This window comes from Streptomyces lydicamycinicus (assembly GCF_000829715.2).
Taxonomy (GTDB): domain Bacteria; phylum Actinomycetota; class Actinomycetes; order Streptomycetales; family Streptomycetaceae; genus Streptomyces; species Streptomyces lydicamycinicus.
Genome location: NZ_BBNO01000009.1, coordinates 283343 through 341013, shown reverse-complemented (window position 1 = coordinate 341013; position 57671 = coordinate 283343). Strand labels below are relative to the sequence as shown.

Annotated in this window: 47 protein-coding genes and 2 pseudogenes (1 of these 49 cut by a window edge); 20 read left to right on the top strand and 29 right to left on the bottom strand. The window is 67.2% G+C overall.

The window, feature by feature from the left end; all coding sequences use genetic code 11:
* Nucleotides 1–131: 131 nt before the first annotated feature.
* The 4 genes from TU31_RS39980 (at nucleotide 132) to TU31_RS30825 (ending at nucleotide 10077) form a co-directional block, all read left to right on the top strand.
* Entirely contained in the window at nucleotides 132–2393 is a 2262-nt protein-coding gene (locus tag TU31_RS39980; protein WP_245698905.1) for a helix-turn-helix domain-containing protein, read from the top strand.
* 55 nt (nucleotides 2394–2448) lie between these two features.
* Complete coding sequence (locus tag TU31_RS30835; RefSeq protein WP_245698904.1) at nucleotides 2449–3702, top strand: restriction endonuclease-related protein; 1254 nt, start codon at nucleotides 2449–2451, stop codon at nucleotides 3700–3702.
* On the top strand, nucleotides 3699–7001 hold the full coding sequence (locus tag TU31_RS30830; protein ID WP_042160635.1) for a hypothetical protein: 3303 nt from the start codon (nucleotides 3699–3701) through the stop codon (nucleotides 6999–7001). Before TU31_RS30835 ends, TU31_RS30830 begins: the two co-directional genes overlap by 4 nt.
* 91 nt (nucleotides 7002–7092) lie before the next feature.
* Entirely contained in the window at nucleotides 7093–10077 is a 2985-nt protein-coding gene (locus TU31_RS30825; RefSeq protein ID WP_042160633.1) for an RNaseH domain-containing protein, read from the top strand.
* A gap of 284 nt (nucleotides 10078–10361) precedes the next feature.
* Here TU31_RS30825 and TU31_RS30820 read toward each other — a convergent pair whose 3' ends face one another.
* From TU31_RS30820 to TU31_RS30745, 16 genes and pseudogenes are all read right to left on the bottom strand, one after another.
* The gene (locus TU31_RS30820) at nucleotides 10362–10775 is read right to left on the bottom strand and encodes an NUDIX hydrolase (RefSeq protein ID WP_042160631.1); all 414 of its coding nucleotides are present in this window, start codon (nucleotides 10773–10775) and stop codon (nucleotides 10362–10364) included.
* Nucleotides 10772–11343: pseudogene (locus TU31_RS30815) on the bottom strand (NUDIX hydrolase); the annotation flags it as partial. The pseudogene TU31_RS30815 and the gene TU31_RS30820, both read right to left, overlap by 4 nt.
* Nucleotides 11344–11454: 111 nt before the next feature.
* Entirely contained in the window at nucleotides 11455–14529 is a 3075-nt protein-coding gene (locus TU31_RS30810) for a type I restriction endonuclease subunit R (protein ID WP_042160630.1), read from the bottom strand.
* A gap of 1 nt (nucleotide 14530) precedes the next feature.
* On the bottom strand, nucleotides 14531–15736 hold the full coding sequence (locus TU31_RS30805; RefSeq protein ID WP_042160627.1) for a restriction endonuclease subunit S: 1206 nt from the start codon (nucleotides 15734–15736) through the stop codon (nucleotides 14531–14533).
* Nucleotides 15729–17240 (bottom strand): type I restriction-modification system subunit M, encoded by a 1512-nt coding sequence (locus TU31_RS30800; protein ID WP_052719118.1) that lies wholly within the window; start codon nucleotides 17238–17240, stop codon nucleotides 15729–15731. Before TU31_RS30800 ends, TU31_RS30805 begins: the two co-directional genes overlap by 8 nt.
* A gap of 685 nt (nucleotides 17241–17925) precedes the next feature.
* Complete coding sequence (locus TU31_RS30795; protein WP_052719122.1) at nucleotides 17926–18654, bottom strand: immunity 49 family protein; 729 nt, start codon at nucleotides 18652–18654, stop codon at nucleotides 17926–17928.
* 146 nt (nucleotides 18655–18800) lie between these two features.
* Entirely contained in the window at nucleotides 18801–19652 is an 852-nt protein-coding gene (locus TU31_RS30790) for an immunity 49 family protein (protein WP_245698902.1), read from the bottom strand.
* Nucleotides 19653–19663: 11 nt separating this feature from the next.
* Complete coding sequence (locus TU31_RS30785; RefSeq protein ID WP_042160622.1) at nucleotides 19664–22480, bottom strand: hypothetical protein; 2817 nt, start codon at nucleotides 22478–22480, stop codon at nucleotides 19664–19666.
* Entirely contained in the window at nucleotides 22477–22932 is a 456-nt protein-coding gene (locus tag TU31_RS30780) for a DUF6507 family protein (protein ID WP_042160620.1), read from the bottom strand. The genes TU31_RS30785 and TU31_RS30780 overlap by 4 nt, the downstream gene beginning before the upstream one ends.
* Before the next feature lie 126 nt (nucleotides 22933–23058).
* Complete coding sequence (locus TU31_RS30775; protein WP_042160618.1) at nucleotides 23059–23370, bottom strand: pore-forming ESAT-6 family protein; 312 nt, start codon at nucleotides 23368–23370, stop codon at nucleotides 23059–23061.
* A 48-nt stretch (nucleotides 23371–23418) separates the two neighbouring features.
* Nucleotides 23419–23751, bottom strand: coding sequence for a hypothetical protein (locus TU31_RS30770; protein ID WP_042160716.1), 333 nt, complete (start codon nucleotides 23749–23751; stop codon nucleotides 23419–23421).
* Between the two features lie 194 nt (nucleotides 23752–23945).
* Nucleotides 23946–25364, bottom strand: a complete 1419-nt coding sequence (locus TU31_RS30765; protein WP_042160616.1) for a DUF6177 family protein — start codon at nucleotides 25362–25364, stop codon at nucleotides 23946–23948.
* Nucleotides 25365–25446: 82 nt separating this feature from the next.
* A complete protein-coding gene (locus TU31_RS30760) occupies nucleotides 25447–29421 on the bottom strand; it encodes a type VII secretion protein EccC (protein ID WP_042160614.1) in 3975 nt (1324 codons plus the stop codon).
* Between the two features lie 37 nt (nucleotides 29422–29458).
* Nucleotides 29459–30691 (bottom strand): MinD/ParA family ATP-binding protein, encoded by a 1233-nt coding sequence (locus TU31_RS30755; RefSeq protein WP_042160612.1) that lies wholly within the window; start codon nucleotides 30689–30691, stop codon nucleotides 29459–29461.
* Nucleotides 30692–30751: 60 nt separating this feature from the next.
* On the bottom strand, nucleotides 30752–32107 hold the full coding sequence (gene eccD, locus TU31_RS30750) for a type VII secretion integral membrane protein EccD (protein ID WP_042160610.1): 1356 nt from the start codon (nucleotides 32105–32107) through the stop codon (nucleotides 30752–30754).
* A gap of 160 nt (nucleotides 32108–32267) precedes the next feature.
* Complete coding sequence (locus TU31_RS30745; protein WP_042160714.1) at nucleotides 32268–32546, bottom strand: hypothetical protein; 279 nt, start codon at nucleotides 32544–32546, stop codon at nucleotides 32268–32270.
* A 539-nt stretch (nucleotides 32547–33085) separates the two neighbouring features.
* On the opposite strand from TU31_RS30745, the gene TU31_RS30740 reads away from it, so the two are divergent.
* A complete protein-coding gene (locus TU31_RS30740) occupies nucleotides 33086–33322 on the top strand; it encodes a hypothetical protein (RefSeq protein WP_042160608.1) in 237 nt (78 codons plus the stop codon).
* Entirely contained in the window at nucleotides 33315–34403 is a 1089-nt protein-coding gene (locus TU31_RS30735; protein ID WP_042160606.1) for a response regulator, read from the top strand. Before TU31_RS30740 ends, TU31_RS30735 begins: the two co-directional genes overlap by 8 nt.
* 154 nt (nucleotides 34404–34557) lie before the next feature.
* On the opposite strand, the gene TU31_RS40695 is transcribed toward TU31_RS30735, so the two are convergent.
* The 4 genes from TU31_RS40695 to TU31_RS30720 all read right to left on the bottom strand — a co-directional run bounded on the left by TU31_RS40695 (nucleotide 34558) and on the right by TU31_RS30720 (nucleotide 37089).
* The gene (locus tag TU31_RS40695; protein WP_370682777.1) at nucleotides 34558–34746 is read right to left on the bottom strand and encodes a DUF6233 domain-containing protein; all 189 of its coding nucleotides are present in this window, start codon (nucleotides 34744–34746) and stop codon (nucleotides 34558–34560) included.
* A 287-nt stretch (nucleotides 34747–35033) separates the two neighbouring features.
* The gene (locus tag TU31_RS30730) at nucleotides 35034–36479 is read right to left on the bottom strand and encodes a hypothetical protein (protein WP_158894796.1); all 1446 of its coding nucleotides are present in this window, start codon (nucleotides 36477–36479) and stop codon (nucleotides 35034–35036) included.
* Nucleotides 36476–36796, bottom strand: a complete 321-nt coding sequence (locus TU31_RS40780; RefSeq protein ID WP_042160601.1) for a YaaC family protein — start codon at nucleotides 36794–36796, stop codon at nucleotides 36476–36478. The genes TU31_RS30730 and TU31_RS40780 overlap by 4 nt, the downstream gene beginning before the upstream one ends.
* Nucleotides 36793–37089: a hypothetical protein gene (locus tag TU31_RS30720; protein ID WP_042160599.1), complete on the bottom strand. Its 297-nt coding sequence runs from the start codon at nucleotides 37087–37089 to the stop codon at nucleotides 36793–36795. Before TU31_RS30720 ends, TU31_RS40780 begins: the two co-directional genes overlap by 4 nt.
* 294 nt (nucleotides 37090–37383) lie before the next feature.
* On the opposite strand from TU31_RS30720, the gene TU31_RS30715 reads away from it, so the two are divergent.
* On the top strand, nucleotides 37384–38304 hold the full coding sequence (locus TU31_RS30715; RefSeq protein ID WP_042160597.1) for a DUF4238 domain-containing protein: 921 nt from the start codon (nucleotides 37384–37386) through the stop codon (nucleotides 38302–38304).
* Between the two features lie 390 nt (nucleotides 38305–38694).
* On the opposite strand, the gene TU31_RS30710 is transcribed toward TU31_RS30715, so the two are convergent.
* Nucleotides 38695–38904: a hypothetical protein gene (locus tag TU31_RS30710; protein ID WP_042160594.1), complete on the bottom strand. Its 210-nt coding sequence runs from the start codon at nucleotides 38902–38904 to the stop codon at nucleotides 38695–38697.
* Between the two features lie 421 nt (nucleotides 38905–39325).
* Between TU31_RS30710 and TU31_RS30705 the strand changes: the two genes are divergently transcribed.
* From TU31_RS30705 to TU31_RS38845, 5 genes are all read left to right on the top strand, one after another.
* Nucleotides 39326–40399 carry a DNA polymerase III subunit beta family protein gene (locus TU31_RS30705; RefSeq protein WP_042160592.1) on the top strand — a complete coding sequence of 358 codons (1074 nt, stop codon included), beginning with the start codon at nucleotides 39326–39328 and terminating at the stop codon, nucleotides 40397–40399.
* Between the two features lie 20 nt (nucleotides 40400–40419).
* Nucleotides 40420–40929, top strand: a complete 510-nt coding sequence (locus TU31_RS30700) for a hypothetical protein (protein WP_181018704.1) — start codon at nucleotides 40420–40422, stop codon at nucleotides 40927–40929.
* Nucleotides 40926–41924 (top strand): IS481 family transposase, encoded by a 999-nt coding sequence (locus TU31_RS30695; RefSeq protein WP_042160588.1) that lies wholly within the window; start codon nucleotides 40926–40928, stop codon nucleotides 41922–41924. The genes TU31_RS30700 and TU31_RS30695 overlap by 4 nt, the downstream gene beginning before the upstream one ends.
* Before the next feature lie 204 nt (nucleotides 41925–42128).
* Nucleotides 42129–42401 (top strand): GntR family transcriptional regulator, encoded by a 273-nt coding sequence (locus TU31_RS37405; RefSeq protein WP_078886063.1) that lies wholly within the window; start codon nucleotides 42129–42131, stop codon nucleotides 42399–42401.
* The gene (locus TU31_RS38845; protein WP_158894793.1) at nucleotides 42341–42766 is read left to right on the top strand and encodes a hypothetical protein; all 426 of its coding nucleotides are present in this window, start codon (nucleotides 42341–42343) and stop codon (nucleotides 42764–42766) included. Before TU31_RS37405 ends, TU31_RS38845 begins: the two co-directional genes overlap by 61 nt.
* A 298-nt stretch (nucleotides 42767–43064) precedes the next feature.
* Here the strand turns inward: TU31_RS38845 and TU31_RS38840 are convergent, their stop codons facing one another.
* Nucleotides 43065–43226, bottom strand: a complete 162-nt coding sequence (locus TU31_RS38840; RefSeq protein ID WP_158894790.1) for a helix-turn-helix domain-containing protein — start codon at nucleotides 43224–43226, stop codon at nucleotides 43065–43067.
* A 399-nt stretch (nucleotides 43227–43625) separates the two neighbouring features.
* Here TU31_RS38840 and TU31_RS30690 point away from each other — a divergent pair.
* A pseudogene (locus TU31_RS30690) lies at nucleotides 43626–43772 on the top strand (peptidase C39 family protein); the annotation flags it as partial.
* Between the two features lie 42 nt (nucleotides 43773–43814).
* Here the strand turns inward: TU31_RS30690 and TU31_RS30685 are convergent.
* The gene (locus TU31_RS30685) at nucleotides 43815–44768 is read right to left on the bottom strand and encodes a LysR family transcriptional regulator (protein WP_042160584.1); all 954 of its coding nucleotides are present in this window, start codon (nucleotides 44766–44768) and stop codon (nucleotides 43815–43817) included.
* 295 nt (nucleotides 44769–45063) lie between these two features.
* Here TU31_RS30685 and TU31_RS30680 point away from each other — a divergent pair, with 295 nt between their 5' ends.
* Nucleotides 45064–45981, top strand: a complete 918-nt coding sequence (locus TU31_RS30680; protein WP_042160582.1) for an aldo/keto reductase — start codon at nucleotides 45064–45066, stop codon at nucleotides 45979–45981.
* Between the two features lie 104 nt (nucleotides 45982–46085).
* On the opposite strand, the gene TU31_RS30675 is transcribed toward TU31_RS30680, so the two are convergent.
* The 3 genes from TU31_RS30675 to TU31_RS30665 form a co-directional block, all read right to left on the bottom strand.
* Entirely contained in the window at nucleotides 46086–46973 is an 888-nt protein-coding gene (locus tag TU31_RS30675) for a universal stress protein (RefSeq protein ID WP_042160580.1), read from the bottom strand.
* Between the two features lie 176 nt (nucleotides 46974–47149).
* Nucleotides 47150–48322: an FAD-dependent oxidoreductase gene (locus tag TU31_RS30670; protein WP_042160578.1), complete on the bottom strand. Its 1173-nt coding sequence runs from the start codon at nucleotides 48320–48322 to the stop codon at nucleotides 47150–47152.
* A gap of 242 nt (nucleotides 48323–48564) precedes the next feature.
* Nucleotides 48565–49206 (bottom strand): TetR/AcrR family transcriptional regulator, encoded by a 642-nt coding sequence (locus TU31_RS30665; protein ID WP_078886062.1) that lies wholly within the window; start codon nucleotides 49204–49206, stop codon nucleotides 48565–48567.
* Between the two features lie 172 nt (nucleotides 49207–49378).
* Between TU31_RS30665 and TU31_RS30660 the strand changes: the two genes are divergently transcribed.
* On the top strand, nucleotides 49379–49795 hold the full coding sequence (locus tag TU31_RS30660) for a DUF6463 family protein (RefSeq protein WP_042160576.1): 417 nt from the start codon (nucleotides 49379–49381) through the stop codon (nucleotides 49793–49795).
* Between the two features lie 42 nt (nucleotides 49796–49837).
* Here TU31_RS30660 and TU31_RS30655 read toward each other — a convergent pair whose 3' ends face one another.
* A complete protein-coding gene (locus TU31_RS30655) occupies nucleotides 49838–50344 on the bottom strand; it encodes a cupin domain-containing protein (RefSeq protein ID WP_042160575.1) in 507 nt (168 codons plus the stop codon).
* Nucleotides 50345–50424: 80 nt separating this feature from the next.
* On the opposite strand from TU31_RS30655, the gene TU31_RS30650 reads away from it, so the two are divergent.
* Both TU31_RS30650 and TU31_RS30645 read left to right on the top strand, forming a co-directional pair.
* A complete protein-coding gene (locus TU31_RS30650; protein ID WP_042160573.1) occupies nucleotides 50425–51276 on the top strand; it encodes a LysR family transcriptional regulator in 852 nt (283 codons plus the stop codon).
* A 548-nt stretch (nucleotides 51277–51824) separates the two neighbouring features.
* Nucleotides 51825–53018 carry a hypothetical protein gene (locus TU31_RS30645; RefSeq protein WP_158894787.1) on the top strand — a complete coding sequence of 398 codons (1194 nt, stop codon included), beginning with the start codon at nucleotides 51825–51827 and terminating at the stop codon, nucleotides 53016–53018.
* 214 nt (nucleotides 53019–53232) lie between these two features.
* On the opposite strand, the gene TU31_RS30640 is transcribed toward TU31_RS30645, so the two are convergent.
* A complete protein-coding gene (locus TU31_RS30640; RefSeq protein WP_042160568.1) occupies nucleotides 53233–53958 on the bottom strand; it encodes an SDR family oxidoreductase in 726 nt (241 codons plus the stop codon).
* Between the two features lie 103 nt (nucleotides 53959–54061).
* Here TU31_RS30640 and TU31_RS30635 point away from each other — a divergent pair, with 103 nt between their 5' ends.
* The 3 genes from TU31_RS30635 to TU31_RS30625 all read left to right on the top strand — a co-directional run bounded on the left by TU31_RS30635 (nucleotide 54062) and on the right by TU31_RS30625 (nucleotide 57275).
* The gene (locus tag TU31_RS30635) at nucleotides 54062–54928 is read left to right on the top strand and encodes a LysR family transcriptional regulator (RefSeq protein ID WP_042160566.1); all 867 of its coding nucleotides are present in this window, start codon (nucleotides 54062–54064) and stop codon (nucleotides 54926–54928) included.
* Nucleotides 54929–55004: 76 nt separating this feature from the next.
* Nucleotides 55005–55736, top strand: a complete 732-nt coding sequence (locus tag TU31_RS30630) for an FG-GAP repeat domain-containing protein (protein WP_042160565.1) — start codon at nucleotides 55005–55007, stop codon at nucleotides 55734–55736.
* Nucleotides 55737–56096: 360 nt separating this feature from the next.
* Nucleotides 56097–57275: an acyltransferase family protein gene (locus tag TU31_RS30625; RefSeq protein WP_042160563.1), complete on the top strand. Its 1179-nt coding sequence runs from the start codon at nucleotides 56097–56099 to the stop codon at nucleotides 57273–57275.
* Between the two features lie 57 nt (nucleotides 57276–57332).
* Here TU31_RS30625 and TU31_RS30620 read toward each other — a convergent pair whose 3' ends face one another.
* Nucleotides 57333–57671: the final stretch of a hypothetical protein gene (locus TU31_RS30620; protein WP_042160562.1), read on the bottom strand. The gene runs 1080 nt beyond the window's last position; the window shows 339 of its 1419 coding nt (coding positions 1081–1419); the start codon falls outside the window, past its right edge; it ends in the stop codon at nucleotides 57333–57335.

The following is a 57671-nucleotide window of genomic DNA, read 5'->3' as shown; positions in this document are numbered from 1 at the left end:
ACCGGAGGGTCACGTCTGGCACTGCTCGCTCCGCGCCGCCCCGGAGGACCACGTTCTCACTGACGCCGAGTGGGCCAGCATCGCCCGTCGCGTGCTGCACGCGACTGGCATCGCACCCGAGGGCGATCCGGATGGCTGCGACAGCCGTCGAGGAGGGCTTCGGCCTCACGCGAGTTCCGCGCGGTCCTGAAGCTGCTGCCGGCACGTCGGCGGTGAAGCGCTCCACCCGAGCCGAGCAGGAGAAGGCCAAGCGCCTGGGCGACGGCAAGACCGCGCGTGAACGTCTGCGGCACACCGTACGTACCGGGCTCTCCCACGCGAAGGACCTGGACGAGTTCTTCAACCTGCTCGCCGACGCCGGCCTCCAAGTCGAGACCCGCATGCTGCCCTCCGGTGACCTCCAGGGCTACAAGGTCGCCCTGCCCGACGACGGCACGCCCGTCTGGTTCTCCGGCTCCAGCCTCGCCACCGACCTGTACCTGCCCCAGATCCGACAGCGCCTTACAGCTACCGAAGCGCAACCCACCGCAGCCCCATCCGCCCGCCGGCACCGCCCCAGCGCGTGGCACGTGGCCACCGCTGCCGCGGAACGCAACCCTCACCACCTCGATCACGCCGACGACGGTGCCGTCCAGGCCCATCTGACCGTGTTCGGTGAAGTCCTCTACGCTCTACCCGCCCGCGCTCCTGCCCTGCTCCAGGCAGAACTCCACCGTGCGGCTCTCGCCTTCGAGCAGGCCGTCCACATCCGCGCGCACCGACCACCAGCACGCCCCCGTACTGCGCGGCGCCCTGAAGTCCATGCGGCCACCCTCGCCGCCGCCGAAGCCGCCGGCCACAACCCCGCCACCGTCCTCCAGCAAGCAGCCCAGTACCGCACCTTGGACGACGCCAAGTCAGCATCTGAAGTACTCGTCTGGCGCATTCACGCCTCGGCGACCGGCACGCACCCGGCCCCGGCGCACAAGCCGCACAAGCTCGCAACGCGCACATCAAGCCCACCTCGCAGGTCGGTATCGGACACCGGCCACAAACGCGCCATCGCCATCGCGCGCCGGCCGAGCACAGTGAGAGTGCCGCGTCGGAGGCCGTTCTGCCCGCCTCTTGGCCTCACACTCCGAAGGGGAGTGGTTGCTACGACCCGGCGACTGCGTTTTGCTGGGGGCATGGCGCAGTCCCTCACTCCCCAGGCTCTGGAACAGCAGCGTGGGTTCCGAGGTATGAGCGTGCAGGAGCTGGCCGAAGCCACTGGTGTCTCTCCTGGGTCTGTACGGCGCTGGGAGGCGGGAACACAAGCAGTAAGCGACCGAGCCTTCGGGCGCCTGCTGAAGGTGCTGCACTGTGATGCGCAAGACCTGACAGCAGGCGAACGGGGGACCGAGACACTGCAGGATCTGCGTCGCCGCGCGGGTATGAGCGCCGCCGAGGTCGCTGCGCTGCTACGACGCAAGCGAGCCTCGCAAGGTCTCCACATCAGCGCCGAGAAGGTACGTGACCTTGAGCGTGGCCGCCCGGTGAGCGGGCGGGATTGGCTGTCCCCTGAAACCCAGGGCTGGGTGGCACGGATGCTGGCCCAGGTTTACGGAATTCCCGACCGTGTAGTCATCGACGCCTGGCGCCGCACCCGCCCCAATGACATTGCCCCCACGCTTCCAGCCCGTCGACCTCGGAACACGTCCGAGGCGGCACTGACAATCTGGCGCGAGCTCAACGACCGACAGCGCAGCTACCTGACGTGCATCTTCCATCAGGATCAGGAAGCAGAAGAGGAACAGCGTCAGAATCGCTATGCAGGGGAGGCCCATCGGCCCGCTGCAGCGTGGCGACGACTGACCTTGGCACTCAGTGCGCCAGCCGACCTTGTCGGCTTCACCCGCATCCAGGAGCGGCTCCGGAAGGCCGGCATCCACGATCCGGGGACCGGGTCCTCCGTGAGCGCACTGGACAGACGGGGCCTGATCACCGTTTACCGGGATCGCCTGTACGTCGATGGACTGGGGGATATTCCGCGTACGCGCGTAGAGATGACTCGGCGCGGCCGAGCAGTCGCACGCGCAGCGCTCGGGGTTACTCCCGCTCCAGCACCGCCCGCAGCACTACTGTCGCCGTGGCTGTGGAAAATCGTGGTTCGTGTCGCGCGGGCAGGGGCGCAAGGCGTGGACGGCAGCCTCGCCGGACGGGGACCGCACTACCTTGCCGTCGGCCAGAGTCCTGACGGGCGTACACCCAGCCGTGGCTTCATTGTTCTGCGCCTCCCTGACGAGGCGGACCACGGACCTTACCGCTGGTTCCTCACCGATTCCGGGCGACGTCATATCGCCGACCACATTGACACCTACCGCTCGTTGTACCCGAGCGTCGAAGTCGGCTCCATTGCAGCGGAGTTCGCGTGATCGTCTGAGTGCTTTCCAGGCCCATTGTCAGTGCCGTGCCGTAGCCTCCCCAGCGATGATGCGACACGGAGACACGACCACGGTCCAGCAGACCCATGTCCTGCTGGAAATCGTCAAGGCATTCGCGGTGTGCGAGCACGCGATGGCCGTCGGGGATCTGGCCGGACCCCGACGTCTAGACCGCCTCATGGAAGCCCACGGGATCCTGATGGCCGCGTGCGGACCCGGCCACCACATCCCCTTCGACGAACTGATGGGCAGACTCACCGGTGAACGAGCGGGTTCTCTCGAGCGGCTGCTGCCCGAGTGGATCAACGCCGAAGAACTCATGGGCGTACGGCTGCTGGAGAGCGACGGCGTCGCAACCGAAGAAGGCTTCGACTTCCGGCATGAAGCGCAGCGTGTCATGCACGCCGCGCAGAAAGTCGGGAAATTCAGTGGCCAGGTGACCAAGCCCAAGCTGGATGACGAGTACAGCCAGGAGTCCGTCTTCAGCGCGATCAAGGGGCCGTTCTACGAGAGGCACCGCAGGACGCTGGTCGAGAATCCGACCGTCCCGAAGGAGGGCCTGGCCGCGCTTAACCTGCCGTCCCGGGCGAACGATTTTTATGGGCCAATCTCCCAGTACGGGCAGTACAACGGCTGGTGGTGGCCTTGCCCGGCCTGTCATTGGCCGATGAAGGTGACGGCAGACCGATCCAGCGGGCGTATTCACGGACAGGTGTGTTGCCTCTACCCCTGGCACGAGGAAACGGGCGCGTCTTACGAGTTCGTCGTGACCACTCGCCGTAAGACGGCCCCCGAGTTGAGCCCGACGTTCGAGTGCCGGGTGCCATCGGGGCGATTTGCCGAGCTGTGGACCGGTGCTGTTCCGCTCGTGCCGGAGGCCAGAGCGGTGGCGGAGACGGTAGCGCTGGTGCGGCCGGTGTGGCGATACACCGTTGTGCCCGGACTTCCCGAACTGGCTCTGCATCGGGCCGTCTCAGCCAGCCTCGACGGCACTCCCTGGACGTCGCATCTGTGGCCCAACGGGGATCAGTGTGACCTGTGGGTGACTCGTGAGGACAACGATGAGCCTCGCTTCATGGCCGACTTCAAGGACTACACCTGGCCCAATCACCTGGTCAGCAAACTCGACATGGATGGCGGCGACCGGGGCGGAGCCGAGTATCTGGTGGTGCCCGACCATCGCAGGGAGCAGGTGGATCAGCTCAATGCGGTGTGCCGCAGGCACGCGATGAAGGCGGCAATGACCGCGACGGACTACCTGGAGATGGTCGTCAAGCACATCAAGGGAGGCCAGGCATGAGCGGGGACATGACAGGGGCGGAGGCTGGCCTCGCCGGAGCGCTCGCGCTGGCAGCGCACTACTTCCCGCGCAAGGACGACGAGGGACACGTTCTGGCCGGCTTCGAGGAGGCCACGTTCTTCGCTTATCGCAAGCCGCAAGCTTGGGCGGAATGGCCGAACTTGCCCGTCGCCGAGCGGAACCTGATCCGTCAGGTGATGACCCTGATGGCCCAGGAGTGGACGGATCCGAAGAAGCTCAGGACCTCAGTGCTCGCCATGCTCGGAGTGCTGTCGTCCGAGCCGGACATCGCAGACCGCTCGGGAGGCTCGCTGCGTTTGCCGCCCGGAGACCCGCACCTGGCAGACGCAGCGATCCCCCGGATGGGAGGTGACTTCCTCGGATACGTGCAACGCGTCACCGGCCCCTTCTTCACCTTCGGCAAGCGCCCCAAGGCCCAGGCATTCGCCGGCCCCGGAAAGCTGAAGACGAGGACTGCCTACCTGGGCCCGGAGCACGGCACAACCAGCCGGGAGATCCACATCCCGGCAACGCCGGGCTTCCTGGAAGCACCCGGACACGAAGTCCTGCCTCAGGTGCACACCCGCCCACAGCGCGACCGGGTCGCACCGACCGTGGATCAGCTGTTGGAGGTCGCCAAGACGCTCAGCGGGCAGGACAAGAGCGTCCGCTACCTGCACAAGGTGCTCAAGCGGTTCTTCAAGAGCATGAAGACGGCAACGGGGGCGCTTACCGAACTCGACCTGACTGCTGGCGATCTGCAGCTGCTCAACGCTCCCACAGGAAGCGGCAAGACCGTCCTGGTGCGGGTTCTGGCCTCCTGGGCTGCTCTGAACGGCCGGCGCATCGCTCTCGCCGTCACAGACGTCCGGGCCACCTTGGAGATGGCCTGGGACATCAACAACGACCTGGCCTATCTCCACAAGATCAAACGTCTCACCGAGCTCACTCACTGCACGCCGTTGATGTCCCCATCAAGCATGCACCGGCGCGCCATGGACTACGCAGCCCTGGGCACCTCCACCCAGATCGACGAGTGGGACCGCCGCGCCAAAACGGACATCGGCCTTCTGTCGACAGGATGCGCGCAGCGGGCGCTGATGGACCCGCCCACCCTGTACCCCTACGGGGAAGAAAACTGCACCTCGCTGACCTCAGAGGCCACCGGCTCCAACCGGCTGACCTGCCCGTTCGCACCGACGTGCGGCAAATTCCAGCAGTTCTACCGGGCCACCAACGCGGCCGTCATCGTCACCAACCACGCAAACCTGCTCGAAGGACGCACTCGCATCGGTGTCGTGCTGGACGGGCAGGAGTTCCGCGGTCAAGCGCGCGGCACCCGGGGCATGAGCGTCCTGGAGATGACCCTGCGCTCCTGCGATGCCCTGGTGATCGACGAGATCGACGCCTTCCAGACAGCAGCGATCAGCCGCTGCACTTCGGAAATCACTCTCGCCTCCCGGAAGAGGACAACCGCACTGCGGGAGATCGACTCCGACGCGAAGAACCTTCCCGTTGTCCACGAGATGGGGCTCGTCTCACCAGTCAGCCATGCCCGCCTCATGGCCGAGATGCTGCTGCTGTGGCTCTGCTCCGGACGTGGGCTGAAGTTGAATCCCGGCAATGAAACGGACGGTCCCGACGGCGCCGGCCGCGACAACACCGGCTGGCGTCTGGCCCACTCACGGGACCGCGAGATCCTCCAGATCCTCTTCCCCGAAGCGACTGCGGCCGAGGACATCCCGCCCGAGTTGTTCGCCTTCCTCAACGAGATCATGCCCGCCCGCTGGTACGGCTCCGAGCCGGACGAGGAAGAGTTCGACCTCCCCGACGGCGCGGACTGGGACGCCGTTCAGACCGCCCTCATGACGCTCACAGCGCAGCGCGGCCAGGACCATCTCACGGACACCCGCGACGAGATGCGCAAGCTTCTCCTCGGGCTCGTGCCCGACGCGCACCGGCAGGCCGCTGTGATCAACCTGCTGGTCACCCGGACGGTGCTGCGCGAACTCGACGGCGCACTCGACGAACTGCGCGCGCAGGCACAGACCCTGCGCTACCTCGACTTGGGCTCGGTCCGCAACATCCTTGAGACCATGCGCAGCAGCACGGTGGCCACCCTGTACCCCCTGGCAATGCTGGGCCGCTCCATCCACGGCTACCAGGTCAAAGGCATGGACAACAAGGAGAAGGAAGCCGAGCTCCTCTCCCGGTCGTTCGGAGGCGATCCGCATACTTTCGTTTCCGAACTGGGCGGTCTCACTTCGCTGTTGACGGCCGGCGTACAGAGGCCCGTCATGGGACTGTCGGCCACCGCCTACCTGCCACAGGCCGTGCAAGAGCACATCCACGCCCCGGTGCGATGGTGGCTGCCCGATACACGCCCCGAATCCATCGTCACCCTCGCAACCCCCGTACGCAGTGGCGCCGGCGACGCGATGCGTATCGGTGGTCTGCCACCGGAACTGAAGCCCAACGCCTTGCGAGATCTCGGGCGGGGTCTTTACGAGCAGCAGCTCGCCCGACGCCTGACCCACTTGCAGAAGCGGGAGCCGGAACGAGCCCGTGTCATTCTCACCGTCAACTCCTACGAGCAGGCCGCCCACCTCGCTTCCGGAGTGGCGCAAGCCGACGGTCTGAACCACCGAGTCTGCCTGCTCGTGAAGAAGGCAGAGAAACAGAACTACGAGGAGAACCTGCCTCCTCACGTGGACAGGATGGTCCGCGAGGAACTGAAGGACTTCCCCGACCGCGGGGAAATCCTGATCGCCCCCCTCGCTGTCATCGGACGGGGTCTGAACATCGTCGTGGGCACACGCTCCGCAGTCCGCGACATCTATCTCTGTGTCCGGCCCGTCCTCAGCATCGAGGACACCGACTGGATGCACGCGAGCGTCAACGCCGCTGGCGTCAACACCCTCCCGGTAGGCGGCAGCGATACCCCGCTGGCCGAGTTGCGCAGCGCCGGCGAAGCCTCCTGGAAGCAACTCTCCAAGATCCTCCGCTCCCCGGCCCGGTTCTCCAATATGGACCACGACCTGCGCAAAGAACTCGTCGCAGGAATGCTCGTCCTGCTCATCCAGCTCGCCGGCCGAGCCCGCCGCGGCGAAACCGACATGACCCTGCACATCGTGGACCACGCCATCCACGACCAGAAGTTCAGCTCCGACCTCGCCACGATCATCAAGCAGATCTATGCCGACTGGAACCCCGAGCAGCGCGCGATCATGAATGAGCTCTACGGTCAAGCACTTCAGGCATTCCTCACCTACGCAGGACTCGATCGCGAGATGCTCTGAACGACCTACATCTGCCCCCGCCCTCCCCCGGTGCAGGCGGGGGCTGCTTTCCCTGTCCGGAGAAAAGCCGAGAGAAGAGGTAAGACCGTCCATGGGGCGTCGCAGCACGCAGCGGGATCTCACCGCACACACCACATCGATCAAGTGCACCCCACAGCTCCTGGACGGCATGACCGCCCTGGTCTGGGACTTCGGTGACTACCACTCGCCGACGCGCAGAGCCTGGCGCGACCTGGGCAGCACGGCCACCCGCAACAGCAAGCGGATCGCAGGCGTACAGGACTCCGACCCCTTCCTGATTCCGTACTCCATCGCGGTCACCGTTCTCCAGCAGATCACCGACGGGTACGTGTACCTGGACAGAAACCTGGCGTTCATGGTGACGCTCAGCCCCGTGAAACCCGGCGTCCTCAAGAACGTCTTCACCTACCTGGAAGGGATCGTCCGCAAGATCCCTCTCGACGAGATCCCGTTCATCGACGAGCCCGCCCTGGCGACACTGGTGGCCGGTGCCACGCCGCAGTCACTCAGCCTCGCCGAGAACATCCTCGCCCAGCAGGACGGCAGGCCAGCCAGCCCTGACAGCTGGGCCTATCAGGCGGTGAAGTGGCATATCGCGAAGAAGCTGGCCGCCAAACCGCTCTTGGACACGGAAGTAGAACCGATCCGTGAGCCGTACGAGACGAAGGACGGCGTGACGAAGGAACGCATCGTCGACTGGCAGCCGTCCACCAACACCGCGGCCGTGTACTACCGACCCGACAGCGACGGCGACCTGATCGCATGGGACCACCCCATCGGCCCGCTGTTCGCCTCCCTGGCCCACCCCGTCAACCTCAGCGAAGCGGCCACCGCCCGTCCCAAGGACCCCACGCGGGCGCAAGTTCAGTACGCCATGTCCCGAGTCTCGGTGAAGATGGCTACCTACACCGCCGAGCCCAACCCTGTCCTGAACCTGAACGCACACATCCGCCGCGTCAACAACACCGTGGTCCACGCGCGCACTGCCTTGCTCGATCAAGGGACCCAGCGGCCCCTGCTGTCCCTCGCTCTGGACGGCTGGGGCCTGCGCCAGGCGAACAAGCACGCGCTGGAGATCCTGGCGAAACTCGACGCCGACCGGACAGCGCTCACGGCGTTGGAGCAACGCGTTGCCGACGAACGCCATCGCCTGAACCTCAGGGACGAAAACGGCAAGAGGATCGACATCCTCACACCCGCGCCCGGCACCATCCGGCCGACCATGCCCAAAACGGACTCCTTCGCCGTCGGTACCGGCGCCGGCATCTACCAGCTCTCTCTTCTCCAGGACCAGATCCGGCGCGCCTTCGGCGATGCCGTCTCTCTGCTCGAACTGAAGTCGAAGGGGAACGTCTTCGCCAAGCGGCCCCATGAACCCGGCACCTCGACGCAGGAGAAGGAGAAGAAGAAGCGAAAGAGCGACGGGGATTACATCGACCTCATCGGCAATCCCTCGCCCGACAGCATCCGGCGCTCCGTCGAAGCAGCCGACTACACCAAACTCCGCATCCTGTGTCTCTGGTACCGGGACGAGACCCTCACGCGCATGATCCATGGTCTCGCCCACCCCTACGGCCTCGATCCGGAACACATTGACCCCGACCCCAACGGAAAGGACGCCACGCCTCTCGCGGACGGCATCGAGGCAGTCTTCTGCAACGCCGAGACTCTGCTGAAACACGGCCCTGGAAAGGAGAGGGCCTCGGACGCCGAGGCCCTCGTCAGCCAGTTCGCGGAACCGGGCGTGCTTCTCGCGGCCTGGTGCGAGACGGAGCTCCCCGTCCGCGGGGAAGAGCACGAAGGCATGAAGCCCGCCGAGGTGAAGTCCGCCCTCGCCGAGAATGACGCCAAACACCAGGTAGTACGGGAGCTCGCAAAGGCCGCAGTGCCGTCTCAGTTCTTGGTCGGCCGCACCTACGACCCGTTCACCAAGACGTTCAGCACCATCAAGAAGCCCGCTGCGGCGTTCGAAGACCACCGCGTCTACATGGGCCAGTTGGACTTGTACCGATCGTGCGGCGTGATCGACGACCGGTTCGAGCGTGCTCTCTACCCTGAAGACGACCCCTATCCGTTGCCCCGCATGGCCTTTGTGGGCATCCATATCCGCAAGCAGGCCACCGATCGCAAGTACAAGGGACAGCCCAAGAGGATCATCACCGCCACCGCGGTGATCCCGTCCCGCAAGGCCGACGAGACCTGGCGCATGCTCGGTTGGAGCAACATCCACCCGCAGTGGGAGCACTACGCGCGGGCGCAGAGCAATTTCCACGCCTCCAACTACCCTCTGCACACGCAGGACGGCCAAGGTGAAATGCAGCGTTGGGCACAGGCCGGCGAGGACGTCCGTGCCGCCCTCCAAGACCTCAGCGACGAGCTCGATGGGCTCCCGTACGCCCTGATGATCGACGGCCACGCCAGCCGCCGCGTGTGGCCGGGCCTGCACAACAACAAGCAGGGCCTCAGCCCTGACCCGGGCGACCCCCGCCTGTGGCTTCCAGGAAGCGGCCTGCCCGCCTCCTGGAAGCCCGTCAGCATCATCCGCATGAATTGCGCGCAGGCCGAGATGCCACGACTCGTCTCCGTCATTGAGAAGCTGAAGAACGGCACCACCAAGCCGCTCAAGACCTCCAGCGACCTCTACTACCCGGAAGACCGTCCCGAGGGGCATCCGTGGTTCCTGTTCACCGAGCCCCGCAACTACGGCAAGAAGCGCCACGGACAGTGGAAGACCCGCTGGCGCGCCGACCCGGGCAAGGCGTCAAAGAATGCTGACGAGCGCAAGGAGAACGAACTCAACTCTCCCTGGTACAGCATGACCACTCGCGAAATTACTCCGATGTACACGCGCGACGGGTACGAGCGCGAGGCCCTCGCCGTCGCCGCAGCCCGACTCAGCCACCAGGCGCTCTCGTGGTCCGATCGAACCCGTTATCCCGCGCCACTTCACGCCGCACTCCAAATGGACCTCGGCCACCCGCAGTTCCGCCGCTCCGAACCCAAGGACGCAGAGAGCCTCGAGATCCTCAGGGAAGCACGCGGAGGCGACGCGTAGGCTGCCGTCCTCCCAGCCGTTGAGGGCACGATCACGGACGATCGCGCCGAGATGAGAAGTGGGGCCAGCGGCCGGGAGGTATCCCGGCCGCTGGCCCCACTTCGAGTCCGCCGACAGCGGGAGTCAAACTGCACGCTGCACCTTGCCGAGGGCCCCCTTCAGTTGCGTATCGACAAGGCTGGGGGCTCCCGAGACGACGACCAAGACGTCACCGACACGGATGCCGTCTGCTTGATGACACTGCGCTGCCCACCGGACGAGACGCCGAAGAGCTCTGGGGCGACTCAGGACGGCATGGCACCGTTGAGGTACTCCTGCACCGGCTCGAACAGTCCGTAGGGCACGTACTCCGGGATGTCACCGTGGGCGACCCAAGCAAGTTCGGCCAGCTCTTCGGTGTCCGCTACATGAGCTGTGCCGCCCAGCATCTGGCAGGCGGTGTACGACATCAGGCGGCCCGTCTTCGGGTGGACGCGCTCGCCGAGCAGCTTGACCGCCATCACGGTCAGCCCTGTCTCCTCCTGGGTCTCCCGTACGGCAGCGTCCTCGCGTTCCTCGCCGGGCTCGACCTCTCCGGCCGGAAACTGCCAGGACAGCTGTCCCTCGCTCACCCGGCGGCGGACCATGAGCACACAGCCCTCGTGAACGACGATGGCGGCGGCGATACCCGACCGCTCGTCCGTGTTCTGCTGCGTCACGTCTGCTCCTCCAGGACGGCCAGGACGGGTGGGAAGATCGTATGGACGGAGATGAAGCGGGGCACCGCGTTTCTGAGGACCCACATCACGTCGGTGTTCTCGGCCGCGTCGCTGTTGGTGGCCTCGCCGGCCAGGTACTCACAGAGGAAGTACTCGCACAGCACGCCGGTCGCAGGGTGCAGGCGGTTCCCGAGGTGCTTCCGTAACGCGCAGTGGACCCTAGTCTCGTCCAACGTCTCGCGCACCGTGGTGGTCTCTGCCTTCCCTCCTGGCTTGATGCCCCCCGCCGGGAACTGCCAAGTGATCCCTGCGGCGTCGCTGTCCCTTCGGCAGACCAGGAGGAGGTCGCTGTCGTGGATGACCACCGTGATGGCCACGCGCGGTGCCTGTGCGCCGGGCGGGACCGGGTCTGCTGGCGCCCGCTCTTTCGCCAGCAGGAGCGCGAAGCGGGCGGGTCCTGCTCGTGAGCCGTGTCGAGAAGTTGCTGCATCTCCCCGCGAGGCATGACAGACGAGTCGGCGTGCCAGGTCGCTACCGTCCTGACAGCGATGCCCAGGTGAGCGGCGAAGTGGGGGACTGCTGCAGGGTTGGGTGACACCTGACCTGGCTCGCTGAGAGGCGGACTGGAAGGATGTCGCAATGCCCAAACCGTATCTAAGGGAGTTCCGCGAGACGTCGTTCAGTAGTTCTCCCGCACGTACTCGTACGTTCGGTCGAACAGCTCGCCCTTGATCGGCAAGCTGTACTCCTTCAAGACGGATCGCAGTTCGCGGCGGACGCGTTTGTCGCCCGCGTCGCTCGCGCTCCAACCGGCATAGGCGACCTCGACGACGATCGAGTCGATCCGGGAGGCTATGTCAGGGACGATCTTGTGCAGCCCGGGCGGTGTGTTCTCTGCGACGATCTGAGTGAGCGCCCCACGCTTCGGGTCGGCCAGCCGGTCTAGGGCTCCCTGGTCGCCCTGTTCCGCTGCCCGGTCCGCAGCGACCACGTCTTGAGCGATCTTCAGCGCTTCCTCGAGGAACGCCAGCGAGTCCTCGACGTTCTCGATCGCCTTGGCGCGGAGCTTCTCGATCCGCTCCGCCAGCGACCGGTACGCCGGGCTCTCGGTATCGGCGAGCCGACGCCTGAGGCGTGCCTCGATGGAGTCGAGGACCTCCTGGTACACGTCATCGGCTTTCGACTCCGGCGTCTGCTGCTCGGAGAGCTTGAGCTGCTCGGCGATCTTCTTCACCAGCGCCAGGCCGGCAGCATCGAGCGTGACTGTCTTCGATGGCATCGACTTCACGCCCACATCGGTCATGTGACCGTGAATCAGGTCAGTGGTCTTCGCACCGAGTCGTGCCCATAGGAACGTCTTGGAGACGTCCTTGGGCCGGATCGACTCGTACACCTTCGCGAGCCAGAAGTACTGCCCCCTGAATGGCCGGAGCATCGGGTGCGGGTCGAGGAACTCCCACACCGTCTGCAGCGCGATGTAGGTCTCGATGAACTCGGTGCGCTGCGCGCCGCCCTCGGGGATCCGCTCGTGGGCCTCGGCGAGCGACTCGAACGACGAGTCACTGGTGTCGATGCCGTCGAACAGATGGAGCAGACGCGTGAGGTCGGTGACGAACTTCCCCGCCAGCTTGGAGGCGTCGGTGACGTTGAGCTCGCCTTCTTCGTCGTCCTTCACCTTCGGGCCGGCGACTGCCTTGCCGATGGCCCTCGCGAGCCCGATGTAGTCGACGACCCGCCCGAAGTCCTTGCGCTGACCGGTGACAGGGTTCTTCCACGGACGGTTGGGCCGCGTGATCGTCTGGAACAGGTTCGTGTCCTTGGCGGGCTTGTCGAGATACAGCACGCCCTCGATGGGCGCGTTGAAGCCGGTCATCCACTTCGCGGTGACGACGATGAACGACATCGGATCATCGACCTTCTTGAAGCGGCGCTTAAGCGCCTCCTCCTGCTCCGGAGTGAGCAGGTGCTTCTTGTGCTCCTTGGGGGTCTCCTTGCTGTCGGCGACGTGCATCACCACACCGACCTCACGGAGTCGTCCGTCCGGCATGACTGCAGCACGGCGTTCCAGCTCGGCCTTGATGGCCCTGGTGTACGCGATCACAAGGGCCTGGTTGTAGGCCACGACCTGAGCCTTCTGCCCCAGAGGCGCAACATAGGTAAGGAAGTGGTCGACGATGTCGGCACATACAGCAGCCACGCGCTCGGGGTTGGAGAGGATCGTCTCGATGTGAGAAGCCTTCCCCGACAGGAAGACCTTCTCCTCCTCGTCCAGGCCCTCCTCCGTGGCCAACTCATCGAAAGCCTGGTCCAAGGCTTCCTTGTCGAGGTTGAACCCGACAGACCGGCCCTCCACGATCACTGGCTTGGTGAACCCATCGGCGATGGATTGCTCCGGCGTATACCGCGACATCACAAAGTCCGGGTCGTCAGGGTCGCCGAACAGCTTGAACGTCGAACGGTCCTTGTCCTTGACCGCAGTACCCGTCGCACCGAAGAACTTCGCGTTCGGCACCGCCGCGCGCCACGCATCGCCGAACTTCCCCTCCTGCGAGCGGTGCGCCTCGTCAACCAGGACCACGATGTTCGACCGGTTGTTCAGATGGCCGGCCTCAGCAAACTTGTGCACCGTCGTGATGACCACCCCCGGCTCACCGCTACGCAGCAGAGCGTGCAGCTCCCGCCGGTTTCGGGGCACCGACATCCGCGGCATGCCTGCAGTCTCGAACATCTCCGCCGTCTGCCGGACCAGATCCTTACGGTCGGCGATCACGATGACCGTCGGCGCGCTCCCGAACTTCCCCGTCACCGCGTCATCGCGCAGCAAACGGGCGGCGGCGAACGCCATGAGTTCGGTCTTGCCCGACCCCTGGTGATGCCAGATCAGGCCGCCAGGACGGCCTGCGAGCACCTTGGCGTGGATCGCCAGAGCCGCCTCGAACTGCGGATAACGAGGCAAGAACTTGACGTCGACCTCGGCGGCGTCCCGAGCGTGACGGAACATCGCAAGGTCCTTGAGGATCGGCAGGATCGTCTCCGGCCGCAGCAGCAAGCGCGCGGCCCGCTCGACTCGAGCCGGGCCCGTGACGGTCTTTGGGTCGTCCTCAGTGGACCCCCACGGGGCCCAGATCTCGGAGTCGGGGTCCGGGACCGCACGGATCGGAGCCATGCGGAACTCCAGGCCCTCGGTGGCGACGTTGAAGACGTTCGTCGCGAAGAAGTTCGGGTACTCCTCCTCGTACACGTCGTAAAGGTCCTTCGCGGCGTTGACCCAAGAGACCTGATGCTTCACAGGCGTCTTGGTCTCGGCAACGACCAGCGGGAACCCGTTGACGTAGTAGACGACGTCGAACCGGCGCGCTTTGGTCGCACCGTTGACGGTGACCTCGTCAGCGACAGTGAAGCGGTTGTTGTAGAGGTCTTTGAAGTCGACCAGCCGACGAGGCACATGCCTACCGTCGATCGTCGTGAATGAGTGGTCGCCACGAAGCATCACGGTCAGCCGCTCGTTGGCTGCAACGAGACCGTTGTGCGCATCGAGGACAGCCTGATTGAGCTCATGCAGAACGAGGTCCGCCGACTCGGGGTCGTCGACCAGCTCCGGGTTCAGCTCGAGCAAGGCTTCGCGTGCCCACTCCTCGACGATGACGTCATGCTCATCGCGCGGTAATCCTTCCCCTTGGAGACGCTCCCAGCCGGCCTCCTCCGCCCACTCGAGCAGTGAACGCTGGATCGTGCTCGCTTCTGTCCACCCCATGTCAGGACACCTCCTCGAGTAGAGCGTCGTACGCCTCTGGGATCTCGATTTCCTGGTTCAGGAGGGAGGCCATCAGCGCCGAACGGAAGGCACGGAGATTGGCGAGCTCCAGATCCAGATCTGCCACTGTGAACGCGACAGCATCACAGTGCTGAACGTACTTGGCTTGCTCCTCAAGCGACGGGATCGGCAGACGCAAAGAACCCAGCAGGGCCTTATTGATCTTCCTCATTGATGCGGTCCCGCGCGCTGATGCTGTGATAGTCGAGCGCACTGACGGGGAGCACAATAGATGTGCCAGAAACGTCGACTGGCAGACCTCGGGCTTTGTTTGAATTCGCCAGATAAGGTCAGGCAGGTAGGTTTGGGGTGCTACGTTTCGCGCGATGGCAGCATAGCCGACGCGATCGAATGAACCGCTGGCTCTTGTGATAAGGAGGTCACCTTCTGTCACTAGATGCGCATTGGTGTATCCCGTCAGATCAACAAGCCGCTTTGCTTCGGAGGCCACGAAAGAGCCAAGTTGGATTGCGCTCAGTTTCAGGACGGCTGACTCTCCGGTTCGCGGCTTTTCATCCGAAGCCTGAACACTCTTTCCGCCTTGGATCCTGGAAACAATGCTGCGTAGCTCGTGTTCGGTACCTTCGGGATGCGCGTTGCGAACGAGTGCCAGCAACGAGGTCGCCTTTTGCTTCTCGGCAGCCAACGCGTCAATTTGTACGTCCACCGATGCCATAACGTCGACGATGCGGCATTGCTCCGACAAGGATGGGAGAGCGACTTCAATTGTCAAGAAGTCAGCGGGCTTGACCCGTTCACGCCTGCCGCCCATACCGGTCGACAACGCCTGCAGTTGCTCCCACAGTCGTTTTGTGGTCGTGAGGAGTGAGAAGTATTCGGGAAGCATTCGTTCGCCACACGTGAACGTGGGAAACTCTTGCGACGCGTAGACCTCGCCCACATCGTTCGGAGCGACGGTGATCGCTCCTTCGAACGCCTTCAAGCGGCTGTAGACGATCTGGTTCGGCCGGATGCGATTCAGCGTCTTGTACGAGGTCTCATGGCCAGCAATCGGTTCCCGGAGCAACAGACCTCGACCGCGGTTCAAGACGCCGACGATGTCGTAGGAGGCCGTCGCCGTGATCGGGACCGTGTCGACGTCCAGCGCGATGACCTCGTCGAGCCGGACCCGCTCCCACTCACTCACTGGACACCCCGAACACGCTCAGGTCGACGCCTGCCGCTGCGAGCCGCTCGAACATGCCAGTCTCGGTGTCAACGCGCTGCTGCCGGGCGTCGGCATACGCCACGAGCGCAGTGCCCAGATCGGCGGTCTCTTCTGCAGCGACCTTGATGTAGCGGCCGATGTTCAGGTCGAAGCCGTTCTGCTCGATCTCCTCGAGCGGCACTAGCCGGACGTTCGCACCGCCCTCACCCGCTGAGTCGCTACCCGTCTGGTACGCCTCGATGACGGCTCTGACGTCATCCTCGGACATCAGGTTCTGCTTCTTGCCTTTGATGAACCGCGCCGAGCTGTCAATGAAGAGCACGTGATCCTTGCGCTCAGCTGACTTCTGGTCGCGGAAGATCAACAGGCATGCTGGGATTTCGGTCGAGTAAAAGAGCTTGGGCGGCAGCCCGACGACGGCTTCCAGGACGTCCTTCTCGATGAGGCCCTGGCGGATTTTCGCCTCCGCGCCTCCGCGGAACAGCACGCCGTGGGGCATCACCACGCCGACGCGGCCGGATCCAGGCTTCATGGACGAGACCATGTGCTGGACGAAGGCGTAGTCGCCGCTCTTCGCCGGCGGAACGCCGCAGATGGCTCGCGGGTCCGAGGACCAGCGGTCCGCTCCCCAATCCGCCAGCGAGAAGGGCGGGTTGGCGATCACGACGTCGAACTGGCGGACGGCACCGCTGGGTGCCTTGAACGCCGGAGCGCGGAGGGTGTCTCCACGCTTGATGTCGAAGTCCTCGATCTCGTGCAGGAACAGGTTCATCCGGGCGATCGAGGCCGTCGTCAGGTTGATCTCCTGGCCGTATGCCCTGAGCGTGCGGTGATCCTTGCCGGACTCGCGTAGCTGGTTGATCGTCGCCACAAGCATCCCGCCGGAGCCGCAGGACGGGTCGTAGACGGATTCGCCCGGCTCCGGCTGGAGGATCCCGACGAGCAGGTTCACGACCTCGCGGGGGGTGAAGAACTCGCCGGCCTTTTTGCCCGACTCGTCGGCGAAGTTCTTCAGCAAGTACTCGTAGCCCGCGCCGAGCAGGTCGTGCGAGACCGTCGACGGATCGAGCCTGATCTTGTTGAACGCTCGGATGAGCCCCAGCAGTGCCGACTCCGGGATGCGCTCCTGGTTGCCCCACGAGGCGTCGCCGAAGACGCCGGCGAGCGAGCGGGGGTTGGCCATTTCGATTCGCTGGAAGGTCTTCGCGATCTCCGCACCGAGGTTGGTGACCCTCTCGGTGACCTCGCTCCATAGCGTGCCTTCGGGCAGCTCGAACCTGTGAAAGTCGGCCTCGATCTCGTCGTCGAGGTCGTCGCCGTACGTATCGAACGCCGCGTCGTGCTCGTGAACCCAGGTGTCGCTGATCCACTTCCAGAACAGCATCGGGAAGACGTAGGTCTTGAAGTCAGCGGGGTCGACGGGGCCGCGGAGCGCGTTCGCGGCGTCCCACAGCCGGGATTCGAGCTCGTGCTGGGTGATCATCACAGAGATGAGGTCCTTCGTTGAAGACGGTGCCCCGATTATGGAGGAGGGCACTGACATTTCGGGAGTCCGGTACGGCTGGCAGCAGCGATCTGGTGACGGTGACCAGCACCCATGCTCCGAACCGAGCGTGATCGCGGACACATTGAGACTTCATCTCTGCGTCCGAGTCACAGCGTATGAGACGGGCCATCTCCTCGGAGCTGAACATAAAGGGCTCAGGAAGGAGGCCGAGGAGCCGCAGGGTGGCCTATCTGGTGAGCTTGGGCAGGCCCTCAGCGGGCTGGCACTGCGTGAGCGATGTTGAGCGGACGGGTTGGCGCCCTGGTGGACCAGGCGCCATGGCGGTCACAGATACAGGCTTCTTATCAGCGAAAATAGGATTCCGTTGCACGGTCCCGCACAGTCCAGGATGATCTTCCACCCCCTCGTAATGCGTAGGTCTCGGGTTCGAATCCCGAAGACGGCTGTGTGTGCAAGGTTAGCGGGAGGGCCAAGAGCCAGGAGCACCCTTGGTGCCGGCCCGTATGAGGTCGTTGCCGCAGCCCGGAAGGCGTGTTCCTCCCTCGGCTCGGTACCGAGGCGCTCAGGGGGGAGAGCCGGGCACCGGCATTTAGAGGACGGGCTGTGCGACGCCCTCAGGGAGGAACCGGACATGCTGGGTAATCCGGCAGGGTAGGCGGTGTTAGGCGTCGAACTCGCCGCGCCAGGCGAAGTCGAGGAGGGCCTCGGGGAGGTAGTCGGTCTCGACCTCGATCGGGAGGCCGTTGGCCTTGGCCAGGCAGGCGATCGCCAGCGGGGCGAGGGCCACGACGCTCAGGATGTTGTGGGTGCGGTCCTCGTCTGCGGTCCAGTACTCCTTGTGCCAGCGGACGGCGTCGGCCAGGGCGCCGTTGAAGCCGGCGACGTCGTTGCGCAGGTAGCGGTAGAGCATCATGATCGGCGGGTACCGCAGATTGCCCATCTCCTCCGCGTCGACGACGCGGGCCTGCTCGGGAGCGCTCAGGTCCACGGCGCGCACCAGGTGCGTGCGCAGGTCGTCCCGGTGGAGCCAGAAGCTCTGGAGGGTCTCCACCCAGGCGTAGGTGTACTCGTCCAGTGCGCCGCCGAAGTCGCGCAGCAGGTACACCGGGATCCGGGCCAGCATGTCGAGGCGGGCCGCTTCACGGCAGACGACCGCGAGGTAGAAGGCGTCGAGCCAGGTGTCCGCGTTGAGGTAGATCTGCGGCCCGGTGGTGGCGAGGTGGCGCTCCTCCTGGCGGATCTTGCAGGTCGCTGCCTCCCGGTCGGGATCGGCGGCGGCGAAGACGGCCGAATGCACCTGCATGGCCAGCAGCCAGGACTCCCATGTCTCCAGCATGACGGCACCGGCGTCCCCTACAGAGCGGACGAGTGCGACGTTCAGTGACTCCATGACGGCATCCGACCTGGAGCTGTGCGAGGTCTCGATCTTCTCCAGCGATTCCGACAGTGACTCCTCCATGACGGGAACCGCCGCCGCCATCGTGTCCTTCTGATAGTCCTGGCGCGGAATGCGCGTTGCCATCTGTTCCAGGTGTCTCACGTGGGGAACTCGCCGCACCAGTTGCGCTTGATGAGGACGGTGGGCAGATATTCGGACTCGACCTCGATGGGGATGCCCGCGTCGTGGGCGATGCAGGCCATGGCGAGAGGGGCGAGGGCGACGAGGCCCGAGATCTGGAAGGCTCGCTCCTCCTCGCTCCAGTACTCCTTGTGCCACTGGAGGGCGTTGGCCAGCGCCCGGTTGAATCCGTCCCGGTCCTTGCGGACGAAGCGGTGGAACATCTCCATCGGGGGGTACAGCAGCTTGCCCACCGTCTCAGGGTCGTCGACGGCTTCAGGGGCGGTGGCGTCGACCGCAGTCACCAACTTCGGGACGAGGTCCTGGCCTCCGATCCAATAGGTCTGGAGAGTGTCGATCCAGGCGTAGTCGTACTCCCCGAAGCGCGAGCCGTTCTCTCGCAGCACGGACAGGGGCACCCGGCACAGGGATGTAATCCTGTCCTTCTCTCTGCACACCACCGCCAGGTAGAAGGCACTGAGCCAGGATCCCGGATGCACGTACCACTCCGGGCCGGTGGCCTGGAGCGTGCGGTCCTTGTGCGCGATGCGGCACTGCACGTGCTCTTCGGTCGTGGTTGCGGCGGCGAACAGGGCGGAGCCGACCTGCATCGCATTTACCCAGGCGTCCCACGTGGGGAAGATCGCGGCCCGCGGGTCCATCAGGCAGTGTGCCTCGGCCAGGGTGAGCGTGGTGCCCAGGGCATCGCCCAGATCGGCGGTGCCTGCTTCCAGACCGTCGATCAGTTCCTGCGCGTTCTCCTGGAGCACAGCGAGGCCGTCTTCCGCGTTCCCTGTGGGAAAGGGGTGGCGGGGGATGCTCGAGACCAACGCGTTTCTCCTTAGAAGATTTTGAAGTGCTTGAGCTCAGCACCAGCATACTTACCGGTGTTCTCGGTGGCCTGGACGAGAACGTATCGCAGGCTCTTGTTCTTGATGGCCTCTCTGATTTCCCTGGCGTACTGGGCGTCTTTCGGCGACAGAAGGGCGCGCTGCTCCATATCGGCACAGATTGTGCGGACATACTCGATGGTTCCCTGCTTCACCATGGTGCCCCGGTCGAGCGCACCGTTGCCCCGGCGCCAGTCCAGTCGCGCGTTCGGTCCCTTCGCCTCGACGATGATGAGGCTGCCGTCCTTGTCACGCCAGAGCTGGTCGAACCTCTTCGAACCGTTGGGCGTCTCGGGAAGGTCGGTGATCTCGCGAGCTCCTGCGAACTCCTTCTGCAGGAGCATGTGTCGGCGTGCGGCCTCCTCGCCGAGTGCCTCACCGAGCTTGGTGTTGTTGGAGACGCCCTCGCCGACCGTCTTGTCGAAGTGTTCCTGCGCGTCGGCGAGAGCCTGCGCGGTCTCATCGGTCGGGTTGTTCTCGTAGGCCCTTTCGGCATTGGTCAGGTCCATGCCTGCTACGCGCTTGGCTGAAACGTCGTCGAGGTGGTCGAGGTGGCCTTGCGGGCTGACTGTGTCCCGGCCCCGTACGAGGTCGTCGAGGTGGAACTTCTCCGGGTCCGCGGAAGGCAGTTCGTCGGCGGCCATCCAGCTGCCGTCCGGCTTCTCCACGAGTTTCGGCAGCAGCTGGCCGTCGACCATTTCCTCGGCACTGTTGCGATAGCCGGACCCCCACTTGTCGTAGTGCTCCGCGCGCCAGGCTGGATCCTCGTTGGACAGACGCACATGCTCACGGGTGATGGCCGCCCGCTCTGCGGGCGTCCGCTCCTTGGCCGGCTTCTCACGGGCAGCCTCGTACTCCGCGTGATGGGCCGCGCGCGTCGCGTCATCCACGCGGCTTGAGTGGGCTGCGTCCGTTGAAGGGGTATCCGGGTGGCCACCGCCGGGGACACCGTTGTCCGCGGAGGAGCCGTCCGGCATGGCGTTGTGGGTCGTGGAGCCGCCCGGCACGTCGCGACCGCCGCCCGTGGGCGGGGTGTCCGTGTGGCTGGCACCGCCCGCGGGATTGTTGTCGCCTGTGCGGCCGGTGCCGCCTGTCCCGTTGTCCAGGTTGTTCGTGGGCATGTGGTTGCCCGCGTTGCCTCCCGGAGTGCCGTGGTCGCTGGCGCGGCCCGTGGGGGTGTTGTCGCCCGACCGGGTGCTGCCGGGGCCTGTGTTGTCGCCGGTGCGGGCCGGGTTTGAGACATCCGAGCCGACGCGTATGGTGTCGTCGCCCCGTCCGCCGACGCCGGCCGGGACCCGCTGTTCCTGGTGGGCCGGGGTCTCGATTCGTGGGTTGTCCGTACCCGTGGCGGGTTGGGCGGGGTTGCCCTGGGGGGCGTCCTTGGAGTCTTGGAGGAGGCTGCCGTCGTCTTTGCTGTAGAGGTGGCCGGCGGCGTCCGTGTAGTTGCCGTTGAAGGGGTCCTTCACCGTGTGCGGCGGGAGGGTGACCGTGTCTTCGGGCAGCTCAATTCTGCCGCCCGGGAGTTTGGTCGCCCCTTCCGGAATGGCGGCGTCCTTTGGCAGTTGGATCGTGCCGTCCGGCATTTCGACGGCGCCTTCGGGCAGGCTGTAGGCGCCCTCGGAGATCTTCGGGGTCTGGACGTGGCCGAGGCCCTTGAGGTGGGTCATCAGGTCGCCGACCTTTGACAGGCCCGCGCCTGCGCCCTTGATGACGTAGGTCATCGGGTCGACGGCGCTGCCCACCTTGCTGACGACGGTCAGGCCCTTGGCCAGGGCGCCCGCCTTGCCCGCGCCAGACACGGCGGCGCCGCCACCGCGGGTGAAGACGGCGGTCACGATGTTGAAGGTGACTGCGCCGGCGGCCCGGGAGCCGTTCGTTTCCCATTGGTCCCAGGCCACAAGAGCCTTGCCGGTATCCAGCACCGCGGTACGCGAGTCCCGCAGCCAAGAGGGGAGCATGCTCCCCGGCGTCATCCAGTAGGCGACGTTCAGACCGGGCGTGGTGGTGATCGCCACTGCGGTGGAGAGCTTGGCCAGACCGAGCCAGGCTTGGCCGGCGGCGTCTCCGCCGTGCCCGCCGAACAGGGTGTAAATGCCGTCGATGGTGCCCCCCACGCCGTCGACGATGAAGCCCTTGCCGAAGTCCCAGAGGTGCTCTCCCACGTGCCACCAGGGAACGGATTCCTCGACCGCGTCGCCCCAGGGAAGGCTCTTGGATGCCTTGAGGGCTTCGGCGTCATAGCCGTATCCCTTCGTGTGGGAGGCATCGATCGTGTGGAGCGCCTTGCCGCCTACCAGCGCGACGATCTTGGCGTGGCAGTCGCGTTCGGCTTCCTGGAACGCGGCCCAGACCTCGGCGATCTTGTTGCGGCGATTGAGGTTCTCGTCGGTCAGGTCGCCGTCCTCGCTCCAGTCGCCTTCGGCGGCCTCGTTGTCGCGGAAATCGGCGGCTTCCTGCTTGAGCTGGTTCAGCCGGTGGATCAGTGGCCTGATCTCACGGGCGTAGGTGCCCAGAGCCCCGGCGATGACATGCATGTCGTCACTCAGGTCGTGAGCCGTATCCGCCACCGGTCTGGTGACGCCGAACAGCTGCTCCGCCTCGGGCGCCTTGTAGAAGGCGGCCAGTCCGCCGAAGGACTTGTGGACGTCCGAGCCAGCGGTTTGGACCTTGGAGCCGCCGTGGGACAGCGCCTTCGTCTTGGCTTCCAGAACGTCCAGATCACCGGTGAAGACCGGTACCTCGGCCGGGTCGACCGGTCCGCCGCTCACTTCTTCTTCCCCCCGAAGTCCTTGAGAGCGTCCAGCCGCACGGTATGGGCGGCGTTCTGGGCGTTCTTGGCCGCCTCCAGATCGCCCTGGACGTACTCATTGGTGGCTTTGGCAGCCCCCAGAACGGCGGCCTGGCAGCGATCGGCCATTGCCTTCATGCGCGGCTTGCGCTTCGTTACGTACTCGGCCAGGGCCGCGGCGACCGGCCCCGTCGCCGTCTGCGTGAACAGGGAGGTGCCCGCCGCTCCCAACGGCTTGTTCGTCGGTGCCCACGGCCCGGGCGATAGCGGCGTTCGGGCCTGCGTGCCCGGCACGGCCGTACCCGCTGCCTGAGCCGCTTCCTGGATGTCGGAGAGCAGGGTGTTGAGGGCTTTCCCCAGATCTTCGGCATGTGTGCCGACGACCTTCAACTGGCCCTGCACTCCCTGCGGCTGGATGTCCCATGACGCCATGAACGCCCCCCTGCGTACATACTTCTTGCACCGGCGCCACGACCCGCGCGACGACGGCCCCCATGGTCGGCAATCCGTCGGTGCGCTCCGACGGATTGCCTGGTCTGTCGATGTGCTGAGGCCGGCTCAGCCGATGTTGTCGACGGCGGCCTTCGCGCGTGCCAGCGTCTGGTGCGCGGTGCCGTCGTTCTTCTCCAGCGTCGTCTTCAGCAGCTGGATGATGCTCCTGACCTCCTGCGAGGCACTGTTCCAGCGCATTTCCTTGCCGTGGTACTCCTCCGCGACACCATCCGCGGCGAAGTCCGACATCGCCGCCTTCACCTGCGCATCACGCGCCGCGATCACCTGCTCCAGACGCGCTATCACCGCCTGGATGTTGCCCTGCGCCTCCGCCGATGCACCCGAGTCGTACGAACGACGGTCCATGCCAGCAGCCATCACAATCACTCCCCCTGAGATCTGAGTACCTGAGCCGCAATCAGGCTGTCAGCGGCCCGAGAAGCGGGCCGCGTCGAAGTTCGCCGCCGACATCTGCGACCGGGCGTTGTCGGCCTGCTCCTGGTCACCGGAGCCGAATGCCGTCTCCATGCCCGACTGACCGCCCACAATCGCGGCCAGCGCACTGTTCAACGCCGCCGTGATCTCGTCCGCGCGCGACTTGAACGAGTCGAACGCCACCTTGCCCGACCCGTTGAACTTGCCCTCCAACGGCTGTGCTGCTTGCACGAGTTGGTGGATCAACGTCCCCAGTTCCGTGCTCGACCCCTGCGACTTCGACCTCAGGGTCGAGAGCGTCTGTGCCCCCATGTCGAACTTCATCAGGCTCCCCCTGCCGGACTTGACGATCGTATGTACGGTCATGCCTATCAACCAGCGCGTGACCAGTGCAATTCACAATCCCGATGCTAGGGCCAGGGTCTGACAATGGCTCAAAGCGGATAGGTGCCTGCCTGCCCCAGCATGCGGTGTGCTTCGCACGAAGGCCCGGATGCCGACCCCCACACCGGTACTGCTCACTCGCCCTTCAGATGCCGCATCAGTCGCTCGAAGTCCTGCCAGCCCGACAGATCCAACGGGTCCCCAGGCAACGGGTAGTACATCGCAGGGCGGGTCTTCGGACCGAGGGGGACAGGCGGCTTGGGCAGTGGCGTGTCCTGGGCGCGATCGCCGGGCATCTGGCGGACCACCTCCGCGCCGAGCACGAAGGCCAGCGGGACACCGGGCCCCTCGAAGCGGGGCGGCACGGCCAGGTCCCGGCGGGCTTTGCGGATCTGAACGAGCATCGACAGGAGGCGGTGGCGGGTGGCGAGCACCTCCGCGGCCCTGGGCAGGGAGTCCACCGGCGGCTCCTCGTCGGGGCCGTAGCCGAACATCAGCGTGACGTACTCCTCCACGCCCGCCTTCGTACGGCTGACGCGCACCGTGGCCAGGCCTGGCCGGTCCGGGCTGCCGACCACCACGAACCAGGTCGGCTCGGGCGCCCGCTCGTAGGCGAGGTCGGTCATCTGGCGCGGCGACCAGGGGAGATTTGCGGGCTCCGCGGTTCCCCACCCCGCCGGGGGCTCACCGGTGAGTTCGCGCCATATCGACTCCAGCGCGCCACCGAGGACAAGACGCTCGTCCGCGGGATGGACCGCGCGGAAGGTGATGGCCAGCTGCTGTTCGCCGGTGTCGGTGACCTCCTGGTAGGAGGCGGCTACCGGGGTGCGTGGGTCGTCAGCGGTCGCGCCGGCTGCCGCTACCGGTTGGAACATGTTGTCCTGCCAGCGCAGGACGGCTCCGGACTGTCCGTCGTAGTAGCCGTCCCGTTCGTCGCGCACGACCCAGCGTGAGGGCCAGTTACTGAGGCTGGCGCGTACGGCCGGGGAGAGCGTGGTTCCTGCTGGGGTGACGACCTGGAGGCCCAGCTCTGCGCCGGCGGCGGTCTGGAACGCGTCCTGGAGCCAGGCCGTCATGGCCACCACCGGGCGGTCCTGGATGACGACGGCGACCTTGTCGGTCAGGACGTCGACCGCGGGTTGCGCGGTGGCGGGCGTGGGTGCAACGCTCACGCCTTCGGTTTTCACCACGGTCAGGGATTGCGCGGCTTCGGGCGGCCAGGCGGAGCCGTCGGCCAAAGCGGCCAGCCGGGCCGCGAAGGTGCCCGCCAGCCGCTCGGCTTCTTCCACACCGGTGGTGGCGCGGGCCTCTGTCCACCAGTACGGCACCGGTGGCGGGGTGGCTCCGAGCAGCCGCTCGGCCTCGCCCGCGACCTGCACGAGCAGCGGAGCTTCGACGGAGACGAGGGGGCGTCCCTCCTCGTCGCACAGTCGCACGACCGCGCCTTCGCCCGCCGTGTCCACCAGCTTGTCTGGGCCTCCGGAGAGCAGGCCCGCGAGCATGGCCGACGGGTCGGGCATGCGTTGGGTGAGGGTGATGACGTCCTTGGTCATGGGGTCGTCCAGTCCTTCGTCGTTCGGGGCATGGATGCCGTACGTCTCGTGGTCCGCGTGGGCGGGAGAGTTCTCCTGTATGTCACGCGGGGGAGTACACGGTCTGGATCAGGCGGTTGGCCTGGCCCCTGCGGATGAGGACACCGCGGCCCGGCGGCTGCCAGGAGGCGTAGACACCGGGGAACAGCTGGCCTTCACCGCGGTCCCCGGCCATGAGGAGCGCCGAGGACCCCGACTCGCGCAGGCCCTGCACCAAGGGCTCGTAGATACCGCGTGAGGCGCCAGCGACGCGGCGCGTGAGGACGAAGTGGAGGCCGATGTCCACCGCGGAGGGGATGTAGGGCAGGAAGCGGGCCAGTGGTTCCTGGCCGGCGGTGGTCAGGATGTCGTAGTCGTCGACGAGCACCACGATCCGTGGGCCGCCGCCCCAGCTGCCTGGTTCCAGGTCCTCAAGGCCCGCGCCGTCTTCGGGTAGCCGCTTGTCCAACTCGGTGCAGACCGCCGCGGCGAGGCTCGTGCACAGCTTGGCGTTGTACGCGTAGCCGCCGCTGAACTCGTCGGGGATCGTGCCCCGCAGACTGCGCCGGGGGTCCATGACGGCGAAGACCAGCTCGTCCTCGCTGTAGCGCTCGATCAGGCCGGCTGCGATGGTCCTCAGGAGGTTGGTCTTGCCGCACTCGCTGTCGCCCATGACCAGCAGATGCTGGTCGTGTTGGAACAGGTCGAGCAGAACGGGTTCGAGGGCCGTCTGGTCCAGGCCGATCGGTACCCGCTGGGATTCGGCGACCAGGCCCGGCAGGAGGTGGGGCTGAAGGATGTGCGGCAGCACCCGTACCGGCTGGGCGACCTCGCCGCTCCAGGTGGCGCGGATCGTCCGGGTCACGCGCTCCAGCACCGCGCCCAGGTCCGCGGTGTCGGCGAGTGCGTCCGTACGGGGAAGCGCGACCTGTGCGAAGAGCTTGCCGGTGGTCAGGACGCGGCCGGGCTCGTCGGGCGAAAGGGTCGCTGCCAGCTTGCTGTCGATGCTGGATTCGCTGGGGTCGTTGAGCCGCAGTTCGACGCGGGTGCCGAAGTTCGACTGGACGGCGATGCGGACGTCGTTCCAGCGGAGCATGCCCGCAACGACATGGATGCCGTAACCGCCGCCGCGTTGGAGGATGTCGGCGATGGCGTCGTCCAGCTCTTCGAAGTCGTCACGCAGGGCGCCGAAGCCGTCGATGACGAGGACGATCTCGGCGGATGCCAGCTGGGGCAGCCGGCCCGCCGCGTGCAGGGTACGCAGCTGATCGACGGAGTCGATGGCATGCTCGCGGAAGAGGTCCTCCCTGGCCGCGAGCATGTGTCGTACCTCGTCGACGGTGCGGGCCACCCGCTCACGGTCCACGCGACCCGCGACACCCCCGACGTGCGGCAGGCCCGCCAGAGCGGCCAGGCCGCCGCCGACCAGGTCGAGGCCGTAGATGCCGACCTCCTGCGGGGTGTGGGTCAGCGCGAGGGAGAGGACGAGGGTGCGCAGGAGCGTGGTCTTGCCGGACTGTGGGCCGCCGATGACGGCGGCGTGGCCGCCCGCCAGTGTGAGGTCCAGGTACCACTGGCCCTGCCACTGCTTGGCCGGATCGTCGAGCACACCGAGCGGAACCTCCAGTGGGCCGCGGCGCCCCGTGAGCTGCATACCGCGCGTACCGACCTCCAGCGGTCCGGCGACCGTGTCCAGGGTGATCGCTTCGGGCAGCGGGGGCAGCCAGATACGGCGCACCGGACCGGCGGCGTGCGCCAGCTGCTCGACCATCACGCCCAGCTCGGTCGGCCCCATCTCGCGGCGCCGCACCGCAGGCTCCTCGGCGTCCGAATCCTTCGCACCGGTCATGGTGTTGAAGGTGTCGTAGGGGAGGGCGAGGGGCCCGGTGTCCTCTTCCTCCCCGCGCTGTACGGGGCCGCGGTAGGCGCCTGAGACGTAGCTCGCCTTGAAGCGGTCGTAGTGGCTGGTGTCGACCTTGAGGTAGCCGAATCCGGGCAGCGGCGGGAGGTGGAAGGCGTCCGTGGTGTCCAGGACCGTGCGGGATTCGTCGGCGGAGAAGGTCCGCAGGCCGAGCCGGTAGGAGAGGTAGGTGTCCAGGCCCTTGAGGTTGCCGCCCTCGATGCGCTGGCTGGACAGCAGCAGGTGCACGCCGATGGAGCGGCCGATGCGGCCGATGGACAGAAACAGGTCGATGAAGTCCGGCTTCGCGGTCAGCAGTTCACCGAACTCGTCGATGACGACGAACAGATGCGGCAGCGGGTCCAGGTCGGGCCGCTGGTGGGCGCGCAGTGCGGCGTAGTCACCGATGTCGGCGATGTTGCCCGCGTCCTTGAGGACCTGCTGGCGGCGCTTGACCTCGCCGGCGAGCGAGGCATGGACGCGCTCGACGAGGCCGGCCTGGTTCTCCAGGTTGGTGATGACGCCCGCTACATGCGGCAGATCGGCGAACGGGGCGAAGGTCGCACCGCCCTTGTAGTCGACGAGGACCAGGGCGAGGTCCTCCGGCGGGTGGGTGGCCACCAGGGCGAGGACGAGGGTGCGCAGCAGTTCCGACTTCCCGGAGCCGGTGGCGCCGACGCACAGGCCGTGCGGGCCCATGCCGAGCTCGGAAGACTCCTTCAGGTCCAACAGCACCGGCTCGCGGGAGTCGTTGATGCCGATGGGGACGCGCAGGAAGGCACGTTCGCCGCGCGGGGCCCACAGGCGCGCCACGTCGAGCTGCGCCATGTCGTCGATGCCGAGCAGGTCGTCGAAATCGACGGGCCCCGTCAGGGGTGCGTCGACGAGCGACTCGGCGGACAGGCGCAGCGGCGCCAGCATCCGGGCCAGGCCCTCGGCGAACGGGATGGCGGCCTCGTCCACGGTGCCGTGGGCGCTGACCGGCTCCTGCTCGCGCAGATCCTCGATGACCACCTGATCGCCATCGACGGATATCCGGACGCCGACCTGTCCGGGCTCCTGGACCCGCTGTTCGAGCAGGTGCAGGACGGTGACGCCCATGTCCCGCAGGCCGACCGCCTCATCGGGGCGCGGCAGGTCGACGGCGTCCTCGCCGTGTCCGTCGGCGACGACGAGCAGCCGGGAGGTCATCGACAGGGCGTCGTTGCCGGACAGGCCGCGCCGCACCTCTGCCGCATAAGAAGCGCGGCGGCGCAGCTCGGGGCCCAGCAGTCGGGCGAGTTGGGGCGCGGAGGGGGCAATACGGCGAGCGGCGACGGGGCCGTCGAACTGCTCGGTGTCGAGCAGATGCGGCAGCCACTTGGCCCACTCCCAGTCGGCGAGCCGGTCGCCGGGCACGGCGAGCGCCATCGCCACATCGTCGGGGGCATGCAGGGCGGCGGCCTGAACAAGCAGGGCCCGCGCCACGCGCAGGCAGTCCTCGCGGGGGCCGATGACGCTGACGTTGCCGACGCGGTCGAGCGGGACGGTGAGCGGGAGTTCGGTGCCGGTGCGGAAGCGGGCCATCAGCGACGAGGCCTCGTTGAGCATGAAGCGGTCGGGCGGGGTGAGGACCGACGAACCCTGCTGGGCGATCTGCAAGTTGCGCACGGGCATCTCACCGGTACCCACCCGCACACGCAGGAAGTCGCCGTCGACGCGGCGGCGCTCCCAGAGGCGGGCCGGATCGCGCACGATGTCGTAGAGGGCGGCCGGGGGCGGGTTGAGAACACCAGCCCGCTCGCGCCGCTCCCGCTCCTCGCCGCCCAGCTCCTCGCGCAGATCCTCCAGATAGGCCAGATACGCCTCGCGCTGAGTGCGCCGAGTGCGCTGCGCCTTGCCACGCTGCGAGAAGACCAGCGCGACGGACCCGATGACGGTGACGACGAGGATGATCGCCCCGAGCCCGGCGAACTGGCTGTTGCGCACCACCGTCATCATCACCACCGACGACATGACGCCGGCGACGGGCAGCAGCGACATCGCGATATTGCCCGCCTTCCCCTCGGGGAGGTTGGGCGGTGCCTCGATGATGCGTGCCTCGGAGGCGGCCGGTGGCCTGGTGGTCCTGGCTGGGCGGTGGATCAGTCGGGTACTCATCGTCGTCCGTCATTCGCGATCGGGCTTGGCATCTGGGTCAGTGACGCTGCTGGGAGAGGGAGAGCTGGAAGACGTCCGCGGCGAGGCGGGCAGCGGCTTCCCTGGTGGGGTGAGCCAGCAACTCGGTGTGGATTCGGCCACCGGCTGCCAAATGCCGGTCATACGGCAGAACTTGGACGCTTACTCCGGTGGACTTGAGTCCCCGCGCCGCCTCGTCGAGGTCGAGTCCCGAGTGCGGTACCAGCTCGGTGAGCACGACGACGGTGCCGGCGATCACATGTCGCGGCAGCCCTTGCATCCACTGGAGCACCGAGAACGTACTGGTGATGCCTTCCGGCGTGGCGGGCGTGACCAGAACACGGCCATGGGCGGCGGCCAGCGCGACTCGGGCGACCTCGGCGGGCAAGGTCTCGCAGTCGATGACCATCACCCCGAAGTAGCGACGCAGCGCCACCACGGCCTGCTCGTACGCCCGGTTGTCCAGCATGACGCCGATCCGGCCCTGGCTCGCGGGCAGCAGCCAGGCGTTGTCGGGGAGCTGGACGAGATAGCCGGTGACGTCGAGCAGCGACATATCCGGCTTGACCAGGTCTGCGATATCGCTGGTGGTCCAGCGCAGCGACTCGGCACCGAGACGCACCGGCAGCGAGCCAAGCGCCGGGTCGGCCTCCAAGAAGAGGACCGGGTCCCGCCGGTAGTGCGCGTACGTGGTGCCGAGCAGCGCGGCGACGGTCGACTTGCCGGACCCGCCCCGGATGGAGGTGACGGCGATCTGCCGGCCGGTCGTCACGGGCTGCTGCAGCGCCGCAGCGGTGCGGGTGATCGCGGCGACCTCGCGCGCGGCTGAGGAGGAAAGCGTACGGCGCAGGGCACGTGCCGCCCGCGCCGCGTAGGACTCGCCGTGCCGGGGCTTGCTGCGCAGCGCGTCGGCCAGGCCGCCCTCGTCCACCACGCGCTGTGAGTCGGGACCGCTCTGGGGCTGGGGGCCCGGGGCGTACGCGGTTGGGGCCTGCTGCTCCTGGTATCCGGCCTGCTGTGGCCGGCCGCCCGGAAGACCCACATGCTGCTCCTGCCCCTCGTACGGGGAGCCGGCCTGCCGTGGCGCACCATCGCCGGGGGTGGCGTCCGGCGCCTGAGTGCCCTGCGCCGGCAGCGCGCGGCCTGGCGCGGAAGTGCGGAACGCCTGTCCGTCGGGGCCTTGTGCATCCTGCTCAGCGCCGCCCCTCAAGTCCCGCAGCACATCACCCTGCCAGCCGTCTCCGCTCGGCATACCTGTCCACCCCCCACTCCGCTGCCCCACCCGCAGCGCTGGCCCATCAACTCAAAACTGTCAGAACTGGTTGAGCAGCTGGCCGTACACACCGAACACACCGAAGGCGAGCGGGAAGAGTCCCACCATGCCAATGGACTCGACCAGATCGCCCATGCGCCGCAGCCGCACCTGCACATGCTCGGGCACCTGCACCGCCAAAGCGACCAACGGCAGCACCGCAGCCAGACACAGCACAGACAGCGGCCCGGCACCCCCTGCATGCTCCATCCACCACGTCACCAGGCGCACCACCAGGCACGACGCAGCAGCGAAGAGCGCCACAACCTCAACGACCAGCGGGAACGCCCGCGCCCTCGACACGAGCACCACGACAACGAGTGCCGCCAGCACCACGCTCCACACGGTCGGCTTCTCGGCCAGGGTGAGCAGCCATCCTGCGGAGACTGCCGAAACCGCAGTGACGATCGTCGAGAGGGCAAGGCCGCGGTGCGTAGCCGCAAGCGCGGTACCTACCTGGTGACGGCTGACGGAGACACCGCCCGAGCGTCGGTCGTCGAGCGCGGTGAGCCCCGACGCCATCAGCGCCAGCCGCGGCAGCACTCCGAGCACCACCAAAGAGAAGACAGCCATCACGGCACCGAGCCGGGCCGGATCACCCTGAACAGCGGCCGCCGTCTCCCACGCAATGGCGATCGCGGCAGCGATCACCGCACCAACGAGCCCACCCTTGCCCAGCGGAGAGAAGTAACCAAGGAACACAAGCGTCACGACCAGCGCGCCCGCCACGGCAGCGAGCCGCGCGGTGCCCGGCCAGCCGAACGCATCGGCAGCCGTCCACGCCGTGAGAACACCCAGCCCGCCGGCGGCGAGCAGGAGCGCGGTCGCCAGTCCCCGGTTCCCCCGCCCGATCTTGGCGACGAGCGCACCGGCCGCCAGGAGCACAGGCGATACCACTGACAGAGCACCGACCAGGACGCCAAGCGGGAACTCACGGCGGGCGAGCAGCGCGGCGATCACGGCGAAGACGACGGTTGCCACACCCGCACTGGCCCGGCGCGCAGCAGGGCGCCAGCGCCAAGACCGGAGATCGAGGTCGTCAGCCACCTGATCGGTGACGTCGTGCACCACGGGAGCCGGCGGCGCGGAATGCGTCGTCACCAGCCGGAGCACGGCGCCGTCGGCTACCCCGGCCGATGCCAGCGTGCTGTCGTACGGCAGGACAGAACCGTCGGTCGTAATCAACTGCCGAGCTACCGGCCGCGATGCGGGCCGATCGCCCAGCAACGGCAGGACATCCGGGATCAGTTGGCCGATCGGCGTATCGGAGAGCAGGACGACATCGGCCCGGCGTCGCTCACCGACCAACGTCACTCGGCTCAGTTGCGTACGGGAACTCGCTGCTCTGCTCACCACTTACCGGAACCTACCATCGCGGGGTTGACGAACTCTTTGGCCAAACGGGACATGCTTCCACCCTGGCCCTGCGTCAGGGCTCCTTTTCCCGCCACGGGTAGCTTTTTCGCGCATTCCCCAGGAATGGCGCCAACTCTGTCCGAATCCGATCCGTGGACTTCTACGGGGTCGCGGACCTTGTCGGCTGCCCGTACTGCTGCATCTGACGCTGCTGCTTCTCCTGCTCAGCCTTCTGCGTGGCCAGCGTGTGCTGAAGGAACGACCACCCCACGCACCCCGCGCACAGGACAGCCGTGATCGCGATCCCTGCGAAGACCTTCCCCAGCCGCTCGTCCGCCGTGCGACGTCCCCGCTGCGCACCGAACAACAGGGCATCCCGCATCCTGCGGCGGCGTACTGCCACCGACTCCAGCAGCTGACTGTCGTAATCCCGCGCCATTTCCTCGTCCGTCGCTTCAAGTCGCCTGCCGTACTCGCCATGGTCGATGAACCCTCGGCCATTGGCGGCCATACGCTGGCCGTTACTCCGAGATCCTCATGCATGATGGCGCACTTCTGTGCCCGCTGTCGTCCGGCTGGCTCGTCGAGCACTGTCATGCGCCTGGTCGAAGCGGTGCATGGCGGGCCGACTCCAGATCTTCAGCGACCAGCCGGCACGTGTCTGCATGACGCACAGGTCCATGCCGGGACCAACCCCGCATGCGCGGGGACCAGAGGAACCGAGTTCGCACATGCATTCGCGTCGCCCACGTTGCGCGGCAACACGGCGCCAACGCCCTGGGACCTCAGGGCTGTGAGCTGCATAAGGGACGGGCGCCACGCGTGGGTGACCGTGGGCAGCGAACAACTTGGAAGCTCTGCCCGGGCGTTCCCGGCATGCAACGGTGCTGTCGCCCTCCATGCTGTGTGCCGACCGTTCGGCAATCGGCTGCACGGGTGAACCTCCCGCCCTGCGCGGGGCGGATGGATGGAGATGCCATGGATCGGCCCCTGCTATCGCTCAGAACGACGTTGGTGTTCCTGCTGGCTGCGCTCGGTGGGACGGTCGCGGCGTTGCTGTCCTGGACGGCTGGCGAAGGTGTTCCGCAGAGCGTGCTCGTCGGGCTCGCTGCAGCAGGCGCGGCGGTGTCGTTCTTCAACCGGCTCATCGTCGCCGAGTTCGAACGAGGCAAGGCTGAGGTGGCCCAGCACGGGGAGGGGACGGAGCGTGGGTGAATTGCGGCCGCTGGGGAGTGATCTTCCGGAGGAGTCGCGGGCTCTTGCCCAGGCGCTCCGGGAGCTGTTCGATGGCCTGGAGGTGTCGGTGCGTCGTTATGCGGCTCGGCGCCGCCGTGACCCCGGTACGCTCTCGCGCTACCTCAACGGCACGCGGCTACCTCCGTGGAGAGTCGTCACCGATCTGCTCGCTGACCTCGCCGAGCATCGAGGCACTGCGGTGACGAGTGATGCTGTGGAACTCGTGCGCGAGCTCTACAGGTCTGCGGTCGACGCCTGTTCGATGCCGAAACATGGCGTGGAGGTTTTGGAGGAGCAGCTTGCCGATGCAGACCGGGTCTCCCGGCGCTCCAGCGTACGTGGGGATGTGTTGGGCGATGCTCTGCTGGACCGCACGCACCGCATCGCCGCCTTGGAAGTGCGGCTGGGACAGTTGGAAGCGGATTGGAAAGTCGAACGCGCCCGGGCCGACCAGCTTGCGGCGGCTCACCCCGACCTTTCTCAGCTTCTGGAAGAGCGTGACGCTCTGCAGAAGCAGGTGTTCCAGCTGGGGGAGGAGCTCCAGACAGTAAGGGAGCAGCGTGCGGCCGCCGAAGCCCGTTGCGAGCTGCTGGAGCGGCAGCTCGAAGCTGTTGAGTTGCCGACCGTCGCGCTTCCGACTGCGACAGACACGAGGATGCCCAAGATTCTCGTGGTGGACGACCAGCCCGACAACCTCCTTGCGATGACCGCGGTGCTGGCAACGTTCGACCAGGAGCTCGTTACGGTGAGGTCCGGCCGGGACGCACTCAAAGCTCTGCTGGACCACGAAGACTTTGCGGTCACCATCTTGGACGTGCAGATGCCGGAGATGGACGGCTACGAGACCGCCGCCCAGATCAAGCGCCGTGCCCGCAACCGCGACGTCCCCATCATCTTCCTCACCGCCATGGGAACCGATCCTGAGCACACCGCCCGGGGGTACGCCGCCGGCGCGGTCGACTACATCAGCAAGCCCTTCGACCCTTGGGCGCTGCGAGCCAAGGTCGCGGTTTTCACCGCGATCTACCTCGAACGCCGCCTACGCGCGCCATCACCGTGACAACTTGCATCTGCGCCCCCAAAGCGGTGATCTCCGTGTGCTGGTGGACGCCTGCCCCTGGAAGTCTCACTAGACCCCAGCGGTCCGAGTGCTAGTCGTCTCACCGTCGACTGCCCCTGCGAAGATTCGGGCCCGGCCTTCCGGTAGGCGTCCGCTACACATAGTCCTGCCCCAGCTCTAGTGCGGGGATGAGTACCGTGGCGGCGTCGCAGTCGTGACAAGCCCTCGCGCCCGGTCGCATCAGCGCGTCAAGCGCTTCCATCGCGCCCAGGTCTGTCCCCCCGTTGCCGGTCTTGGGGCAGCCGGCATCGTGCACGACCGTTCCGCGCCCGCCGCTCGGGATCTGGCCTTACCACCCACCCCGTCGGTGTGGTCGGGGGGATTTCTGCTGGGAGCCGGCGCGTCGGAACGGAAGACAGATCCACCCCTTCGATCGGCTGCAACTGATCGGCAGTGACCCAGACCCGGTACTCGGCCGCTTCGACGCCGTCTTACTGGTGAAGAGGCAGTGATTTGACCCTGCACTATTCCTCTACCGGCAGCAGTGCCAGCCCCGGATTTTTGGCCGTGCAATGCCAAGGGCCCCACGATTCGGAGGTCTCTCGACTGGTTCCGTCACTTTGGCAGGCGTCAGCGCAGTTTCGTTGCGATCTTGTCGGGATGGGCCACGAGGTCGAGCAGATAGAGGAAGGCGAGCTCAGCGATTCCCCGAGGGAGTGTGCCGTTATGCGAGAGCAGGAGAGCCTTCTCCCACTCGTCCATTTTTAGGAATGAGTGGGCGCTGTTGCGGTCCCGTCGCAGGTAGAGGGAGGTGGCTTGGTCCCAGGTCTTGTCCATGGGGCCCTTCTTTCCAGGAAGGCCAGCAAGACCGGTGGGGGTGTAGTAGGTGCCGGTCGGGGTGAAGCCGTCTTTCACCTTCTCGAGGGCGTCGACGGCCCGTTGGCAGATAGGCAGAGCGACCGCCGAGATGTCCGGAGGCAGGTCCTGCCGGAGTTTCTCCAGGGTCCGGGCGGCGCGGAAGGGGGTCACCAGCTCGTCGAAGCCGCCGTGATGCATGCCCTCCAGGGTGTCGAGCGCGTCGTACGCCGCCCTGAGCTGGGCCGTCTCGTGGTACTCCGTGTCGGCGAGGGTCTCGGCGACGTCGCGAAAGAGTCGTTCGATGCTGGCCAGGTACTGCCAGTGCTTTACCGGGCTATAGATGTTGGACGCTGGGTCGGCGAAGTTGACCGGGTCGGTGGCCAGCGACAGTACCTTGTTGACCTGGGTGGTCCACCAGGTGAAGAAGGTCATAGTCTGCTCGGCGGTGGCGGTGGGAGGGTTCTTGCCTCCGCGCTGGCGCGGCCCGTCGAGCCGGTCGGTAGTTGGCCTGACGGTGTCGATGAGCTGGTCAGTGGGGAATGTGAGCCCGGCGACAGGCCGGCCGAACAGCCACACAGCCGCGCCACGGGCCCGGGAGGCAGGCACGCCGACGACGTAGGGTGCCAGGGCCAGGAGCGCGGGCGCGGTGAACAACTCGGCCGCAAAGATGCCACCCGTTGTTAGCGCACTACCTACGGGAAGGCTGTCATTGGGTAGCTGCGTGGGCGTCAGTTTAACGGTGAGCAGGAACTTAGCGAGGTTGTAGCGGGCGGAGAGTTCACGGGCCACATCTATGACCAGCAACTCAGACTGCGGCAACCGTTTCGCTGCCTCGGAGAAGAATGTCCTCATGGCGTCTGGAAGTTGCGCCGTGGGCGTACGAAGGAAGACGAGCTGAAACCGTGCGACTTCGGAGGCAAGGGTTTCTTTGTCCCGCAGCCGTTTCAACTCCTCAGTCACAGAGTTGCTGCTGGACGCGGTGAGGTGAGATGCCTGTTCGGGCAAGGTCCCAAGGAAGTTGAACTGGCTCTCACGGATGTGGCGAGTGGTCAGGAGGCTCGGCGGCTGCTTGCGGTAGGACTCGGCGGTACGCACCCGCCAGTGGCCGCTCTCATCCCGGATCTCCCAGCCAGCCATCCTGGCGATCTCGCTTCGGCGGCCCGCCACTTCGGCCGGCCGCTGCACAACTATCCACTGGTTGGGAATTGCACTCGTCACGCCCCCATAATGGCCCTTCCGGCGACTGCTCTGCAGCAAATTGCGCACTGCCTTGCTCCGACATAACGGCGACGGATCCTGGGACGCGGTTCCGTATCCACCGGAGAAGACCCGCATCGTTCCAGCAGCCGCTCAATCGGGGCCGCGTGGTGGCTGTCGTCGAGGCTGATGAGCTTGACCCCGGCCGCGGGTTGATAGCGGGCGAGAATGGACAGGGTGTACAGGACGGCCCACCACGCCATCAGCGGGTGCAACTCCCGGTCCATTGGGGAAAGAACGGGCAGGAAGTGTCGGCCCCTGGCGTAGCCGTAGGTCATGGACCGCAGGTACTCCAGGCGTTCGGCCTCGGTCGCTGGCCCTGCGGCATCTCCCAGTTGACGACCAGTTCGCCGCCGCCGTGGTTGTAGCGGGCGTAGTCCGGGAGCGCCTTGGAGCCGAGGTTGAGAGGGCGAGTGATGACGTAGCTTTCGTGCTTGGCCACAGCCGGGTATGAGGTTAGGAAGTCGGCGAGAGCCGCGCAGGTGCTGGCCTCGATGACGCGGTCGGGGATTTCACACACTGAGGCGCTCAGCAAGGGATGCGCGTAGTCGCCGATGATGACGTCGCCCACGGACAGCGGGGTTAGCCGTTCCCTGCCCGTGAGTAGGTAGTCGAGGTTCGGGGGCAGCAGGTCCCAAACGTCTTCCAGCCGTACCGCATGCCTCTCCCGTACGAAGCTGCCCTGGGTACCGGGGACCAGCAGCTGACGGAGGCGCGGGAGCTGGCCAGTACGGGACCAACCCCGCGGGTGCAGGCAGCAGCTCCCCCGGCAAGCTCCTGCGCCCGGCCCTGGGACCCCGCATGCGCGGGGACCACCTGTCAGGAACGGCGGTGGCGGAGACGCTGATCTCGTTACAGTCACCTCATGCCGCCGCACCCCAAGAAGCACCACTTCGTCCCGCAGTTTCTGCTCCAGCACTTCGCCGGCCAGCGCGGCAGACTGATCGTTCATCCGGTGATGAGTGAGCGACAGTACCCCTCAACTGTCCGGGACATTGGACATCGCAACTTCGGCCACTCTCTGTATCTGCCTGAGCAGGAACCAGACCACGTCTCGATGGAGGCCGCCATGAGCGACTTCGAGGGGGAGGCTGCCACCGTCATCAGGGAACTGGTGCAGAGTCGGGAACGCGCTGTCCCCACGCAAGCCCGTCATGCCCTTGCCTGGCTGCTGGCGTTGCAGTGGCAGCGAAGCCGCTTTTTGAGACACATGATGACCAAGAAGAGCAGCGCTGCGGCCAGCGGGCTGTCCGACGAAGAGATCCAGACCGGCATGATGCGGTTAATCGCTCGCACCGTCATCGATCCGTGGCGCCTACGGAATGACGACGACGCTCATTACAAGGATCAGTGGAACTATCTCGTCTCCACCCTGCTGGGACCCGACATGCACTGGTCCTCCTATCGCCCGCGCAATGGCGGTTTGCTCGTCGGCGACAACTCGGTCTGTTTCTCCGGTGTCGTGGGCACCCCGCCGCCAGGGATACCTGCCGGCTTCTTCGACCATGGCGTCGGCACGGGATTCCACAACTTTCGACGCCTCACCGTGCCGCTCAGCGGTCGGCTCGCTGTCGTCATCTCTCGCGACCCACTAGACGCGTCACGACTCCGTGCGGAAGATCTCAACCGCTTCACCATTTTCAACAGCCGGGAATTCGTGGCGCACGCTCCCGAGTGGCCTACCACTCACCAGGGCCTCGCACATGATCTAACTCAGCTTTTGAAGAGGCAGCGCATGGTCGCGCCCGCCTTCTTGCAGGACTACGCCCCTGGCATCCGCAACTAGGTTCTGTCTCCTTGGTTACCGTCGGGTCCAGATGAGGATGGCGGCGAGGTGGAGTGGCGGCCTGGTAGGCGATGGCGAGTTTGTCGGTGCTGGGGGTGGGGAGGGAGGGCGGTTCCTCGTGTTGTGCCTCCTCGCTGCGAGCTTGCTTCAGGGAACGCCAAGCGTCTCTGGCACGTCCTGCGGAGGCGAACACGTCGGGAGCTGATCGAGGAAGCCATGAAGGGCGAAGAGGAAGATCGACAGCACGCCGAAGAAGGCGAGGCGTAGCGCCCACGAGAGAAAAGAATGGCGCATTAGCCCGAACTACGTCCCAAGACAAGGCTTTTGTCAACTCAGCTGCTGAAATTTCCTTGCCCTGCCTTCTGGAGCGGGGTGGGGCAAGATTACGACCTATGTGGCGGTGGGCGGCTGCGCCTCCTCGTCCGCCGGGAGCGCCGGGGGTTGGACGTCAGCCCTCCTGAAGGTGTCCCACGCATCCCGCGCCCGGGTGGCGGAATGTAGAACGTCCGGGACCTGGTCCAGCAGACCCTTCAGAGCAAAGAGCAGCACGGAAGCCACGCCAGCGATGGCGAGAATGATGATGATGGCGGTGCCGTCCACCGATCCTTACCTTCCCTGTCATGGGTCGGATCGGGTGCGCAGGCAGCCTCGATCCGAACCCTACGGTTCGGACCGAGACACCTGCGCTGACGCACGAACGCGCAAATGTTCTCGGGCAGGCCGACAAGTGGCAGCCTGTTGGAGCGGGTGGTGCCCTGCCGTCGTCTTCTCGTTGCGGCTTGGCGTGCGGCGAGCCGTGAGAGAGGCTCCGCAAACCTACGAGTGCGTCAGCGGGGGGAGCAAGCATCGCGCTGAACATCCCCCATGGGAATCAAAGGCCATAGCGACCCTTGAACACTTTCAGTTTAGCGCAGGCGCGTAGGCGATGGGGAAAATACAACTAGGTGTTGCTGGCCATGACGTTGGTGACGCGCCACGTCGATGTTGACCTTCAAGTTGGTTGAAGCTCAATGATGGCGAGGTGCCAAATTCCGACCTGATGCCGATCGGCGTCTTTGCCCAGCGCAGTGGCCTGACCTCCAGCGCGCTGCGGTTCTACGCCGACTCCGGGCTACTGCCGCCAGCCGACGTAGACCCGGTCACGGGCTACCGCTACTACGCCGCCGCCCAGCTGGAGCGGGCGACCACGCTGCGCCAGCTCCGCGAGATCGCCATGCCGCTGGCTGCGGTCGAGGCGGTCCTTGCCGCCGGGGCGGACGAGGCGGCACGACTGCTCGACGAGCATGTCGCCAAGATCGAAGGGGATGCGGCGGCGGCGCGGCGGAAGGCGGCGGCCATCAAGTCCGCGCTCGGCGGCAACGTGCCCGGTCTGCTGATTGCCACGCTGAAGGGTCCCGTGCTGGCGGACGCGGTCGAGCAGGTTCTGACTGCGACCGCGTACGAGCTGGGGATGGCGGTGCTCACCGGCCTGCACATCGAGGCGAGTGACGAGGCAATCGCCCTGACGGCGACCGACCGGTACCGGCTCTCTACTCGGACCCTGGTGCCGGTGCGGCCAGCGGAGCAGACCTGGGCCGGCACGGTTGACGGCGACGACCTGCGGGCTGCGGTAGCCGACGTCCGGCGCAGTGCGCTGATCCGCATCGAAGCGGTGCCGCACGGGATCTGGCTGCGCATGCCCGAGCGGGAGGACCGGCACTGCCGGACGCTGCCTGAGGAGTTCCCCGACCACCGTCTGATGATTGAGTCCCTGGGCGAGGTCACTACGCGCGTGACGATCTCGAAGGACCTGCTGCTGCGAGTTCTGGAAGAGCACCCCGACGAACACGTCGTACTGCACATCACCGATCACAGCGTGAACGTCCGGTCCCCGAACGACGAGCACCCCGGCATCCCGCTCTCCGTCACGGTGACGGGCGAGGCCCTCCAGATCCGGTTCCAGATGACCACGCTCTATCCCGCCGTGAGCACGGCGATTGGCCCCGACGTGATGTTCGACCTGAGGGGACACGACCAGCCCGTCACGATCCGCTCCGCCGACCGCGGCGATCTCACCACCCTGGCCATGCCCATCAAGTTCGACCCCTCAGCCTGAGAACGACGACGAGGAACCTCATGACCACCACACCTGCCAGCTCTGATCCGACCATGGAAGCCATCGGCCAAGCCGTCGTCGAAGGCCGAGCGGGCGACATCCTTTCCGCCCGCCACAAGCTCCTGAACCTGTGGTCGGAGCTCGGAGTCACCGGGGACCCGCTGCACCGTTGCTCACTCGCCCACTACCTGGCGGACCTCTACGAAGATCCCGCCCAGGCCCTCGCCTGGGACATCCGGGCCCTGGACGCGGCCGACGCCGTGACCGAGCAGCGCGTCCAGGAGCACCACGCCAGCCTCCACATCGCCGGGTTCTACCCCTCCCTCCACCTCAACCTGGCCGACAACTACCGCCGACTCGGTTCCTTCAACGCGGCCACCGAGCACATCAACGCAGCCAAAGAACACGCCCCCAACCTCCCCCAGGACGCATACGGTGCCTCCCTGCGCACCGCCCTGGACGAGGTGGCAGAGGCGATCTCCCAGCGGGACACCGCCAAGCGGCCCTCCGCGCCCGGTCCCACTACGTGACGCACCGTAACGCGCCCCTCACCATCGAGGGGCGCCGTCGACTGGTCGAGCGTTGCCGGACGAGGCCGATTGCGCACGTCGCAGCCGAGATGGGGATCTCCCGGGCGTGCGCATCGAAGTGGGTCAATCGATATCGCAGTCACGGCGAACTCGGGTTGGAGGACCGCTCTTCTACGCCGCACCACCAGCCGACCGCGACGACGTCCGAGGCCCTCGTCCTCATCGAACAGCTGCGCCGGACCCACAAGTGGTCCGCGTCCCGGATCGCTTTCGAGCTGGCTCAGGCCGGAACGTCAATCAGCCGACGGACCGTCAGCAGACACCTTGCTGGGCTCGGCATCAACCGACGCCGATTCATCGACCCGAACGGTGAGGTCAACCGACAACCGCGGAAGATCCAAGCTCGACGGCCAGGCCACATGATTCACGTCGATGTGAAGAAGGTAGGCCGCATCCCCGACGGCGGCGGCTGGCGCGCACACGGACGCGGCAGCGACCAGGCCAAAGCTGTCAACCGGAGAAAGAAGACCGGCCGCGGCGGCTACATCTATCTGCACTCGGCCATAGACGGGTACAGCCGACTCGCTTACACCGAAGCACTGCCTGACGAGAAGGCCACCACCGCGATCGCCTTTCTCCACCGTGCGCGCGCCTGGCTGGCCGCACACGGGATCGCACGCATCGAACGGATCGTGACAGACAACGGGGCCTGCTACCGCGCCGAGAGCTTCACCCGGGCCCTCCTCGGCGCCAGGCACCAGCGCATCGCGCCCTACACCCCACGCCACAACGGCAAAGTCGAGCGATACAACCGCATCCTGGCGGAAGAGTTCCTCTACGCCCGAACGTGGACGTCAGAAGCCCAACGCGCCTACCTTCTGGGCCGCTGGATCATCCACTACAACTACCACCGACCGCACACAGCGCTAGGGAACCAGCCACCCGCAGCACGACTACCGGACGGCGTCACCAACGTCATGGCCTCCTACAACTAGGCACCGCCCCGGTCGAGTTCGGGTAAAGCTGATGTTGGGTCAGGTCGGCGGCGGTCGGGGGTGCCGTTGCCTTGGCAGCGGTGGCACTCGCAGAGCGGTCATCGGTCATCGATCATGGTTGGTTCGGCACCTTGTCGACCGACCACTCGCGCGCTCTGACCTCGCGCATCTCCTTGGCGGTGGCGTCGTACTTGTACACCCGTCATCAATAAGCGGATCGCCGACGGGACCAATCTGCCGGGCAGCCGCGTGCCGGGCATTGTCGAGCTGAGCGCAGAGTTCGACATCGCAGCCAGCACCACCCAGAAGGCGTTGGCGCACCTGCGGGACGCGGGCGAGGTGTGCACCGAGCTCGGCTTGGGTACGTTCGTCGCCGACTCGAAGCTGGCTGGCTCAACCTCTCAAGGTGTCTGGCCGTGTTTCCCGTCAGCCTGCACCGGGGGAGCCTGTTCGCCATGCAGCTCTTACACATCGTAGTGTGGATCGGCGACGCATGGCAGCGCGTCGTGCGGCTGGGGGACTACAAGCCGCCCAAGGACGGCAGCTGGTACGACGACCTAACCAATGAGCTTGAGACCTTCTTGGGAGCCAACCCCGGCACCTTCTGGATCGCCACCGCCGACAGCCCGCACGGGGTGTTCTTCGGTCCGGAGGTGCCTCGGCTGTTCCACCTAACCCCGCCGGTTAGCGCACCGGAGCCCCGGAAACCAGGACGGCCTCCGGGGCTCTCGCGTATTCAGCCCGCCAGCCGACGTGTTGGCGGGGCGTGTCCTTCCGAGGTCAGCGACGGAGCCGCCAATGCCGTTCAGCGCGCAGGACCGACGCATCGCGCAGGACTTTGAACAGGCGGTCTTCGGCCTGTTCCCATTCGCGGGCTCTGGGGCGCATGTGAGACGCGTCACCCGGATAGGTTCGAGTCCCACCCACCTCGCATAGCGACCCCAAGCTGGTGTTCGCGAGGACCACGCCTGTATGGCCATCCTCCGAGGCGCGAGCCGCGGAGTGTCTCCAGTGCCTGGCCCTTTGACGGCGAGCACGAGTGGGATCTGCTGGCTGTGGGTGAGATCTACCGATTGCGGTCCGATCCACCGAGGGGCGGACGCGCGGTATTCGATGCCCACGGTCTCCTGGTATTGACGTTCATGCCGTCTGTTCGCGGCAATTTTCTTCCAGCCAGACCTTGATCTCGTTGGGCCAGAACCGCAGTTGTTGGCCCACGCGAAAGCTGGGGATGGCCTGCTTCTCGTGATTGTCGTAAACCCAGGAGGGAGGCTTTCCAAGGAAGTTTGCCAGAGTCGGCACGGTCCACATCCTTTGATCCATCACTGCTCACTTCCGTCGGTCGGGAGTGCGACACGATAAGGACGAATCACGGCCGCACCAAACGACCCGCACAACGCCTCTTGACCTTCATGCGCCCGTCGTGGCGGGCGTCCGCGGGAGAGACGGGTGCAGGCGCCGCGGTGACGCACAGTGAAGAGTGCGCATCTTGTTCGTCTCGGTGCTGTCCGGGGTTCGGCCCTCAGCGCCAGAAGCCAGCACCGATCCAGCACAACGCCCCCGAAGGGACCGGAAGGGACGGCAGCGGAAGTCAGCACGAACTCAGCACGGTCCGGCTCGGGCTCGTTCGAGGTGAACGAGCCCGAGCCGTTGACCTGCATGTTTGCCATCATCTCCGGTGTCTGCTACCTGCTCGCCTCCCAGTTCGAGAACATTTGGCTGCGGACCAAGCGGAAGAACGCCGACGGCAAGGTCGTCGGAGGCAGTGGCGGGGTGTGCTACTTGTACTTCCCGGCCACGCCGGCACCGACTCAGCGGCGGGTGCTCGCGGAGCTGGGAATCCGCTGACCGCTGAGGGCCCGGGTGTCGGGGGCGTACGCAGGGACTTCCTCAGTTGCGCACGGCGGAGTGAGGACGGTTGGTGGTGTGTGGGGGGCACGGTTCGTTCATCGCCGCTGCCTGTTCCTGGAGGGCCCGCAGCAGGGTTCTGACCTGGGGGCGGTTGCGGCGGGGGATCGTGACGACGCCGAGGTGCCGGGTCGGAGTCGGCGGCGTGATCGGGATGGTGCGTAGTCCTGGGATCGGCGGGGTCAGGGCGATCGAGGGGACCAGTGAGATCCCCGTGCCCGCGGCGACGAGGGAGCGGGCGAAGAAGTAGTCGGTCGTGGTGCCGCGCACCTCGGGGTCGAAGCCGGCGTGTTCGGCGTAGCGGCGCAGGTAGGTCTCGGTCTTGTGGCAGCCGAGTACCCAGGGCTCGGCGGCCAGTTCGGTGAGGTCGAGCGCCTCGTGGCCGGCCAGGGGATGGGTTTCGGGCAGGACGACCTGCAGGGGGTCGTCCATGAGTGCCGTCCACGCCAGGCTGGAGCTGTGGCCCGGCCGGCCGGGCAGCGGGCCGTCGAAGTGGTAGGCGAGGGCGAGGTCCACGGCGCCTTGGCGGACCAGCGGCAGGCTGTCTTCGGGCTCGGCCTCCCGTACGTGGACCACGGTGTCGGGATGGGCGGTGGTGAGGCGGGTGAGTGCGCCGGGCAGCAGGAGCCTGCCGCCGCTGGTGAAGGTGGCGATGGTGAGTTGGGTGCGGCCGCTGCCGAGCCGGTCGACCTCCTGCTGGGCGTGTGCGAGTTCCGCGGCGACGGACTCGGCGGCCCCGACCATGATCCGGCCGGCCGGGGTGAGCGTGACCCCGCGGGTGCTGCGCGCCACGACTTGGGCGCCGAGGCTGCGTTCCAGGGCGGCGATGTGCTGGGAGATGGCGGAGGGGGTGAGGCGGAGGGCCTGCGCTGCCTGGTTGAAGCTGCCATGTTCCGCCACCGTCCGCAGGACCCGCAGCCGCTGAACGTCGATCAACAGTATTCCTTAATGCGTATCCAGTAAGTGGGCGCTTCTGCTGATGACTTTAGGTGTCCAGGATGGGGGCATGCCCAAGATCTGTGTTCTCGGCGGAAGCCGATATTTCGGCATGCTTCCGGTGCAGCGCCTATAGGCGTCCGACCACCAGGTCATCGCCATTAAGCCATGAGCAACGCCCGCGCGAAGAACCTGGTTTCCCCTTCTCCCACACCACCGACTGGCTGCCCGGCGCCATTGCCGAAGCCCTCGATGCCATCGCCGCCCCCGCCGCCTGAGGAAACAGACACCCACCATGCAGTACCGCACGATCGGAAACACCACCGTCAGCGCCGTCGGCCTGGGTGCCATGCCGCTGTCCATCGAGCACCGCCCGGACGAACCACAGGCGATTGCCACCCTCCACGCCGCCCTGGACGCCGGGGTCACGCTCATCGACACCGCCGACAGCTATCACTGGCACGCCGGCGAAGCCGGTCACAACGAACTCCTGGTCGCCCGCGCCCTGGCCCGCTACGGCCGGGACACCTCTCATGTCCTCGTCGCCACGAAGGGCGGCCGTGGCCGTCCCGGTGACGGCAGCTGGACCGTCACCGCCACCCCCGCCCACCTCAAGCGTGCTGCCGAAGCCTCCCGTAAACGCCTGGGAGTTGAGGCCATCGGCCTGTATCAGCTGCACAAGCCGGACCCGGCCGTGCCCTGGGCGGAGTCCGTGGGCGCGCTGCGCGAGCTCCTCGATGCCGGCACCATCCGCGCCGCCGGGATCTCCAACGTCACCACGGGCCAGATCCGCCAGGCCCATGCGATCCTCGGCGACGACCTCGTGTCCGTGCAGAACCAGTACTCGCCCGCCGTGCGCGACAGCGAGCCCGAGCTGCGGCTGAGTACGCAGCTGGGGCTGGCCTTCCTGCCCTGGAGCCCGCTGGGTGGCATCTCCCGCAGCTCCCTCGACGGACCGTCCGGTCCGACCTCTGCGAGCACCGCCTTCCACCGCATCGCGGCCGAGCACGGCGCCAGCCCGCAGCAGATCGCCCTGGCCTGGCTGCTGTCCCGTTCCCCGACGGTGATCCCGGTACCGGGCGCCAGCCGCCCGGCCTCCATCCACAGCTCCGCGAGGGCGGTGGAGCTCAAGCTCAGTGCGGAGGAGCAAGCACAGTTGGACGATGCGTTGCCCGGTGTCCGGCTGAGGCGGCCCAATCGTCGGCCGGTGTGACGGACCGGCGCGGCGGTTCACCGTGCTGCCGACCGGTGCCGACCGGTGCCGACCGGTGCCGACGGGTATGCGGACGGCGGCCCGGTTCCGTCCTGCCGGGCGGTCTAGTGGTCGTCGAGGGTGGGGACCACCATGACGGGGCAGGCAGCCGTGTGGAGAGCTTCGGCGCTCACCGAGCCGAGCATCAGTCTGCGCAGTCCGGTGCGGCCATGGGAACCCACCACGAGAAGCGAAGCTCCCCGTGAGGCCTCCGTCAGAATGGTCGACGGGCGTACCCGCTCCACGCGGGTATGTACGTCGACTCCGGGGTAACGTCCCGCGCGTTGGGCGGCCTCGGCGTCCAGGATCCGCAGAGCTGCCTCGTCGAGAGCCTTGAAGTCCGGTGCGACCATGCCCGCTCCGACCGGCATCTCGCTGAGGTGGAAGTTCGCGTGCACCACCTCCAGGCGTGCCCCGCGGAGTGCGGCCTCGGCGAAGGCCGCGTCCACGGCTTCCGCCGAGACGTCGTTGATGTCCACCCCGACGACGACCCTGGCCTTCGGGTTCTCGGCCGCTTCGCCCGGCCGGACGATGACGACCGGGCATTCGGCGTGTGTGGCCACCTGCCAACTGACCGAGCCCAGGGGAAGCCGGGCGAATCCACCGGTCCCGCGGTGGCCCAGGACCAAAGTGGCCGCCTCGGCGGAGCGTGCAAGGAGTTGTTCGGCCACCCGGCCCGCTGCCGTCTGCGCGGTCACCACCACATTCGGGAACTCCGAGTGGACCCACGCCGCGAGCGGTTCCACGACCGCTGCGCCCTGCGTCTTCTCAGGTGTCCCTCCGCTGTTCTCGTCCGACGCTCCACCAGGGCCGTCGAGAACATGCAGGAGGTGCAGCGGGCTGCCGTGCAGCTCCGCTTGCCGTGCCGCGTGCCGCACCACGGCGCGCACCGCGTCGCTCTTCGCCTCAACCCCCACCACAATGGGGCGACTTGCTGCTTCGATGTCATACATCAAGGAGCTTCTCTCCTCCCGGTCGTGGGTCAGACCTCCCGCTTGGGTGACTGGCCCAGCCGAGTACCCGCGCGTCCCGGCTCTAAGCACCTTTGCGAGGCTCTCGAACCGACGGAGGCCGGGCATGCTTTGGAGCGAGGCGCGGGAGACATCCGCGCGGTAGGCGACGGCGGCACTCAGTCCGCGGTGCTGGTGACGGCGTTCATATCGTGGTTCCAGTCCAGCTGGGCGGCGAGAGTGTCGTCCCCGGGACGTTGCGGGGGCGGTGCTCCGCCGGCGCGGGACGGGGCGCGGGTGCCGCGGGAGATCTCTCCGCTGGCGGTGATGTTGTGCTCCACGCGGGGGCGGCGGCACGCCTCGTAGAGGGCGAGGGCGCTCTCCGGATCGGGGGTGTCCCGCAGGGACTTGGCGAGGACGACGGCGTCCTCCAGCGCCATCGAGGCCCCTTGCCCCGTCGCCGGTGAGGCCGCATGCGCCGCATCACCGATGATCAGGGTCCGCCCGGAACGCCAGGGGGTGCCGGGTGGGATCTCGGTGGCGTTGGTGGCCATGATGTCGTCGGTGGCGGACGCGACGATGCCCGCGGCGGGAGTGGCGTCCTTGCCCAGCAGCGCGACGAGTTGCTCCCGCCAGCGGGACGGCGCGGGGTGCGCGAGTTCGTCGGCGGGGACGGCGGCTCCGCCGACGCGCGCGAACCAGTACGTCTCCCCGTCCGGGGAGACCGCGTAGCCGAAGGCGGCGGAGCTGCCCCGCGCCATGGTGATGTGGCCGGTGTCCTCCGCCCCCGGGGCGCTGCGCGTGTAGCCGTAGAAGACGCTCTGCCCCGCGTAGACGGGCGCCACGCCGGGCGCGATCGACTGCCGGACGGTCGAGCTCAGCCCGTCCGCGCCGACGAGCAGATCACCGGTCGCGACGCTGCCGTCGGCGAATCGCGCGGTCACGTCGTCCGGACCGTTCTCGACGGACACCAGTCGCGCACCATGCGTCAGCCCGATTCCCCGACGCACGGCCTCGGCTTGCAGCGCGGCGCTCAACTCGCCCCGGCGCAGGCACCGGTACCGCAGCAGCGCGTCGTCGGCCTCGCCCAGCGGTACATGGGCCAGCTGGCTGCCCTGGGCGTCGAGCACCCGCATGGAGCGCAGCGGGAAACCGAGCGCCGTGACCACGTCCGAGGCATCGAGCTGCGCCAGTGCGCGCATCCCGTTGCTCGCCAGGGTCAGGAACGCCCCGATGTCCTCGGCTGTGTCGGGGTGCGCCTCGTGCACGGTGACGTCTAATCCTGCCTTGTGCAGGGCCAGCGCGGTTGCCGTACCGGCGATCCCGCCACCGATGACCAGAATGCGTGTCACGTATCAGTCCGCTCTTTTGTGTCGGTCCCGTCCGGTGTCCGGTCCCATGATGCACCCGGTCACACCGAAGTTTCCGGCCCATGTGGAAGCTGGGGACGGCCTGCTTCTCGTCCTTCTCGTCATTGTCGTAGACCCATGAGAGGGGCTTTCCGGGAATGTGGCGAGGTGATGCACGGTGAAAAGTGAGCAGTCACTGCAATTGAGCGGTCGCCGCCCCTGGCGCTCGTCTTCGAGGGGCTGGATTACGTCACGGGCTCACTGCCGGATTCATCCGGGGCGCCGGGCGGGCCGGGGCTGATGAGGGCAAGTGTTGTGTCGAGAAGTGTGGAGGTCAGGGCGGGGAGTTGGTCGGGGGATTCGGACAGCAGAAACAGCCAGGCGAAGACGGGGCCGACCAGCAGGGCGTTGAGGGTGGCCGGGTCGGGGCGGGTGGTGAGTTCGCCGCGTGCGGTCGCGCGGTCCAGGATCTCCGTGAGGGTCCGGCGCTGGGCGCCGAGGTATTTCTCGTCGAACCGGTCACTCAGTGCGGGGTCGGCGTGGACGTCGGCCAGCAGGGCGGGGATCGTCCCCTGCGGCGGAAGGGTCATGCTGTCCGCGATCTCGGCGAGCACGGCGGCCAGGTCGGCGCGGAGCGATCCGCGGTCGGGTGCCACTGCCAGGAACTGATCCGGCAGCAGAACGTCAAAGATCATCTCTTGTTTGGTGGTGTGGCGCCGGTAGATCGCCGCCTTGCCCACGCCGGCTCGTGCGGCCACCCCGGCCATCGTGAGCCGCGTGTATCCCACTTCGGACAGCAACTCTCGAACGGCGGAGGCGATGGCGTCGTCGACGCGGCTGTCTCGGGGGCGGCCCCCCTGGTTGCGAGCTTGCTCTCCAGCGGACATGGGTGCATCATACGGAACCGCGAGTATCGAAACCGCTGGTTCCGTAACTAAGGGTGCCGTGTCTCTGGCGGCCGTGGCCTGGCGCGTCGTCCGCGATGGCGGCGCGGTCCACGCCGACCGCGCCGGACCCCGCAGCGGCCATCGATGACCGATAACAGACCGGAGGATTCAGATGATCAAAAGCGCCGGCTGGCTCCTGGTGTTCCTCGGAGCCGCGCACACGCTCCTCGCCTTAACGCTGGAGGGAGCGGCACGCTACGCCGGGGAGTGGTTCAGCGGGGCGCTGTGGTACGAAGACTTCTCCGATATGAGCCCGGCCAACAGCGCGCTCTGGCTGTCTCTGGAGAGCTTCGGGCCGCCGCTCATCGTGGTCGGTCTGATCGTCCTGTGGCTGGACCGGCGCGGCATCACTCCGCCGCCGTTCCTCGCGTGGACGCTGGGGATCTGGTGCGTGGTGGACGCCGTCATCCTCATCCTCACGCCCTGGCCGCTCTTCCTGCTCGCGAGCATCCTGCTGTGGGCCGGAGGCCGCCGCGCCGCCGGCCGCGCCAACTCCGCGCCGCATGCCGAGGCGACGCGGACGCCGTAGGTGGGACGGCGCCCGGGCCCGCCGGCCGGGCGGGCAGTGTGGTCAGTCCGCTCTCTGGGAAAAGTCGGTGGCGGGCTCGGTGGCGTAACGGCTCATCACCTGGAGACTCGCCTGTGGGGACGGCGCCTGGTCGTCGGCCAACATCTCCGCCAGGTCTCGGAAGTACTGCATATAGAGATCCGGCGTGAGGATGCTCAGCATGACGGCCTGCTGGTCGGTCACGTTGGCGAAGGTGTGCGGGGCCCCGGGCGGGACCATCACGAACGTGCCCGCGGTCGCGTCGTGGTCCTTGTCGCCGACCGTGAACCGCACGCTGCCGGAGATGATGTAGAAGCCTTCGTCGTGCCGGGCGTGGCGGTGCTGGGGCGGTCCGGGCGTATGCGGCGCGAGGACGGACTCGGCGAGGCCGAGACGGTGCCCGGTGTTGCTGCCGTCTTCCAGGACCCGCATGCGCGTGGTGCCCAGGAGGATCGTCTCGCCGTCGCCCGGACCGACCACCGATACGGCGGGGTCGGGCATCGGCTCACTGGTCTTCGGTTCGTCAGTCATGCTCCGATTGCACTGCCGGGGCAAGGCGACAGTCCAAGACCTGTTCCGTGAAGCCGATACCGTACGGGTATCGTCGCACCATGGAGTTACGCACGCTGCGCTACTTCGTCGCGGTCGCCGAGGAACTTCACTTCGGCAGGGCCGCCGCCCGGCTGCACATGAGCCAGCCGCCACTGAGCCGGGCGATCAAACAGCTGGAAACCGAGGCCGGCGCCGCGCTGTTCGACCGGTCGTCCGCCGGTGTCACGCTGACGCCGGTGGGGGCGGTGCTGCTGGATGAGGCGCGCGCCCTTCTCGACCAGGCTGACCGGGTACGGGTACGCGTGGCCGCGGCGGCCGGCGCCGCGACCCTCACCGTCGGCATGCTGGGCGACAGCACCGACCCGGGCGCACCCCGGCTGGCCGGCGCCTACCACCGGCTGCACCCGCGCGTTGAGGTCCGCATCCGCGAGGCCGGCCTGACCGATCCCACCTGCGGGCTGCACGCCGGACTGGTCGACGTCGCCCTGACCCGCGGCCCCTTTGACGAGACCGGCCTGACCGTGCACGCGCTGCGCGCCGACCCGGTGGGCGCGCTGCTGCGCGCCGACGACCCGCTCGCCCGCCACGGCAGCTTGAAGCTGGCCGACCTGGCCGGGCGCCGCTGGTTCCGGTTCCCGGAGGGCACCGACCCCCGCTGGCAGTCGTACTGGAACGGCGGGGAGCCTCGCGAGGGCCCGGTGGTGCGCGCCGTCCAGGAATGTCAGCAAGCCGTTCTCTGGAACGGCACGGTCGGCATGACCCTCCTGGATCACGAACCGGCCGCGGGGCTCACCGTGGTGCCGCTGATCGACATGCGGCCGAGCCGTGTGGTCGCGGCATGGAACGAGGGCGATACGAATCCACTGATCCGCTCGTTCGTCGAGACCGCGATCGCCGCCTACCGCCACTGAGCTCGGCACCGCCGGCACCGCACGGGCTCTTGTCGTGCCCGGTACACCCTTCCGCACCCGGTGCCGCGGTGGGTGCGGGCGGTCAACTGCCGGTGTGCGGGGGCCGGGCCGGGACTCCTGCGCTTGGGGCTATTGCGTGTTTCGGTGTGCGTGCGGAATGGAATTTCCGCTTGCCTGCGCGTGGCGCGGTCATGTTCCCGTTCGCCGGAATTCCGCTGCCGGAACTGTCTGCACTGCCGCCTGCGCCCGGCAGATCGCCGGGAAGAGTGATACCCGAGGCGTAGGCCATCCGATAGATACGGAATTCGCTCCCCGTCGTGCGCGCCGCACTCTCAGTTGACTGCGCGGGGCGCGGGGAAGCCGCTCTATGGAGCCCTTGCGTTAACTCACGGAATATCGCAGAAGTTACCGGGAAGTCCGCGGAACCCATAGTGCGGAGCGGCGCTCTCCTTATGTGCCGAAGGGGGGAATTCTTCGGATCGCAAATCTTTGGGGAGTTCGGGAACAGGCCGACGCATCGGCCGCCCGGCGCAAGGAAGGAAGAAAAGATGTCACACAAGAGGAGACCGGCGGGCGAGACAGCGGGACGGCACCGCGCGCTCCAGAGCGTTGCCCTCGTCGCCGCTGTCGGGGCGGCGGTATTCGGGATGGCCGCGCCGGCGTCCGCCGCCCGTGCCTGCGGACCGTGGGACCCCGGCGTGGAAAGCGAACAAGAGTGGTCCAGCCGCTGCCCCGCGGACGCCGAAAGGCTGCACCGGCCGCCGAGCACGGCCGAGATCTTCACCCAGATCGGGACCGATCTCCTCACGGCGCCGGGGATCGGGAAGGCTCCGGAACCCGTGCCCAAGGAGGCCCCGAAGCCCGGTGAGGAGCCGGCACGGCCGGCGGAACGGCCCGCGGACCACCCGGCCGAACCGCACCCCAACCCTGGTGAGGGTGCTTCCACCTCCGGAGCCGCGGAGCTGGCCAAGATTCCGTCGCCGACGCCGGGTTCGGACGCCATCATGGTTCCGTCCTCCCGGGAGAAGTGGGTGAGCGACTTCAAGCCTGCGGTGGAGAAGCTGAACCAGGAGCGCAATGTCCTCGACCCCGAGAACGCCCGGGTCAAGGCGTGGATCAACAAGGCGAAGGACGGCGCCGAGCAGCGCCGCACCACCTTCAAGCAGAAGGCCGATGACCTGATCCGCGCCCTGGCCGAAGAGGCCACCCCGGTCGCCGACGCCACCGAGAAGTTCCGTGAGCTCAAGCAGGCGTTCCCGCCGGACGTCCCCCAGGACAAGATTCCCGAGGACAAGAAGCTGGAGACCAGCCTGCCGACCGATGTGTTGACCGAGGTGCCCGAGTACATCAACGCCAAGCGGCTCTACGTCACCGGCTACGACAAGCTCAAGGCGGGCGGGAAGGACGAGGGCGGCCTCAAGCCCGACTACGAGGTCACGGACAGCACGACCGCCACCAAGGGCGACCACTTCGTGATCAAGTTGGGCAGCGACCGGGACGGCTTCGTCAGCCAGCTCGTGAACAAGGTCTCCGAGAAGGTCACCAAGTACCAGAGCACCGGGAAGGTGGTCGTCGTCGCGGACGCCACCCAGGTGCCCTGGGTGAAGAACGCCCGGTCCACCGACGATATCCAGGCCGCGGTCACCGCCGCCGCCGGCGACGCGAAGCTGAAGGACAAGCTGGAGGTCCTCTTCGTCGTCGGCCCCTACGGAAACGTGTACCGCGCCGCTCCCCAGTCCTGAAGCGGCTCCACTTCGCAGAGCGGGGTAACGACGTGGTGGTGCCTCCCGGCCGGCCCGGCAGGCACCACCACACCGCTGTCCGCTCTCGGCTCGGACCGCCGGTCAGCGGGTCGCGCCGAGCCTCTCGATCCGGCCGGACCCACCGGTCACGAAGATGCGCAGGCACAACCCCCGGCGTGCGAGGGTCCGTTGATGTCCTGCACTGACCTGCGGGTCACCACGGCACCTCGCCCTCGTCGTCGAAGAAGCCGCCGGTCGGGCCGTCGTCGGGCAGGGTCGCGAGCTGGATCGCGATCGCCGCGCCCTGTTCCGGGGTGCGGAAGCCGCGAAAGCCGTTGAGGTCGGTCGCGCAGTAGCCGGGGCAGCCGGCGTTGATCAAGATGTTCGTGTCGCTGAGCTCCTTGGCGTACTGGACGGTGACGGCGTTCAGGAACGTCTTCGACGGTGCGTACGCGACGGAGACCGGGCCCGTGTCGGTGCCGGGAGTGGTCTGGCGGGTGAGGGAGCCGACGCCGCTGGACATGTTCACGATCCGTGGTGACGACGAGCGGCGCAGCAACGGCAGCATCGCGTTGGTGACGCGGATGACGCCGATCACGTTGGTCTCCACGGCCGCCCGGACCGTCGTCACATCGACCGTGGTCGGCATCTGCGGCGCACTGCCGGTGATCCCGGCGTTGTTGACCAGCACGTCGAGACGTCCGGCGGTGTCCTCGATCAGCCCGGCGGCGTCGGCCACGCTCGCGTCGTCGGTCACGTCGAGCGGTACGCCGAACGCGTCGACGCCGGCCGCCCGCAGCTTCGCCACGGCGGTCTCGCGCCGCTCCGCGTCCCGGGCGCCTACCCCGACCCGCCAGCCCAAGGTGCCCAGACCGGCCGCGATCTCGTACCCAATGCCCTTGTTCGCGCCGGTCACCAGCGCGATTGTCTGTTCGCTCATACAGCTGATCCTGTCCGGGCCCGGCCGGAGCCGGCCAACACCGATTGGGTGGGCAGCGATACCTCATGGGTATCGATCCCGGTGGAAGACGTACCATGTCGGCGTGGAGACAAGGGAGTTGCGGTACTTCGTCGCCGTCGCTGAGGAGCTGCACTTCGGGAGGGCCGCGCAGCGGCTCGGCATCGCACAGCCCCCGCTGTCGCGGGCGATCCGCCAGCTCGAACGGCGCCTCGGAGCGGCGCTGCTGGAACGCTCCAGCCGCGCGGTCACCCTGACGGAGGCCGGGGCCGTGCTCCTGCGGGAGGCCCGGGCGGCGCTCGATGCGGTCGAGGCCGCCGAACGTCGCACCCGCCGCGCTGCGCTCGCCGCCACCGGCCGGCCCGGCGTTGTCCTCGCCACGAAGGCCGGCGCGTCCAGCGAACTGCTGGCGGAAATGCTCGCCGCCTACGCCGCCGAACCCGATGCGGTCACCGTCGATCTGCTCCTGTGCGGCATCGGAGAGCAGGAACGCATGCTGCGCGACGGCCGGGCCGACGTGGCTCTGCTGCACCTGCCGTTCGACACTACTGCCGGCTTCGACACCGAAGAGCTCTGCACGGAGGGGCAGGTGGTGATTCTGCCGGCCGGGCATCCTCTGGCCGGCCGGGCCCAGGTGCGCACGGCCGACGTCACCGAGCTGCCCGACCTGCCGATGCCGCGCTGGCCCGGCCGCGACGGCAGTTACCCGGACGGCCCCGGCCCGCAGGCCCGGGACCATGCGCAGTTGTTCCAGCTGATCGCGCTCGGCCGCGCTTGCTGGATCGCGCCGGAGTCGTGCCGAACCCAACTACGTGAGGATCTCGCCGCCGTACCGGTGCTGGATGCGCCGCCGGTCACGACGGTGATCGCCTGGCCGCCGCACAGCCGGTCCCGAGCCGTCGCGGGGCTCGTCCGGGCGGCGACACCCCGTTCGCACGTCACGGTTGTGTAATACAGCGATCCGGGCGTCAACGTGCCGGACGCTGACGGCATCTCACCTCGCAGCAACGACACATGAGGAGTTGAAGATGCTGCACAAGCGCTTACGCCTGATCGCCGTGCCGGTCGCGGCCGTCACCCTGCCCCTGAGTGTCGCCGGTTTCCAGGCCAGTGCGGCCGCCGCGCCGGCCCCGGGCGGTAAGGCCGCCACGGCGACGGCCCCGTGCCTGGCCGATGCCACCACGCTGCTCGGCGATCTCGACGGCGACGGGCGCCGGGACAAGATCAGCAATCCCGGCCTCACCGGTACCAAGATGACGGTCCAGTGGGGGACCGCGAACGGCTCGTTCGGCCCCAAGCACGCCGTCAGCGCCCTTCTCGGCGCGAAGAAGGGGGAGGTCGCGACCGCCGCGGTCGCCGACTTCCAGCGGGACGGCAAACTGGACCTGGTCGTCAACCTCGTCACGCCCGCCGGCGGGGACGACCCCTCGACGGCGCGCGTCGCGGAATACCGCCCCGGGCCGCTCAAGCGGTCGAATCTGAGCTCCGCCAAGTCCCGGCACTCCGACATCGGCGACCACGGCGAGGCGCGGCAGCTGCGGATCGCCAACTACGGCGGCGACGCGTACCCGGACCTCGCGATCCTCAACAACTCCGGTGACGGAGGGCTGGACCGGGACGTGCGCCTGACGAACCCGCGCAGCGGTCCGGGGAAATATGACTACGAACTTCAGGTGAAGTACGGCGCGTTCGGCACCACGTCGGAGCCGCCGGCCATGCCCGGCGACGGCTGGAAGCACTTCTACAAGCCCTGCTCCTGACCACAACCGGCGCCACGGTCCTCCGGACTCCGGGCCGCTGACCGCAGGCCGCGCTGAGCCGCTCTCCTCGTTCATGAGGAGAAGCGGCTCGGGCTCACCCGGCAGTACTCGCTGTGCGAACACCCGGCCGACCGGGAGTCCTGCCGCGTCGCCATATGCCACGAACACCTTACGGTTGTGTGCGGACCGTGATGGTGGCGTCCGCCCGTGCTACCGACTGAGTGCATCGCGACGCCGCAAGGGCCGCTGCACATCTGCGGGTGGTACCACGGGCGTACGACGTACTCACGGGTTCTTTGCAGCCTGCGAGCCTCTTCCGACACGGAGCGTTCCTGACCCGAGCGCTTGGGGGGTTGCACGATGGCCGAGCGCCGCTCGGGGCACCGGCTCGCCGCACTCGACGGACTGCGGCTGCTGGCCGCCCTGATGGTGGTCTTCTACCACTACGTCGCCCTCGCCCGGCCGTGGGGCCACGCCACCGACACGATCTTCCCCACCGCACACCAGGTGGCCCAGTACGGGTGGCTCGGGGTGGAGGTCTTCTTCCTGATCAGTGGCTTCGTCATCTGCCGGAGCGTATGGGGCCGCACGGTGGGTGAATTCGCCGTCTCCCGCCTCGCGCGGCTGTTCCCCGCCTATTGGGCCGGCATCCTGCTCACCGTGGTGGTCGTGAAGACCTGGCCGGAGGTCGCCTCGCTGCGCGGCTGGGACACGGTGATCACCAACCTGACCATGCTTCAGGGCGGGAACGACACCCCCGACGTCGACCCGGTGTACTGGACGCTCTTCGTGGAGCTCAAGTTCTACCTGATCACGGCTGTGGTCATGCTGTTCGGCGTCACCTATCGCAACTGCCTGATCCTGTGCGGGGTGTGGACCGCGGCCGCGGCCCTCGCACCGGTCCTGAAGACCCCCTTGATCACCGAGTTCGCGATGCCGCAGTACGCACCCTTCTTCATCGCGGGCATCGCCTTCTCCCTCATGTGCCGCCACCGGCCCAACGCGGTCCTGTGGGCGATCGTGATCCTGCAACTGCTGCTCGCGCAGCGCTATATCGACGACCGTCTGGCCGTCAACCTCGGCGCGGCCGCCGCGGACGCCCTGCCCACCTGGCCGGCCCGCATCGTCATCGTGGCCGCCTTCGCCCTCATCGGCGCCATCGCGCTCGGCGCCTGCGACCGGATCCAGGGGAAGTGGCTCACCACCGCGGGAGCGCTCACCTACCCGCTCTACCTCATCCACCTGAACATCGGCATGACCCTCATCCACCACTTCCGGGACCGCGTCCCCGCCCCGGCCCTGGTGGCCTCGGTGACCGCGCTCATGTTGGCCGTCGCCTGGCTCATCCACCGCCTCGTCGAACGCCCCCTCGGAAGGTGGCTCCGCACCGCCATGCGCCGGGGCATCGACGATGTCCGCCGGCATGTCCCACCGCACCGCCGGCCCGGCCGGCGTGCCGCGCCGCACCCGCTCACCGTGTCCGACACGGTGCAGAACGAGCGGACGACGCCACCCGCCCGCACCTTCGAGTCGGCATGAGCGGCGTCCGGGCCCGGTCCTCCGGCGCTCGGCCGGCACGCTGTCCGCGGCGGCCCGTCAGTCGAGGTACTCCACCTTGATCGGCGAGGTGTTGTTCTCCGGGTCCGGGTCCGGCGCCGGGTCGCTCGGATCGGCGGGCACGGAGATCGTCCCCTGGGCACCCGCCACCCGCTTGTCGATACGGACCCGCAGGATCGGACTGGTCATCTGCGGTGCGGGGCACTCCACCGGCCCGTTCCCGTCTTCGCTGTAGGTGCAGAAGAGGAGTTCGCTCGGATCCCCGTCGCGACGCCCCACCAGGCTGGTGCCCTCGGGCAGGGTCAGCCGGGTGGCACCCTGGTGGGCGGGGTCCGGGGTGAGCACCTCGACGTCGACCACCTGGCCCACCCTGCCCTT

Coding starts and splice junctions, on each gene's coding strand:
- TU31_RS39980 (WP_245698905.1), top strand. CDS start 132: ATGGCTGCGACAGCCGTCGAGGAGGGCTTCGGCCTCACGCGAGTTCCG.
- TU31_RS30835 (WP_245698904.1), top strand. CDS start 2,449: ATGATGCGACACGGAGACACGACCACGGTCCAGCAGACCCATGTCCTG.
- TU31_RS30830 (WP_042160635.1), top strand. CDS start 3,699: ATGAGCGGGGACATGACAGGGGCGGAGGCTGGCCTCGCCGGAGCGCTC.
- TU31_RS30825 (WP_042160633.1), top strand. CDS start 7,093: ATGGGGCGTCGCAGCACGCAGCGGGATCTCACCGCACACACCACATCG.
- TU31_RS30810 (WP_042160630.1), bottom strand. CDS start 14,529: ATGGGGTGGACAGAAGCGAGCACGATCCAGCGTTCACTGCTCGAGTGG.
- TU31_RS30800 (WP_052719118.1), bottom strand. CDS start 17,240: ATGATCACCCAGCACGAGCTCGAATCCCGGCTGTGGGACGCCGCGAAC.
- TU31_RS30795 (WP_052719122.1), bottom strand. CDS start 18,654: ATGGAGTCACTGAACGTCGCACTCGTCCGCTCTGTAGGGGACGCCGGT.
- TU31_RS30780 (WP_042160620.1), bottom strand. CDS start 22,932: ATGGCGTCATGGGACATCCAGCCGCAGGGAGTGCAGGGCCAGTTGAAG.
- TU31_RS30775 (WP_042160618.1), bottom strand. CDS start 23,370: ATGGCTGCTGGCATGGACCGTCGTTCGTACGACTCGGGTGCATCGGCG.
- TU31_RS30770 (WP_042160716.1), bottom strand. CDS start 23,751: ATGAAGTTCGACATGGGGGCACAGACGCTCTCGACCCTGAGGTCGAAG.
- TU31_RS30765 (WP_042160616.1), bottom strand. CDS start 25,364: ATGACCAAGGACGTCATCACCCTCACCCAACGCATGCCCGACCCGTCG.
- TU31_RS30760 (WP_042160614.1), bottom strand. CDS start 29,421: ATGAGTACCCGACTGATCCACCGCCCAGCCAGGACCACCAGGCCACCG.
- TU31_RS30755 (WP_042160612.1), bottom strand. CDS start 30,691: ATGCCGAGCGGAGACGGCTGGCAGGGTGATGTGCTGCGGGACTTGAGG.
- TU31_RS30745 (WP_042160714.1), bottom strand. CDS start 32,546: ATGGCGCGGGATTACGACAGTCAGCTGCTGGAGTCGGTGGCAGTACGC.
- TU31_RS30740 (WP_042160608.1), top strand. CDS start 33,086: ATGGATCGGCCCCTGCTATCGCTCAGAACGACGTTGGTGTTCCTGCTG.
- TU31_RS40780 (WP_042160601.1), bottom strand. CDS start 36,796: ATGACCTACGGCTACGCCAGGGGCCGACACTTCCTGCCCGTTCTTTCC.
- TU31_RS30715 (WP_042160597.1), top strand. CDS start 37,384: ATGCCGCCGCACCCCAAGAAGCACCACTTCGTCCCGCAGTTTCTGCTC.
- TU31_RS30700 (WP_181018704.1), top strand. CDS start 40,420: ATGACCACCACACCTGCCAGCTCTGATCCGACCATGGAAGCCATCGGC.
- TU31_RS30680 (WP_042160582.1), top strand. CDS start 45,064: ATGCAGTACCGCACGATCGGAAACACCACCGTCAGCGCCGTCGGCCTG.
- TU31_RS30675 (WP_042160580.1), bottom strand. CDS start 46,973: ATGTATGACATCGAAGCAGCAAGTCGCCCCATTGTGGTGGGGGTTGAG.
- TU31_RS30665 (WP_078886062.1), bottom strand. CDS start 49,206: ATGTCCGCTGGAGAGCAAGCTCGCAACCAGGGGGGCCGCCCCCGAGAC.
- TU31_RS30660 (WP_042160576.1), top strand. CDS start 49,379: ATGATCAAAAGCGCCGGCTGGCTCCTGGTGTTCCTCGGAGCCGCGCAC.
- TU31_RS30655 (WP_042160575.1), bottom strand. CDS start 50,344: ATGACTGACGAACCGAAGACCAGTGAGCCGATGCCCGACCCCGCCGTA.
- TU31_RS30650 (WP_042160573.1), top strand. CDS start 50,425: ATGGAGTTACGCACGCTGCGCTACTTCGTCGCGGTCGCCGAGGAACTT.
- TU31_RS30645 (WP_158894787.1), top strand. CDS start 51,825: ATGTCACACAAGAGGAGACCGGCGGGCGAGACAGCGGGACGGCACCGC.
- TU31_RS30640 (WP_042160568.1), bottom strand. CDS start 53,958: ATGAGCGAACAGACAATCGCGCTGGTGACCGGCGCGAACAAGGGCATT.
- TU31_RS30630 (WP_042160565.1), top strand. CDS start 55,005: ATGCTGCACAAGCGCTTACGCCTGATCGCCGTGCCGGTCGCGGCCGTC.
- TU31_RS30625 (WP_042160563.1), top strand. CDS start 56,097: ATGGCCGAGCGCCGCTCGGGGCACCGGCTCGCCGCACTCGACGGACTG.